61 protein-coding genes (2 of these 61 cut by a window edge) are annotated in these 56,784 nt (G+C 43.4%); 45 read left to right on the forward strand and 16 right to left on the reverse strand.

The window, feature by feature from the left end:
- The 23 genes from rpsC to rplQ form a co-directional block, all read left to right on the forward strand.
- A protein-coding gene (gene rpsC / locus ACFS5N_RS14125; RefSeq protein WP_377186738.1) for a 30S ribosomal protein S3 crosses the window boundary here: on the forward strand, nt 1–276 show its end. The gene continues 579 nt to the left of window position 1, outside the view; 276 of the gene's 855 nt are visible here — the last part of the coding sequence; the start codon falls outside the window, past its left edge; the stop codon is at nt 274–276.
- A gap of 48 nt (nt 277–324) precedes the next feature.
- A complete protein-coding gene (gene rplP, locus ACFS5N_RS14130) occupies nt 325–747 on the forward strand; it encodes a 50S ribosomal protein L16 (RefSeq protein ID WP_377186741.1) in 423 nt (140 codons plus the stop codon).
- Between the two features lie 88 nt (nt 748–835).
- Nucleotides 836–1,045: a 50S ribosomal protein L29 gene (gene rpmC, locus ACFS5N_RS14135; protein WP_377186744.1), complete on the forward strand. Its 210-nt coding sequence runs from the start codon at nt 836–838 to the stop codon at nt 1,043–1,045.
- A gap of 19 nt (nt 1,046–1,064) precedes the next feature.
- Complete coding sequence (gene rpsQ, locus ACFS5N_RS14140) at nt 1,065–1,319, forward strand: 30S ribosomal protein S17 (protein WP_377186747.1); 255 nt, start codon at nt 1,065–1,067, stop codon at nt 1,317–1,319.
- Between the two features lies 1 nt (nt 1,320).
- Nucleotides 1,321–1,689 (forward strand): 50S ribosomal protein L14, encoded by a 369-nt coding sequence (gene rplN / locus ACFS5N_RS14145; protein WP_073405786.1) that lies wholly within the window; start codon nt 1,321–1,323, stop codon nt 1,687–1,689.
- Between the two features lies 1 nt (nt 1,690).
- Complete coding sequence (gene rplX, locus ACFS5N_RS14150; protein WP_377186750.1) at nt 1,691–2,026, forward strand: 50S ribosomal protein L24; 336 nt, start codon at nt 1,691–1,693, stop codon at nt 2,024–2,026.
- Nucleotides 2,026–2,595: a 50S ribosomal protein L5 gene (rplE, locus tag ACFS5N_RS14155; RefSeq protein ID WP_377186753.1), complete on the forward strand. Its 570-nt coding sequence runs from the start codon at nt 2,026–2,028 to the stop codon at nt 2,593–2,595. The genes rplX and rplE overlap by 1 nt, the downstream gene beginning before the upstream one ends.
- A complete protein-coding gene (gene rpsN, locus ACFS5N_RS14160; RefSeq protein WP_377186756.1) occupies nt 2,588–2,857 on the forward strand; it encodes a 30S ribosomal protein S14 in 270 nt (89 codons plus the stop codon). The genes rplE and rpsN overlap by 8 nt, the downstream gene beginning before the upstream one ends.
- Before the next feature lie 158 nt (nt 2,858–3,015).
- On the forward strand, nt 3,016–3,414 hold the full coding sequence (gene rpsH, locus ACFS5N_RS14165) for a 30S ribosomal protein S8 (RefSeq protein WP_449289011.1): 399 nt from the start codon (nt 3,016–3,018) through the stop codon (nt 3,412–3,414).
- A 21-nt stretch (nt 3,415–3,435) separates the two neighbouring features.
- Nucleotides 3,436–3,993, forward strand: coding sequence for a 50S ribosomal protein L6 (gene rplF / locus ACFS5N_RS14170; RefSeq protein WP_377186759.1), 558 nt, complete (start codon nt 3,436–3,438; stop codon nt 3,991–3,993).
- 5 nt (nt 3,994–3,998) lie between these two features.
- The gene (gene rplR / locus ACFS5N_RS14175; RefSeq protein WP_377186762.1) at nt 3,999–4,352 is read left to right on the forward strand and encodes a 50S ribosomal protein L18; all 354 of its coding nucleotides are present in this window, start codon (nt 3,999–4,001) and stop codon (nt 4,350–4,352) included.
- A gap of 12 nt (nt 4,353–4,364) precedes the next feature.
- Complete coding sequence (gene rpsE / locus ACFS5N_RS14180; protein WP_377186765.1) at nt 4,365–4,883, forward strand: 30S ribosomal protein S5; 519 nt, start codon at nt 4,365–4,367, stop codon at nt 4,881–4,883.
- 5 nt (nt 4,884–4,888) lie between these two features.
- The gene (gene rpmD, locus ACFS5N_RS14185; RefSeq protein WP_345103237.1) at nt 4,889–5,068 is read left to right on the forward strand and encodes a 50S ribosomal protein L30; all 180 of its coding nucleotides are present in this window, start codon (nt 4,889–4,891) and stop codon (nt 5,066–5,068) included.
- A gap of 4 nt (nt 5,069–5,072) precedes the next feature.
- Nucleotides 5,073–5,519, forward strand: a complete 447-nt coding sequence (gene rplO, locus ACFS5N_RS14190) for a 50S ribosomal protein L15 (RefSeq protein WP_377186768.1) — start codon at nt 5,073–5,075, stop codon at nt 5,517–5,519.
- A gap of 21 nt (nt 5,520–5,540) precedes the next feature.
- A complete protein-coding gene (gene secY / locus ACFS5N_RS14195; RefSeq protein WP_377186771.1) occupies nt 5,541–6,881 on the forward strand; it encodes a preprotein translocase subunit SecY in 1,341 nt (446 codons plus the stop codon).
- A gap of 6 nt (nt 6,882–6,887) precedes the next feature.
- Nucleotides 6,888–7,676, forward strand: coding sequence for a type I methionyl aminopeptidase (map, locus tag ACFS5N_RS14200; RefSeq protein WP_377186774.1), 789 nt, complete (start codon nt 6,888–6,890; stop codon nt 7,674–7,676).
- Between the two features lie 68 nt (nt 7,677–7,744).
- On the forward strand, nt 7,745–7,963 hold the full coding sequence (infA, locus tag ACFS5N_RS14205; protein WP_022833270.1) for a translation initiation factor IF-1: 219 nt from the start codon (nt 7,745–7,747) through the stop codon (nt 7,961–7,963).
- An 11-nt stretch (nt 7,964–7,974) separates the two neighbouring features.
- Complete coding sequence (gene ykgO / locus ACFS5N_RS14210; RefSeq protein ID WP_022833269.1) at nt 7,975–8,091, forward strand: type B 50S ribosomal protein L36; 117 nt, start codon at nt 7,975–7,977, stop codon at nt 8,089–8,091.
- 77 nt (nt 8,092–8,168) lie between these two features.
- Nucleotides 8,169–8,546, forward strand: a complete 378-nt coding sequence (gene rpsM / locus ACFS5N_RS14215) for a 30S ribosomal protein S13 (RefSeq protein ID WP_377186777.1) — start codon at nt 8,169–8,171, stop codon at nt 8,544–8,546.
- 136 nt (nt 8,547–8,682) lie between these two features.
- Nucleotides 8,683–9,072, forward strand: coding sequence for a 30S ribosomal protein S11 (gene rpsK / locus ACFS5N_RS14220; protein ID WP_377186780.1), 390 nt, complete (start codon nt 8,683–8,685; stop codon nt 9,070–9,072).
- 69 nt (nt 9,073–9,141) lie between these two features.
- Nucleotides 9,142–9,750, forward strand: a complete 609-nt coding sequence (rpsD, locus tag ACFS5N_RS14225; RefSeq protein WP_377186783.1) for a 30S ribosomal protein S4 — start codon at nt 9,142–9,144, stop codon at nt 9,748–9,750.
- A gap of 96 nt (nt 9,751–9,846) precedes the next feature.
- Nucleotides 9,847–10,839, forward strand: coding sequence for a DNA-directed RNA polymerase subunit alpha (locus ACFS5N_RS14230; protein WP_377186786.1), 993 nt, complete (start codon nt 9,847–9,849; stop codon nt 10,837–10,839).
- A 190-nt stretch (nt 10,840–11,029) separates the two neighbouring features.
- A complete protein-coding gene (rplQ, locus tag ACFS5N_RS14235; protein ID WP_377186789.1) occupies nt 11,030–11,629 on the forward strand; it encodes a 50S ribosomal protein L17 in 600 nt (199 codons plus the stop codon).
- 119 nt (nt 11,630–11,748) lie between these two features.
- Here the strand turns inward: rplQ and ACFS5N_RS14240 are convergent, their stop codons facing one another.
- Nucleotides 11,749–12,834: a GTP pyrophosphokinase gene (locus tag ACFS5N_RS14240; protein WP_377186792.1), complete on the reverse strand. Its 1,086-nt coding sequence runs from the start codon at nt 12,832–12,834 to the stop codon at nt 11,749–11,751.
- Nucleotides 12,835–13,038: 204 nt separating this feature from the next.
- On the opposite strand from ACFS5N_RS14240, the gene dnaK reads away from it, so the two are divergent.
- On the forward strand, nt 13,039–14,952 hold the full coding sequence (gene dnaK / locus ACFS5N_RS14245; RefSeq protein WP_377186795.1) for a molecular chaperone DnaK: 1,914 nt from the start codon (nt 13,039–13,041) through the stop codon (nt 14,950–14,952).
- Nucleotides 14,953–15,070: 118 nt separating this feature from the next.
- Here dnaK and ACFS5N_RS14250 read toward each other — a convergent pair whose 3' ends face one another.
- The 6 genes from ACFS5N_RS14250 to ACFS5N_RS14275 all read right to left on the reverse strand — a co-directional run bounded on the left by ACFS5N_RS14250 (nt 15,071) and on the right by ACFS5N_RS14275 (nt 22,450).
- Nucleotides 15,071–17,329 (reverse strand): glycoside hydrolase family 31 protein, encoded by a 2,259-nt coding sequence (locus tag ACFS5N_RS14250; RefSeq protein ID WP_377186798.1) that lies wholly within the window; start codon nt 17,327–17,329, stop codon nt 15,071–15,073.
- Between the two features lie 365 nt (nt 17,330–17,694).
- Complete coding sequence (locus ACFS5N_RS14255) at nt 17,695–18,597, reverse strand: nucleotidyltransferase family protein (RefSeq protein WP_377186801.1); 903 nt, start codon at nt 18,595–18,597, stop codon at nt 17,695–17,697.
- A gap of 55 nt (nt 18,598–18,652) precedes the next feature.
- Entirely contained in the window at nt 18,653–19,768 is a 1,116-nt protein-coding gene (locus ACFS5N_RS14260) for a M42 family metallopeptidase (RefSeq protein WP_377186804.1), read from the reverse strand.
- Nucleotides 19,769–19,861: 93 nt separating this feature from the next.
- The gene (locus tag ACFS5N_RS14265) at nt 19,862–20,275 is read right to left on the reverse strand and encodes a GNAT family N-acetyltransferase (RefSeq protein ID WP_377186807.1); all 414 of its coding nucleotides are present in this window, start codon (nt 20,273–20,275) and stop codon (nt 19,862–19,864) included.
- 195 nt (nt 20,276–20,470) lie between these two features.
- Entirely contained in the window at nt 20,471–20,797 is a 327-nt protein-coding gene (locus ACFS5N_RS14270) for an endonuclease domain-containing protein (RefSeq protein ID WP_377186810.1), read from the reverse strand.
- 111 nt (nt 20,798–20,908) lie between these two features.
- The gene (locus ACFS5N_RS14275; protein WP_377186813.1) at nt 20,909–22,450 is read right to left on the reverse strand and encodes an acyl-CoA carboxylase subunit beta; all 1,542 of its coding nucleotides are present in this window, start codon (nt 22,448–22,450) and stop codon (nt 20,909–20,911) included.
- 101 nt (nt 22,451–22,551) lie between these two features.
- Here ACFS5N_RS14275 and ACFS5N_RS14280 point away from each other — a divergent pair, with 101 nt between their 5' ends.
- The 3 genes from ACFS5N_RS14280 to can all read left to right on the forward strand — a co-directional run bounded on the left by ACFS5N_RS14280 (nt 22,552) and on the right by can (nt 24,471).
- The gene (locus ACFS5N_RS14280) at nt 22,552–22,881 is read left to right on the forward strand and encodes a hypothetical protein (protein ID WP_377186816.1); all 330 of its coding nucleotides are present in this window, start codon (nt 22,552–22,554) and stop codon (nt 22,879–22,881) included.
- A 163-nt stretch (nt 22,882–23,044) separates the two neighbouring features.
- Complete coding sequence (locus tag ACFS5N_RS14285) at nt 23,045–23,809, forward strand: YoaK family protein (RefSeq protein ID WP_377186819.1); 765 nt, start codon at nt 23,045–23,047, stop codon at nt 23,807–23,809.
- A 2-nt stretch (nt 23,810–23,811) separates the two neighbouring features.
- Complete coding sequence (gene can, locus ACFS5N_RS14290; protein WP_377186822.1) at nt 23,812–24,471, forward strand: carbonate dehydratase; 660 nt, start codon at nt 23,812–23,814, stop codon at nt 24,469–24,471.
- A 140-nt stretch (nt 24,472–24,611) separates the two neighbouring features.
- Here the strand turns inward: can and pruA are convergent, their stop codons facing one another.
- The 4 genes from pruA to ACFS5N_RS14310 form a co-directional block, all read right to left on the reverse strand.
- Nucleotides 24,612–26,249: an L-glutamate gamma-semialdehyde dehydrogenase gene (pruA, locus tag ACFS5N_RS14295; RefSeq protein WP_377186825.1), complete on the reverse strand. Its 1,638-nt coding sequence runs from the start codon at nt 26,247–26,249 to the stop codon at nt 24,612–24,614.
- A gap of 189 nt (nt 26,250–26,438) precedes the next feature.
- The gene (locus ACFS5N_RS14300; RefSeq protein ID WP_377186828.1) at nt 26,439–26,936 is read right to left on the reverse strand and encodes a hypothetical protein; all 498 of its coding nucleotides are present in this window, start codon (nt 26,934–26,936) and stop codon (nt 26,439–26,441) included.
- A 139-nt stretch (nt 26,937–27,075) separates the two neighbouring features.
- Nucleotides 27,076–27,999, reverse strand: a complete 924-nt coding sequence (locus ACFS5N_RS14305; RefSeq protein WP_377186831.1) for a DUF5996 family protein — start codon at nt 27,997–27,999, stop codon at nt 27,076–27,078.
- A gap of 120 nt (nt 28,000–28,119) precedes the next feature.
- Complete coding sequence (locus ACFS5N_RS14310; RefSeq protein ID WP_377186834.1) at nt 28,120–29,868, reverse strand: DUF885 domain-containing protein; 1,749 nt, start codon at nt 29,866–29,868, stop codon at nt 28,120–28,122.
- An 83-nt stretch (nt 29,869–29,951) separates the two neighbouring features.
- On the opposite strand from ACFS5N_RS14310, the gene ACFS5N_RS14315 reads away from it, so the two are divergent.
- Nucleotides 29,952–30,425, forward strand: coding sequence for a DinB family protein (locus tag ACFS5N_RS14315; RefSeq protein ID WP_377186837.1), 474 nt, complete (start codon nt 29,952–29,954; stop codon nt 30,423–30,425).
- A gap of 3 nt (nt 30,426–30,428) precedes the next feature.
- On the opposite strand, the gene ACFS5N_RS14320 is transcribed toward ACFS5N_RS14315, so the two are convergent.
- Complete coding sequence (locus ACFS5N_RS14320) at nt 30,429–31,385, reverse strand: alpha/beta hydrolase (RefSeq protein WP_377186840.1); 957 nt, start codon at nt 31,383–31,385, stop codon at nt 30,429–30,431.
- A gap of 228 nt (nt 31,386–31,613) precedes the next feature.
- Between ACFS5N_RS14320 and ACFS5N_RS14325 the strand changes: the two genes are divergently transcribed.
- Nucleotides 31,614–34,040: an outer membrane beta-barrel protein gene (locus tag ACFS5N_RS14325; protein WP_377186843.1), complete on the forward strand. Its 2,427-nt coding sequence runs from the start codon at nt 31,614–31,616 to the stop codon at nt 34,038–34,040.
- Here the strand turns inward: ACFS5N_RS14325 and ACFS5N_RS14330 are convergent, their stop codons facing one another.
- Both ACFS5N_RS14330 and ACFS5N_RS14335 read right to left on the reverse strand, forming a co-directional pair.
- Complete coding sequence (locus ACFS5N_RS14330) at nt 34,041–34,421, reverse strand: DUF1634 domain-containing protein (protein WP_377186846.1); 381 nt, start codon at nt 34,419–34,421, stop codon at nt 34,041–34,043.
- Nucleotides 34,418–35,254 carry a sulfite exporter TauE/SafE family protein gene (locus tag ACFS5N_RS14335; protein ID WP_377186849.1) on the reverse strand — a complete coding sequence of 279 codons (837 nt, stop codon included), beginning with the start codon at nt 35,252–35,254 and terminating at the stop codon, nt 34,418–34,420. Before ACFS5N_RS14335 ends, ACFS5N_RS14330 begins: the two co-directional genes overlap by 4 nt.
- A 303-nt stretch (nt 35,255–35,557) precedes the next feature.
- Here ACFS5N_RS14335 and ACFS5N_RS14340 point away from each other — a divergent pair, with 303 nt between their 5' ends.
- The gene (locus ACFS5N_RS14340; RefSeq protein WP_377186852.1) at nt 35,558–37,387 is read left to right on the forward strand and encodes a UbiD family decarboxylase; all 1,830 of its coding nucleotides are present in this window, start codon (nt 35,558–35,560) and stop codon (nt 37,385–37,387) included.
- Here ACFS5N_RS14340 and ACFS5N_RS14345 read toward each other — a convergent pair.
- Nucleotides 37,384–38,013, reverse strand: a complete 630-nt coding sequence (locus ACFS5N_RS14345; protein ID WP_377186855.1) for a hypothetical protein — start codon at nt 38,011–38,013, stop codon at nt 37,384–37,386. The two genes, ACFS5N_RS14340 and ACFS5N_RS14345, sit on opposite strands and share 4 nt — an antisense overlap.
- Nucleotides 38,014–38,170: 157 nt before the next feature.
- Complete coding sequence (locus ACFS5N_RS14350) at nt 38,171–38,746, reverse strand: hypothetical protein (protein WP_377186858.1); 576 nt, start codon at nt 38,744–38,746, stop codon at nt 38,171–38,173.
- A gap of 227 nt (nt 38,747–38,973) precedes the next feature.
- Between ACFS5N_RS14350 and mraZ the strand changes: the two genes are divergently transcribed.
- The 15 genes from mraZ to ACFS5N_RS14425 all read left to right on the forward strand — a co-directional run.
- Nucleotides 38,974–39,438 carry a division/cell wall cluster transcriptional repressor MraZ gene (gene mraZ, locus ACFS5N_RS14355; RefSeq protein ID WP_377186861.1) on the forward strand — a complete coding sequence of 155 codons (465 nt, stop codon included), beginning with the start codon at nt 38,974–38,976 and terminating at the stop codon, nt 39,436–39,438.
- Nucleotides 39,431–40,333, forward strand: coding sequence for a 16S rRNA (cytosine(1402)-N(4))-methyltransferase RsmH (rsmH, locus tag ACFS5N_RS14360; RefSeq protein ID WP_377186864.1), 903 nt, complete (start codon nt 39,431–39,433; stop codon nt 40,331–40,333). The genes mraZ and rsmH overlap by 8 nt, the downstream gene beginning before the upstream one ends.
- Nucleotides 40,334–40,336: 3 nt before the next feature.
- On the forward strand, nt 40,337–40,744 hold the full coding sequence (locus tag ACFS5N_RS14365; RefSeq protein ID WP_377186867.1) for an FtsL-like putative cell division protein: 408 nt from the start codon (nt 40,337–40,339) through the stop codon (nt 40,742–40,744).
- Complete coding sequence (locus ACFS5N_RS14370; RefSeq protein WP_377186870.1) at nt 40,741–42,864, forward strand: penicillin-binding protein; 2,124 nt, start codon at nt 40,741–40,743, stop codon at nt 42,862–42,864. Before ACFS5N_RS14365 ends, ACFS5N_RS14370 begins: the two co-directional genes overlap by 4 nt.
- On the forward strand, nt 42,861–44,321 hold the full coding sequence (locus ACFS5N_RS14375; protein WP_377186873.1) for a UDP-N-acetylmuramoyl-L-alanyl-D-glutamate--2,6-diaminopimelate ligase: 1,461 nt from the start codon (nt 42,861–42,863) through the stop codon (nt 44,319–44,321). Before ACFS5N_RS14370 ends, ACFS5N_RS14375 begins: the two co-directional genes overlap by 4 nt.
- Nucleotides 44,322–45,563, forward strand: coding sequence for a phospho-N-acetylmuramoyl-pentapeptide-transferase (gene mraY, locus ACFS5N_RS14380; protein ID WP_377186876.1), 1,242 nt, complete (start codon nt 44,322–44,324; stop codon nt 45,561–45,563).
- A 46-nt stretch (nt 45,564–45,609) separates the two neighbouring features.
- On the forward strand, nt 45,610–47,001 hold the full coding sequence (gene murD / locus ACFS5N_RS14385; RefSeq protein ID WP_377186879.1) for a UDP-N-acetylmuramoyl-L-alanine--D-glutamate ligase: 1,392 nt from the start codon (nt 45,610–45,612) through the stop codon (nt 46,999–47,001).
- Between the two features lie 108 nt (nt 47,002–47,109).
- Nucleotides 47,110–48,273, forward strand: coding sequence for an FtsW/RodA/SpoVE family cell cycle protein (locus ACFS5N_RS14390; protein WP_377186882.1), 1,164 nt, complete (start codon nt 47,110–47,112; stop codon nt 48,271–48,273).
- Between the two features lie 70 nt (nt 48,274–48,343).
- Nucleotides 48,344–49,459 carry an undecaprenyldiphospho-muramoylpentapeptide beta-N-acetylglucosaminyltransferase gene (gene murG, locus ACFS5N_RS14395; protein ID WP_377186885.1) on the forward strand — a complete coding sequence of 372 codons (1,116 nt, stop codon included), beginning with the start codon at nt 48,344–48,346 and terminating at the stop codon, nt 49,457–49,459.
- Nucleotides 49,460–49,635: 176 nt separating this feature from the next.
- Nucleotides 49,636–50,991: a UDP-N-acetylmuramate--L-alanine ligase gene (gene murC / locus ACFS5N_RS14400; protein WP_377186888.1), complete on the forward strand. Its 1,356-nt coding sequence runs from the start codon at nt 49,636–49,638 to the stop codon at nt 50,989–50,991.
- A complete protein-coding gene (locus tag ACFS5N_RS14405; protein WP_377186891.1) occupies nt 50,984–51,838 on the forward strand; it encodes a cell division protein FtsQ/DivIB in 855 nt (284 codons plus the stop codon). Before murC ends, ACFS5N_RS14405 begins: the two co-directional genes overlap by 8 nt.
- Before the next feature lie 5 nt (nt 51,839–51,843).
- Nucleotides 51,844–53,187 carry a cell division protein FtsA gene (gene ftsA, locus ACFS5N_RS14410; protein ID WP_377186894.1) on the forward strand — a complete coding sequence of 448 codons (1,344 nt, stop codon included), beginning with the start codon at nt 51,844–51,846 and terminating at the stop codon, nt 53,185–53,187.
- A 235-nt stretch (nt 53,188–53,422) separates the two neighbouring features.
- Nucleotides 53,423–55,066: a cell division protein FtsZ gene (gene ftsZ / locus ACFS5N_RS14415; RefSeq protein ID WP_377186897.1), complete on the forward strand. Its 1,644-nt coding sequence runs from the start codon at nt 53,423–53,425 to the stop codon at nt 55,064–55,066.
- Nucleotides 55,067–55,245: 179 nt separating this feature from the next.
- Nucleotides 55,246–56,487: an aminotransferase class I/II-fold pyridoxal phosphate-dependent enzyme gene (locus ACFS5N_RS14420; RefSeq protein ID WP_377186900.1), complete on the forward strand. Its 1,242-nt coding sequence runs from the start codon at nt 55,246–55,248 to the stop codon at nt 56,485–56,487.
- A gap of 24 nt (nt 56,488–56,511) precedes the next feature.
- On the forward strand, nt 56,512–56,784 hold the beginning of the coding sequence (locus ACFS5N_RS14425; protein ID WP_377186902.1) for an FG-GAP repeat domain-containing protein. The gene runs 1,359 nt beyond the window's last position; the window shows 273 of its 1,632 coding nt (coding positions 1–273); the start codon lies at nt 56,512–56,514; its stop codon lies off the right edge, out of view.

A 56,784-nucleotide genomic window follows, 5' to 3' on the forward strand; every position in this document is an offset into this window, starting at 1 on the left:
AAAATAGGTGTTAAAGTATGGATCTGCAAAGGCGAGGTTTACGGAAAACGCGATTTATCACCAAACATTGGTGGTTCAAGCAGCCCAAGTGGTAAAGGTGGTCGCCCTGAAGGCGGCGCCGGCTTTGACAACCGCAGAGGTGGTAATGAAAGAGGCGGTGAGCGCGGTGGCGAACGCAGACAAGGCGATCGCAGACAAGGCGGCAACAACAGCCGCGGTGGTGGCCAAAACAGAGGCGGTGGTAATAACCGTCAAGGTGGTGCACCAAGAAGATAATAACAGAAGTTGAATTAATATATCGAGACGATATAAAAGCTTAAGAAAATGCTACAGCCAAAAAGAACGAAGTTCAGAAAGATGCAAAAAGGCAGAATGAAAGGTTTAGCCACTCGTGGTGCTGAACTGTCATTTGGATCTTTCGGTGTAAAATCACTCGAAGCGGCCTGGATCACCAGCCGTCAAATCGAGGCTGCACGTATCGCTGTAACACGTTATATGAAACGTGAAGGACAGGTTTGGATCAGAATTTTCCCTGACAAACCGGTTACTAAAAAACCAGCAGAGGTACGTATGGGTAAAGGTAAAGGTGCTCCGGAATATTGGGTAGCGGTAGTGCGCCCCGGAAGGATCATCTTTGAAGCAGAAGGTGTGCCATTGGAAGTTGCTAAAGAGGCATTACGCCTTGCAGCCCAAAAGCTACCGGTACAAACAAAATTTGTTGTACGTAACGATTACGTAGAAGCATAAATTAAAGTTAGCAGTTTTGAGTTTGCGGTTACAAAACCATATGTGAGCTTGGAACTAAAAACTCAAACAACTAATAGAATAATTGAAAATGAAGAACTCAGAAATTACAGGCCTCGCAACTGAAGAGTTGGTTGCAAAGATCGGCGAGGAGAGAGCTAATCTTACCAAGCTAAAATTTGCACACGCAGTTTCAGCGATTGAGAACCCGAGCCGCATTACTAAAGTGCGCAAGGATATTGCTCGTTTAAACACTGAATTAACTAAGCGTAAGGCAGCGCAAGCTTCTGAACAAAATTAATTTTTACGCGTCGAGGAAAATGGAAAGAAATTTAAGAAAAACACGTACCGGTCTGGTAGTAAGCAATAAGATGGATAAATCTATTGTAGTTACAGTAGAACGGAAGGTGAAGCACCCGATTTATGGTAAGTTTATTAAGAAAACTACCAAATTTATGGCTCATGACGAGGATAATACCTGCGGTATCGGCGATACAGTATTAATCATGGAGACTCGTCCGCTGAGCAAAAGCAAAAACTGGAGATTAGTTCAAATTTTAGAAAGAGCTAAATAAGATGGTACAACAGGAATCAAGATTAAATGTAGCTGATAACAGCGGCGCTAAAGAAGTTTTAGTGATCCGTGTGTTAGGCGGTACCGGTAAAAGATACGCTTCAATTGGTGACAAGATAGTAGTAACTGTAAAAAGTGCACTGCCTTCTGGTAACGTAAAAAAAGGTACTGTATCAAAAGCCGTTGTGGTTAGAACCAAAAAAGAAATCCGCAGAAAAGATGGTTCATACATCCGTTTCGATGATAACGCGGCTGTTTTGTTAAACAACCAGGATGAGCCGAGAGGCACACGTATCTTTGGCCCTGTTGCAAGAGAATTGCGTGAGAAACAATTTATGAAAATTGTATCATTAGCACCGGAGGTATTGTAACATGGAAAAGAAAACACAAGCAAAATTAAAGATCCGTAAAGGTGATTTAGTTAAAGTTATAGCCGGCGATTCAAAAGGATCACAAGGTAAAGTAGTTGAAGTATTAGTTGCTAAAAACAGAGCTATTGTTGAAGGCGCTAACATGGTATCAAAACATACCAAACCTAATGCTGCTAACCCTAACGGCGGTATCGTTAAACAAGAAGCTGCTATACACATTTCAAACCTGGCTTTGGTTGATCCGAAAACAGGTAACGCAACCCGTGTAGGCCGTAAATTGAATGATGCCGGTAAACTGGTACGAGTAGCTAAAAAATCAGGGGAGGAAATCAAGTAATGGAATACACACCACGATTAAAATCGAAATATAAAGCAGAGATACGTACTGCACTGAAAGATAAATTTCAGTACAAAACCGTAATGCAAGTTCCGAAGTTGGAAAAAATCGCAATCAACCAGGGTGTTGGTGGCGCCACTACCGACAAAAAATTGATCGAGAACACCATTACTGAGTTGACTACCATCACCGGTCAGCAAGCTGTTGCATCAAAATCTAAAAAGGATATCTCAAACTTTAAGTTGCGTAAAAACATGCCGGTAGGCGTACGTGTAACTTTGCGCGATAACAATATGTATGAGTTTCTGGATCGTTTGATCTCTGTTGCTTTGCCGCGTATCCGCGATTTCAAAGGTATCAATGATAAAGGTTTCGACGGAAAAGGTAACTATACTTTAGGTATCACCGAGCAAATTATCTTCCCGGAGATTAACATTGACAAGATCAACAAAATTCAGGGTATGGATATTACCTTTGTAACCTCTGCTAAAAACGATGTTGAAGCATTAGAGTTACTTAAGCAATTTGGTTTACCATTTAAAAATCAAACTCCAGTTAACAATGGCTAAAGAAGGTATCAAAGCACGTGAAGTAAAACGCGCTAAGTTAGTAGCAAAATATGCTGAAAAAAGAGAGGCTTTAAAAGCAGCGGGTGACTGGGTAGCTTTAGATGCGCTTCCAAAAGCGTCATCTCCGGTAAAACTGCACAACCGTTGCAAATTAACAGGCCGCCCTCGTGGTTATATGCGTCAGTTTGGTATTTCGCGTGTTACATTCCGCGAAATGGCTCTTGAAGGCAAAATCCCGGGAGTGAAAAAAGCAAGCTGGTAATAACCGGTTAACGGCAGATTAATGAATTCAAAACATGCGATAGGTATGTTTTGAATTTTTTTATATCTTTGCCGCTCGCTTTTTAAAAAAATGAATTAACCGATGGCAGGTCGTCCCAGATGTTATGGGAAGGAAACCACCATCACAATCAATAAATAATGAATACAGATCCAATCGCAGATTATCTTACCCGTGTAAGAAATGCTATCAAAGCTAACCACAGGGTAGTTGAGATTCCTGCATCGAACCTGAAAAAAGAAATTACTAAAGTTCTTTTTGACAAAGGTTACATTGCAAACTACAAGTTTGAAGAAAACGGTCCGCAAGGCACAATTAAAGTAGCTTTAAAGTACCACCCAATCACCAAAATCTCTGCTATCCGTTCAATTGACCGTATCAGCAGACCTGGTTACAGAAGATACGCAGGCACAAGCAATATGCCACGTGTATTAAATGGTTTAGGTATCGCTATCCTTTCAACTTCACGCGGTGTAATGACCGATAAAGAAGCACGTCAGCAAAACGTGGGTGGCGAAGTTTTATGCTACGTTTATTAATCAGATAAGGAGGAACAAGCAATGTCAAGAGTAGGAAAAAATCCAATACCAGTACCGGCAGGCGTAACTATTACTGTATCTGAGGATAACTTAGTAACCGTAAAGGGCCCTAAAGGCGAACTGCATCAAGCGGTGGATAAAGATATTAAAGTTGTTCAGGAAGGTACTGAGCTGTTAGTTCAACGCCCAACTGATCAAAAACGTCACAAAGCATTACACGGTTTATACCGCGCTTTGTTAAATAATATGGTTGTTGGCGTAACAACCGGTTATAAAATTGAACAAGAGTTGGTAGGTGTGGGTTACCGTGCTACTAACCAGGGTAATACATTAGACTTAGTGTTGGGTTTCTCTCACCACTATGTATTTGAATTGCCGAAAGAAATTAAAGTTACAACCACTGCTGAGAAGGGTAAAAACCCGACAATCATCCTGGAGTCAAACGACAAACAGCTGATTGGTCAGGTAGCAGCTAAAATACGTTCGTTACGTGCACCAGAGCCTTACAAAGGTAAAGGTATCAAGTTTGTTGGCGAGGTATTAAGAAGAAAAGCAGGTAAATCAGCATCTAAAAAATAATCGTCATGGCACTAGGTAAATTATCAAGAAGAGACAGAATTAAAAAGGGTATCAGAAAACGTATTTCTGGTTCAACCGAGCGTCCTCGTTTGTCGGTGTACAGAAGCAATAAAGGAATTTATGCTCAGATCATTGACGATGTAACCGGCAAAACATTAGTATCAGCATCATCTTTATCAAAAGAGTTCAGTGCAAATGGTACTAAGTCAGATCAGTCAACTGCTGTAGGCAAATTAGTTGCTCAGAAAGCTGTTGCTGCCGGTATTAAAGATGTAGTTTTTGACAGGAACGGGTACTTGTATCACGGTCGTGTTAAATCACTGGCTGAAGGTGCACGTGAAGGTGGGTTAAACTTTTAATCGAAAAGAGAAATGTCAACAATTAACATAAAAAGAGTAAAAACCAGCGAGATCGAATTAAAAGACCGTTTGGTTAGCATACAGCGTGTTGCTAAAGTGACCAAAGGTGGTCGTACTTTCAGCTTCTCGGCCATCGTAGTGGTAGGCGACGAGCACGGTGTTGTAGGTTACGGCTTAGGTAAAGCAAAAGAGGTTACTGAAGCTATTGCAAAAGGTATTGATGATGCTAAAAAGAACCTGGTTAAAGTTCCGATCATCAACAATACTATTCCTCATGAGCAAATCGGTAAATTTTCTGGCGGTTTTGTATTCTTGAAACCAGCGGCAAACGGTACCGGTGTAATTGCAGGTGGTGCGATGCGTGCAGTATTAGAGTCTGCAGGCGTACATAACGTACTTGCAAAATCAAAAGGATCATCAAACCCGCACAACGTGGTTAAAGCAACTGTATCAGCATTATCGCAAATGCGCGACGCTCATACTGTAGCTCAACAACGCGGTGTTAGTTTAGGTAAAGTTTTTAACGGATAATTATCATGGCGAAGATCAAAATTACCCAGATTAAGAGCGTAATCGATAGAACCGAGCGCCAGAAAAAGACAGTGCAGGCACTGGGCTTAAAGAAAATTAACCATAGTGTAGAAGTTGAAGCTACTGCAGCTATTATTGGGATGGTTAGAAAAGTTAACCACCTGGTAGCAGTAGAAAATATCTAAGATCATGAATTTAAGTAATCTAAAACCTGCAGAAGGTTCAACTAAAAATAGAAAAAGAATTGGTCGTGGTACAGGTTCTGGCCGTGGTGGTACATCAACCCGTGGTCATAAAGGCGCCGGCTCACGCTCAGGTACCAGCACTAAAATAGGTTTTGAAGGTGGCCAAATGCCACTGCAACGCCGCTTACCAAAAGTAGGTTTCAAAAACCCTAACCGTGTTGAGTACGTTGGTGTAAACCTGGATGTGTTACAGCAACTAACTGAAAAGTTCAACCTTTCAACTGTCGACTTTGCTACTTTGAAAGAGCATGGTTTAGCATCAAAAAATGACTTGGTGAAAATCTTAGGTCGTGGCGAGTTGAAAGCCAAGTTAGAAGTTTCAGCACACGCTTTTACTGCTACTGCTCAAAAAGCTATTGAAGCGGCCGGCGGTTCTGTAACCAAGCTTTAAGCATAAGCTAAAAAATTTCAAATGAAGAAGTTTTTCACTACAATATCCAATATCTGGAAAATTGAAGATTTAAGAGTGCGTATTATTAACACACTCTTATTTCTTTTAATATATCGTGTAGGATCTTTCATCCGTTTACCGGGAGTTAGCGACGCTGTTGCATCCAAAGGTAAAGCTGAAGGTCTGGTAGGTTTGTTGAATATGTTCGCAGGAGGCTCGTTTTCACGTGTCTCTATTTTTGCGTTAGGTGTAATGCCTTACATCTCTGCGTCAATTGTGATGCAGTTGTTGGGTATTGCTGTTCCTTACTTTGCTAAAATGCAGAAAGAGGGCGAAAGCGGCCGTAACAAAATCAACCAATGGACACGTTACCTGACTATTTTGATCACTGCACTACAGGCTGCAGCTTATCTGCGTTCGCAGGTAACTCCGGACGAAATGCTGATTGCTAACCCGCTGTTTGTGGTGATGAATACATTTGTACTAACCGCAGGTACATTATTTGTAATGTGGTTAGGCGAGAAAATTACCGATAAAGGTATAGGTAATGGTATTTCGTTAATCATCATGGTGGGTATCATTGCCCAGTTGCCAGGTGCCTTTGTGGCCGAGTTCCAGAACCGTACTACCGGTAGCGGTGGTTTGATCACCTTTATTGTTGAGCTTGTTGCCTTATTGGGTGTAGTAATGTTTACCATCCTTATTGTACAAGGTACCCGCAAAATTGCCGTACAATATGCTAAGCGTATTGTCGGTAACAAACAATATGGTGGTGTACGTCAGTATATCCCATTAAAGGTAAATGCTGCCGGTGTAATGCCTATCATCTTTGCTCAGGCTTTGATGTTTATCCCCGCTACACTGGCATCGTTTTTCCCGACAGCGGCATCAAACAGCGTTTTGATCCTGTTGCAAGACTACACTTCATGGTTGCATAACTTAATTTTTGCAATCCTGATCATTGTATTTACTTACTTCTATACTGCTATAACTGTTAATGCTAAACAGATGGCAGAAGACATGAAGAAAAATAATGGTTTCATCCCGGGTATTAAACCGGGCGACGCTACCAACAACTACATTGATGATGTTATTTCTAAGATCACTTTGCCAGGATCTATCTTCTTAGCAATTATTGCTATTATTCCGGCATTGGCAAATCTGGTTGGGGTAAACACTTTATTTGCCCGTTTCTTTGGTGGTACTTCATTAATCATTCTGGTAGGTGTAGTGTTAGATACATTGCAGCAGATTGAAAGCCACTTATTAATGCGTCATTACGATGGTTTGATGAAAACCGGCAGGCTTACCGGCCGTACTTCAATACCTGCTGTTACCGGGACAACACCGACAGCAATATAATTTAGAATGTCAAAAATTCACTATAAGTCTGCCGAAGAGATAGAGCTGATTAGAGAGAGTGCTATGTTAGTAGCAAGAACTCACGGGGAGATAGCGAAAGTTATAGGGCCCGGCATCAAGACTATAGAATTAGACAAATTAGCGGAAACCTTCATACGCGATAACGGCGGAATCCCCGCCTTTTTAAACTACGGAGGTTTCCCTTACTCTCTTTGCATCTCTCTTAACGATCAGGTAGTACATGGTTTCCCCGGAGACTATGAGTTGAAAGACGGCGATCTGGTGTCTGTAGACTGCGGCGCTATCCTGAACAAATACTATGGCGACTCGGCCTTTACTTTTGCCATCGGCGAAGTAAGCGATGAGGTTAAAACCTTGATGCGTGTAACCCGCGAGTGTCTTGATAAAGGTATCGAGAAAGCGATTGTTGGCAACCGTATTGGCGACATCGGTTATGCTGTACAGGAGCATGCTGAGAAACATGGTTTTGGTGTGGTGAAAGAACTGGTGGGGCATGGTGTAGGTTTGAAATTGCACGAGAAGCCTGAGGTGCCGAATTATGGTAAACGCGGCTCTGGTGTGAAATTAGAAGAAGGTATGGTGATAGCCATAGAGCCGATGATTAACGCCGGGCGCGCGGGAGTTAAATTCTGGAGCGACGGTTGGACGGTATCTACCATTGATGGAAAAGCTTCAGCACATTATGAGCATACAGTGGCAGTTAAGAAAGGTAAAGCAGACATCCTTTCGTCATTTAAGTATGTGGATGAAGTTTTAAAAGAAAAAAATATTTAATTCAAAATTTTTTATTAATTTTGCGTCCCGGTTTTTAGGGCGGATAATCAAGTAATAATCAGTAAAATATGGCAAAACAATCATCGATTGAACAAGACGGTACAATTCGGGAGGCGTTATCTAACGCGATGTTCAGGGTTGAACTTGAAAATGGTCATGAGATAATTGCGCACATTTCTGGTAAAATGCGCATGCATTATATCAAAATATTACCTGGCGACCGCGTGAAATTGGAAATGAGCCCTTATGATTTAACCAAGGGCAGAATAACTTACAGATACAAATAATAAATATAAAGATGAAAGTTAGAGCATCGATCAAAAAACGCAGCGCCGATTGCAAAATCATTCGTCGCAACGGGAAACTTTATGTGATCAACAAAAAGAACCCGAAGTTTAAACAACGTCAGGGTTAATTTTAAAAGAAAAGGTATTGTAAGCATCCGCACAACGGTGGCCCGCCGTTCGGTCTTACTTAAAAACAATTACAAATATGGCAAGGATTTCAGGTATTGATTTACCAAAGAATAAAAGAGGCGAAATAGGTTTAACCTATATTTACGGTATTGGCCGTTCAAAAGCCCAGGAAATTTTAACTAAAGCCGGCATTGACTTTAATACTAAAGTTCAAGACTGGAATGACGACCAACTAACTGCGATTCGTACTATCATCAATGATGAAGTAAAAGTTGAAGGTGCTCTGCGTTCAGAAGTGCAATTAAACATCAAACGTTTAATGGACATTGGCTGCTACCGCGGTACACGCCACCGTAAAGGTTTGCCATTACGTGGTCAGCGTACCAAAAACAACTCACGTACCCGTAAAGGTAAACGTAAGACCGTTGCTAACAAAAAGAAAGTTACTAAGTAATAAATGATTAATAACTAAGGAGCCGGATGTGTTATCGCTGCTCTTTAGTTGTTAGGAATAAACAAATTAAATCGGCCGCTGGGTCCTGATCATTCGGTGATCAAGTAATCCATCAGGTTAAATAATTAAAAAGAAAATGGCTAAAGCTAAAAAAGTTACCAAAAAACGCATTGTGGTTGTTGAGCCGGTTGGCGAAGCACATATCAACGCAACTTTTAACAACATTATTATCACCCTAACTAACAAAACCGGTCAGGCTATTTCATGGTCGTCAGCTGGTAAAATGGGTTTTAAAGGTTCAAAAAAGAATACACCTTACGCTGCCGGTCAGGCTGCTGCCGATTGCGGTAAAGCTGCTTACGACTTAGGTTTACGTAAAGTTGAGGTATTTGTAAAAGGTCCTGGTTCAGGTCGTGAATCAGCTATCCGTACTTTACAAACTACCGGTATCGAGGTAACTACCATTAAAGATATTACACCGCTTCCGCACAACGGTTGCCGTCCTTCAAAAAGAAGAAGAGTTTAATTTATATATTTTTTTAAAGCTAAGATTCAGCAGCTGCGGGCTGCATGATACTTTAAAACACACAAACAAATGGCAAGATATACAGGCCCAAAATCAAAAATTGCACGTCGTTTCCGTGAGCCAATCTTCGGTCCGGATAAAGCGTTAGAAAGAAAAAACTACGGTCCGGGTCAGCACGGCGCTTCTAAAAGAAGAGGTAAGCAGTCTGAGTACGCTGTACAGTTAATGGAGAAACAAAAAGTGAAATACACTTACGGTGTATTAGAGCGTCAGTTCGAGAACTTGTTTCACCGCGCTTCAGCTAAAGAAGGTATTACAGGTGAGAACTTGTTAAAATTCTTAGAAGCTCGTTTAGATAACGCTGTTTACCGTTTAGGCATTGCTCCTACACGTTCAGCTGCGCGTCAATTGGTAGGCCACAAACACATTACTGTTAACGGTGAAGTAGTAAACATTGCTTCTTACCAGGTTAAAGCTGGCGACGTTATTTCAGTTCGTGAAAGATCAAGATCACTGGAAGCTATCGTTAACTCAGTAGCTGGCCACAGAATTTCAAAATATAGCTGGTTAGAATGGGATGCTAACACCTTAACAGGTAAATTCCTGAACTACCCGAACCGCGATGAGATTCCTGAAAACATCAAGGAAAACCTGATCGTCGAGTTATACTCTAAATAATAACGACATTATTACGCAAAATGGTTGGCAGATGCTGTCAATCATTTTTGTGGTTTAAATGAACCCAAATTAACAAACAATAAATAAAGGATATAAATGGCAATATTAGCATTTCAAAAACCAGATAAGGTTATCATGCAAAAGTCGACCGATTTCGAAGGAACGTTTGAATTTCGTCCTTTGGAGCCGGGCTTTGGCGTAACCATTGGTAATGCGTTACGTCGTATATTACTTTCATCGCTTGAAGGTTATGCTATCACATCTGTACGTTTTTCAGGTGTATCGCATGAGTTTTCAACTATAAAAGGAGTTGTTGAAGACGTTACCGAGATCATCCTAAACTTAAAACAAGTTAGGTTTAAAAAGACAGGTGAGTCTGGCGACAGCGAGAAGGTTTTCGTGATCATTAATGGTCAGGATGCTTTTAAAGCTGGTGATATCACTAAATTCTCAAATAACTTTACAGTATTGAACCCTGAGCTGGTTGTATGCAACATGGATTCATCTGTAACTTTAGAGATTGAGTTCACTATCAACAAAGGCCGCGGTTACGTTGCCAGCGAAGAGAATAAAAACCCTGATGCAAATGTTGGTGTGATTGCTATCGACTCGATCTATACGCCAATCAAAAACGTAAAATATACTATCGAAAACTATCGTGTTGAGCAAAAAACCGACTACGAGAAACTAGTTTTAGATATTGCAACTGACGGTTCTATCCATCCTGAAGATGCGCTGAAAGAAGCTGCTAAAATCCTGATCCAGCACTTCATGTTATTTAGCGACGAGAACATGATGTTAGAGGCTCAGGCTAAAGAAGAAACTAAAGAAGTTGATGAGGAAATTCTGCACATGCGCAAGATCCTTAAAACTGAATTGGTTGATCTTGACCTGTCAGTACGTGCGTTAAACTGCTTAAAAGCAGCTGATATCCGCAGCCTGGCTGACCTGGTGTCATACGACGTAGCTGATATGTTGAAATTCAGAAACTTTGGTAAAAAATCATTGACTGAAATTCAGGATTTAGTAAAATCAAAAGGTTTATCTTTCGGCATGAACTTGTCGAAATTTAAATTGGACGAAGAATAATATTAGTGATTAGAGGTTGAAGATTAGAGATTAGTCTTCAGCCTCTTTTCATTTATAAACGAGAGTATTTATAGCGAGGCGATCTTGCTAACAGCTCCAAACATTAATTACAAACGGAGTATTTGCATAATTCCGCGGGCTTGACTGAAAAGCCGCCCAACGGTATGCACGTGCCACAACAAACAAAACAATGAGACACGGAAAAAAAGTAAATCACTTAGGCCGCACCGACAGCCACCGCAAAGCGATGATGAGCAACATGGCTAACTCGCTTATCCTGCACAAACGTATTACTACAACTTTAGCTAAAGCAAAAGCTTTGCGCGGTTATGTAGAGCCAATCCTGACTAAATCTAAAGACGACACTACACACTCACGTCGTACAGTATTTAGCTACCTGCAAAACAAAGAAACAGTGACTATCCTGTTCCGCGAAATTGCAGAGAAAATTGCTAACCGCCCGGGTGGTTATACACGTATCATCAAATTAGAAAACCGTTTAGGTGACAACGCCGAGATGGCAATGATAGAGTTAGTTGACTACAACACTACTTACGGTGCAGACGCTGCTCAAACTGCTAAAAAATCAACACGTCGTCGTGGTGGTTCTGGTAAAGGTAAAGCTGCTGCAACTGCTGAAGCTGCTCCGGCTGCATCTGCAGAGGTAACTCCTGCCGACGAAGCGGTAGTTGTTGAAGAAACTCCGGTTGCTGAAGCACCAGCTGCTCAAGAAGCTGCCCCTGAAGCACCAGCTGCTGAAGGCGAAGAGAACGCTGAAAAAGGAGAATAATTTCTTTCTCTACAGCATAAAGAAAACGCCCTGCTCGGTTGTCGAGCAGGGCGTTTTTTGTGGTGTGCGATACTTACTGTGTTGATCGTAGGTTAATAAATTCTGCGTTTATATTACTTCTAATAAGCAATCGGACCAATACCTACTCCGTATTTCGAGATAATTCTATCTAAATCAATATATTTCCGCAAAAGTATTGCCGATTCATATCTAAAACGAGCCCAACTTTTTTTATTCCAACATTTCGTAAAATACAAATCTGCATTTTTAATAATCATTATGTGTCTAGTAATTCCAAGAAGCGTGTAGCCTCTGGATTCATAGCTTGCTGCGATATTTTGTTTTAAGTCTTTAGGAATTATTTCTTGTAGGTCATTAAGTGTTTTAATTCCAAATTGATGAAGTTCTTTTATTAATTCGGCATCTTTGCCATTAAATGATGCTTCAACCATGCCGTTTTTGATTAATTCTTTTAATTGAGTATTTAGGAAACTTTTTAATGTGGTAGAATTTATTTCCACCTTTTTTAAATCGTCTTTTTTATCTGTCAATGATACTTTTTGGGAGATTATGTCGATCTCTTTCGAGATGGAATTGAATTCCCTATCCATTAATTCCAAAGAGCCGGCTAATATTTTAAATCTGCGTTTTATTTCTGGTGGTAACACGCCGTTAAACTTATAGTTTTTATCGTGTTCGATCTCAGCCCATGCATGTTGTAAAATAGTTCTTACTTGTATTTCAAATTTTAAATCTTTGAATTTTTTGTATTCAGGTAAATCTAGCCGCTCCTCTTTTATGTAGGCAATATAATGTATGGATCTATATCCGACTTTGTCAGTTCCTAATTCTTCGGATTTGTCTAAGCTGTTCGATGCATCAATGTGAAATGTGTTTTCTAAAATTTCGCAAATTGGTTTAAGGTCGTCTTCTACATAAACAATAATTCGTAACCCAGATAAATCTGTAATCTGTTTAATAGGATCAATGTATTTAGGGTCATCAATTTTATTTTTAAAGCTCTCGACCTCTTTGGTTCTGTTTGTTATAGCATGTACGATTATTGGAGACTCTTCTATTACTTCTGATATTATATTGTGTATTTTAACAGAGAGTTTTTTATATAATCCGCGATTATTAGCATACCATTGTACAGCCTCCTCTTTATTAAATTTATCTTCGATCTTTGGTTTAGGGTTACTCATAGAACTAATCTACAAAAAATAAATAAATATTACTATTCTGCCAACCTGTCACCACTATCCGACATATTTCTGACGAAATAATACCTCGTTTTCATCTAAACCGACACTTTATACCCTAAATACTGCCAAACCCAATTTGGCACAGGCATTGATTATACTTGGTGAGTAAACAAACTATCTAAAACAAGAGAAATCAATAATCATATGTCTAAAATAATCGGAATCGACTTAGGAACAACAAACTCGTGCGTAGCTGTAATGGAAGGTAATGAACCTGTAGTTATAGCCAACAGCGAGGGCAAACGTACTACGCCGTCAGTAGTAGCTTTTATCGACAACGGCGAGCGTAAAGTAGGTGATCCTGCAAAACGTCAGGCTATTACCAATCCTACAAAAACTATTTCTTCAATTAAACGCTTCATGGGTAACCAATTTAATGAGGTTACTAAAGAGGCCGATCGTGTACCTTACAAAGTGGTTAAAGGTGATAACAACACTCCACGCGTTGAGATTGGCGATCGTAAATATACGCCGCAAGAGATTTCTGCAATGATCCTTCAGAAAATGAAGAAAACTGCCGAAGATTTCTTAGGTACTGAAGTAACTGAAGCGGTTATTACCGTTCCGGCTTACTTTAACGATGCACAACGTCAGGCTACTAAAGAAGCCGGCGAAATTGCAGGCTTGAAAGTTCGTCGTATCATCAACGAACCTACTGCTGCGGCCTTGGCTTACGGCCTTGACAAAGCCCACAAAGACATGAAAATTGTGGTGTTTGACTGCGGTGGTGGTACACACGACGTTTCTGTATTAGAGTTAGGCGATGGCGTGTTCGAAGTAAAATCAACCGACGGTGATACACACTTAGGTGGGGACGACTTTGACCAGGTGATCATTGACTGGATGGCAGACGAATTCAAATCTGACGAAGGTGTCGACCTGCGTAAAGACCCAATGGCTTTGCAACGTTTAAAAGAATCTGCAGAGAAAGCTAAAATTGAATTATCAAGCTCTACGCAAACAGAGATCAACCTGCCATACATCACAGCTGCCGACGGTATGCCTAAACACCTGGTTAAAACTTTAACACGTGCAAAATTTGAGCAACTGGCCGACAGCCTGATCAAACGTACTATTGAGCCTTGTAAAACTGCTTTGAAAAATGCAGGTTACAGCACTTCAGATATCGACGAGATTATCCTGGTAGGTGGTTCAACGCGTATTCCTGCTATTCAGGACGCCGTACAAAAATTCTTTGGTAAAGCGCCTTCAAAAGGTGTTAACCCTGACGAGGTTGTAGCTATTGGTGCTGCTATACAAGGTGGTGTGTTAACCGGTGAGGTTAAAGATGTGTTATTGTTAGACGTTACGCCGCTTTCATTAGGTATTGAAACCATGGGTGGTGTGATGACTAAATTAATCGAGTCGAACACCACTATCCCAACCAAAAAATCAGAAGTGTTCTCTACAGCGTCTGACAGCCAGCCATCTGTGGAGATCCATATTTTGCAAGGCGAACGCCCTATGGCTTCAGGTAACCGTACCATTGGCCGTTTCCACCTGGATGGTATTCCGCCAGCACCTCGTGGCGTGCCTCAAATTGAAGTAACTTTCGATATTGACGCTAACGGTATTCTGAACGTATCTGCAAAAGATAAAGCTACCGGTAAAGAACAAAAAATCCGTATCGAAGCTTCATCGGGCTTAACTGATGCTGAGATCAAGAAAATGAAAGAAGAAGCTGAAGCTAATGCTGATGCTGACAGAATAGCAAAAGAAGAAGTTGAAAAACTGAACAGCGCTGATGCTTTGATCTTCAGTACCGAAAAACAATTGAAAGAATTCGGTGATAAATTACCGGCTGACAAAAAAGCACCTATTGAAGAAGGTTTGAATAAATTAAAAGCTGCTTACAGCGCTAAAAACCTTGCTGAGATTGAGACTGCTCAAGCTGAACTTAATGCTGCCTGGACCGCTGCTTCTGAAGAGATGTACAAAGCATCTGCCGAAGCTGGTCAGCAACCAGGTGCCGATGGTGGTGCAGCAGGTGGTGCCGGTCAGGGTCCGCAAGACCACGGCGACACTGTAACTGATGTTGACTTCGAAGAGGTTAAATAACAACAGCACACAAATTCTCAATATATATTAGTAGAAGGGCCGCCCTATTTGGGGCGGCCCTTTTTTGTTTCGTACTGGTCACAGAGCTAGACACTTTTTCCCTACGTCAATGGCGGCTTTAATAGTTAATTGTTAAAGTCTCATTATTATTATCCATCTCTACTTCATCTACTCCCTCAAACCCGTGCCAAACCAACCGCATTTTTGAATACTTAGAAGTGTGCGAGCCTTCAACCCGGCTAAATGAAACCTCTTTTTTCTGTGGATCAAAACTTATGGTACGTTTGTGGTAAACACCTTCCTGATAGGCATAGGTGCTACCATCATCTTCATAATAAACAAATGCGTTTGGCTCGTCGCCATTCCAGATGTGTATTTGGAGGATACCGTCACCGGGCTCATTTGTGCTTTGGATGACACTTTGCATAGGCACAATACCGCCGGCCTTAACAAAAACCGGCAAATCTGTTAATGGTGAAGGCACAGTTACCGATTGGTTGCCATTAAATTTTTCATCACTGCTCAAACGGTACCAATCGCCGGCAGGCAAATAAACATCACAGCTGTCAAAAGTACTGGCAACAGGCGCTACCAATATCGAGTCGCCGAAGAGGAATTGATTTTGATAAAATGGATCGTATACGCTTTCATCGGTAGTGTAATCTATAGCCAACGTACGGGCCAAAGGCAGGCCTGTTTGTGTCGACTGATAAAACCCTGAGTAGATATAAGGCAACAGTTTATAACGTTGTTCGATATCTTTTTTGATGACAGCCTCATATTCGTCGCCCCATTGCCAGGGCTCGCGCATGCTCATGCCTAAAGCCGCGTGGTTACGAAACATTGGCACATAAGGCCCAAGCGAGTTCCATCGTACCATTAATTCAGGCGTGGGGTTGCCCATAAAGCCGCCAATATCCACCCCAATCATTGACATACCTGCCAGCCCCAGACTGTTAACCAGCCGCTGCCCGAACAGCATATGCTCATCCGTAGCGGCATTGTCGCCTGTCCAGATGGCCGAATAACGTTGTGTACCGCAATAGGCCGCCCGGGTAAGTATAAATGGTCGTTTGCCTTTTAAAATGCGTTTGGTGCCGTCATAGGTGCCTCTTGACATTTGCATGCCGTAAACGTTCCTAACTTCGGGCATAAATTTATCCCCGAACTTTACCATCCAGGGCATATTCTGGCCCCAGGCAGCCGGCTCGTTCATGTCATTCCAAAATCCTTCGACGCCGGGATCAGCCAGGGTGGTAAAGGCAGCGCCCCACCACTCACGTACTTCCTCATTCAAAAAGTCCGGGAAGTGGCAACGACCAGGCCAAACGCTGCCTACATATAGCTCGCCGTTAGGATAAGTGGCAAAGTAGCCACGATCTACCCCTTCTTTATATTGTTTATAGTCTGCATCTATTTTTATTCCGGGGTCAACAATGGTTACCAGCTTAAAATTCATGGCTTTCAGCTCATCAATCATTCCTTTAGGATCAGGAAAGGTTTCCTTGTTCCAGGTAAAGATCTTGTAGCCATCCATATAATCAATGTCGCAATACATCACATCCGCAGGTATGTTTCGTTCCCTGAATCTTCTGGCGACATCCAAAACCTCCTGCGCACTCATATAGCTCCAGCGGCATTGCTGATAACCGAGGCTCCATAACGGCGGCATTTCCATGCGGCCGGTTAGCCAGGTATAGTCTTCAATAATATTGCGTAGGCCCTGAGCACCGAAGAAATAATAATTCATATCCCCGCCATCAGCACCAAACCAGCTCATTTGTTCGTCGGTAGTCGCACCGAAATCAAAGAAACTTCGGTGCGTATTGTCGAAGAACAGTCCATAGCTTAAACCACCATGCAGACCAATAAAAAACGGAAAGGTTTTATAAAGCGGGTCGGTGGTGATGGTGTGCAAAGACGCGTCAGTATTCCAATTGACATAATTGCAGCCCCGGCGATTCAGATCGCCGGCTTTTTCACCCAAACCCAGAAATTTTTCATCCGGATAAAGTTTGCGATAGTTTACCACCCGGTCAGCCTGCCAGTTGATGCCAAAGCGCTCGTCGTCCTCGCTAAGCGGTTTACCATCGGCAGTAAAAAAACTAAAGCGCAGCGGATGCAGACCGATCACCAGCTTAAGCGCGGATGTGTCTATCTCAACCGTATCATACAGCTTTTGCCAGGTGAAATTATCCAGTGGCTTTTCAATTACGGCGAAGGATTCATCAGGCGCCTTGCCGTTGCGGGTAACACAAACCCGGATGATCGTCGGGCTATAAACCCAGACACGCGCCTCGGCTTCGGCAGTTTGTATTAACAATGAACTATCACGCTCCGTTACGGTATCGGCATTGCCTAAAATGTCTATCTGCATGTTTAAACAACAACAGGGGGGATTTAGGGTTTTGAAAAGTTGTCATTCTGAGCATGGCGAAGAATCAATGCTAGTCCGAATTTATAATCCCGGACTAAATTTCGCGCGGATTTGTAATCGCAATTGGCAGTAATAAGCGGATTGCAAATCCGCAAACATAAAGTCCGGATTACAAATCCGGACTAACGTCAATTTTGAATTTTGAAAAGTTGTCATTCTGAGCGATAGCGAAGAATCTTATACGCTTGCTTATCGCTTATACAAGATTCTTCACTATCGCTCAGAATGACAAGGGGAGAGAAACTCTTTAAAACAAAAAAATCCCGCCCATCAGGCAGGATTTTCTATATCAGTTAGTTCAAAAACTAGTCCCAAAGATTAGCAGGGTAGGTGCCATTAGCAACTAGCTCAGAGATTGATTTCTGAACGATTTCCTTATCTTCTTTATAAGTTACACCGAACCATTTTGAGCCGGTAGGGATAACTTTGAATTTAGCCGTGTTGGTTTTGATCAGTTTGTCGGCAACCAGCGGAATAAAGAATTCAGCTTTCGGATTGTCCTGGTTGGCCTCAACAAACTCCCGGAACATCGGTTCGCTTTGCGCGAAAACTGCCGGTGTAAAACCCCAGAAATTCATTGACACACGAGTATCGTTTGATAGTGGATGCTCACCGGTACTATCTTTATAAGCCACGCTGCCGTCTTCTTTAAAGTAAACTTCGGTACGTTCGTTAACTTCGGTCATATAACCATCGGCATTAACTTCGCATACGCCGCGCGATACTGAGCCATTGTCAGACAAAGTGCGGTCAATCTGGTAGCCAATCAATGAATAGTTGTCATCGCTGGCCTCTGTGGTTAAAAATTTAACCATTTTCTCGAACGAATCGTAACCATAATAGTCATCGGCATTGATAACGCAAAATGGCTCGTTGATTTGGTTGCGGGCCGCTAAAACAGCGTGGGCGGTACCCCATGGTTTAGCGCGCTCAATTTCTTTGTCGATACCGAAAGGTTTCAAATCAAAGCTTTGGAAAACGTAATCTGTCTCGATACGGCCTTTTAGCTTCGGTTCAAAAATGGCTTTAAACGGTTCAGCAAATTCTTCGCGGATGATAAAGCTTACTTTACCAAAACCGGCTTTAATAGCGTCGTAGATTGAGTAATCAATAATGGTTTCGCCGTTAGGGCCAAAACCATCAATTTGCTTCATGCTGCCATAGCGGCTGGCCATACCTGCAGCTAATATTAATAATGTTGGTTTCATAATGATTGTTGGGCTTAGGGCCCGGTATGTCAAACGTTAATAAGGTTAAAATTGTTTATTTGATGTATCTGAAATCCTGTCCGTCTTTAATATTCAGTAACGTTTCATAAATCATCCTGATCACGTTATCGCAATCTTCTTTATGAACCATTTCAACGGTAGTGTGCATATAGCGCAAACATAACGAGATCAATGCCGACGGCACACCATCGTTTGAGTAGGCAAAGGCGTCGGTATCGGTGCCGGTTGAGCGCGATGAAGCCTGGCGTTGGAATGGAATGCCTGCTTTCTCTGCGCTATCCATTAACAGCTTGTTCAGATTGTTTTGCACGGCGGGAGCGTATGATACTACCGGTCCGCGGCCACAAGCCAAATCACCCTGTGCAATTTTGCTGATCATCGGCGTTTGGGTGTCGTGTGTAACATCGGTAACAATGGCTACGTTTGGTTTAATGCGATGGGCGATCATTTCAGCGCCACGTAAACCAATCTCTTCCTGAACGGCATTAACGATGTACAAGCCGAAAGGCAGTTTCTTTTTGTTCTCTTTTAACAAGCGTGCAACCTCGGCAATCATGAAACCGCCTACACGGTTGTCCAGGGCGCGGCCTACATAATAACGGTCATTCAATACTATAAACTCGTCCTCGTAAGTAATTACGCAACCCACGTGTATGCCCAGTTTTTCGACTTCTTCTTTTGATGTCGCACCGCAATCCAGGAAAATATTTTTAAGGCTAGGCGCCTCTTCTTTTTCGCCGCCCAAACGGGTGTGAATAGCCGGCCAGCCAAACACCGCCTTAACAATACCATTTTCGGTGTGGATGTTTACGCGTTTTGATGGGGCTATCTGATGGTCAGAGCCACCATTGCGGATCACATAGATCAAACCATCATTGGTGATGTAATTTACAAACCATGAAATCTCGTCTGCGTGAGCTTCAATAACAACTTTATATTCAGCTTTTGGGTTGATGATGGCTACAGCAGTGCCATAATTATCTACATAATGGTCATCAACATAAGGCTTGATATAATCAAGCCATAACTCCTGGCCCTTCCACTCAAAACCTGTTGGCGAAGGGTTATTGATATATCTTTCAAGAAACTGTAATGACTTGTTGGTCACCACCGGAACGTGCTCTTTTTTATCGGATTTTTTCTTAGACATAATGTGCATCAGGGCGTTTTAAACCCATTGCTGCAAATATAACAAAGCATTGCTAAGCTGAAAGAAAAAAGCAGCAAGCTAAGCTGATAGGTGTTAAACAGGTGTAATCTTTTCCATTATCTCATAGTCGAAACCTCCTTTTGAAAAAAGTTTACCGGTGCGCTCAAACCCAAACGGTAAATAAAATCCAATAGCCGATGTCCGTGCATTGCACCAGATGCGTTGGGCGCCTTCGGCAATAGCAAAATCCATAATATAGTTTAATAAGGCTTTACCTACACCGGTGCCCTGCGCATGTTCAATCACTGCAAACTTTCTGAATTGAAAATCTGTGCCATCCTGAAATAAGGAAACTACACCCACCAGGTCATTATTTCTGAATGCACCGAAATGATAGCCGTAGTTGTCCTCCTCCAATTCCATTTCATACATAGGCAATTCGGGGTAGAGGACTTCTTTGCGCAAGCGCCAGGTGAGTTCAGGGCGTATTTGTTCTATTTGGAGCATAAGGTTTTATGTTTTTATTTCCGCTTAATTCACCACGCGACAAAAGCCACGGCCAGTGCGATTCCCTCCCCTGGGAGGGTAGGGAGGGGTTTAGCAAACTAGTCTAATAAACTTTTATCAAAACCTGTAGGAATTTTAATAGTACGATCAGTCTTAACAATTTCAATAATTGTTGCTTCAAGACACCTAATAACGTTAACCATATCGTCTTTCATTTTCGCTTCTGTAAACCTGACAAATCTTACGCCTAACCTTTTCCAGTATTTGTTGCCTTATCTCATCTTTCATAAAAGCTTCTTCATGATGATGGCTCATACCATCAATCTCGATAGCTAATTTCAAATCTTTACAGTAAAAATCAACGATGTAATTATCAATGCAGTGTTGTCTATCAAAATCGAATCCCAAAAGTTTGTTTTCTTTCAATTCACTCCAAAGGAGTACCTCGCCGAAGGTCATGTCTTTCCTGAGCTTTCGGGCGAGTTGTTTTAGTTTTGGATTGTATGGTATGATTTTGGGCATCGTTTTATGTCGCTTGGTGAAACCCCTCCCTTCCCCTCCCAGGGGGAGGGAATCGCACGAGGCTTGGCTTGTTCTTGGATGAGTTTATCGCTATTATTTAAATCCAAACTCCTACAACGGTATATTCCCATGTTTCTTCCTCGGGTTATTCACCACCTTATTTTCCAGCATCTTAAAAGCATGAATCAATTTCAGGCGGGTTTCAGATGGTTCGATAACCTCATCAATAAAACCACGCTCTGCCGCGCGATAGGGATTGGCGAAAATGTCCGAGTATAACTGTTCCTTCTCTTTCCATTTCGCATCGGGGTCTTCAGCCTGGCTGATCTCGCGTTTAAAGATGATTTCGGCAGCGCCTTTGGCGCCCATAACGGCAATTTCGGCAGAAGGCCAGGCAAAGTTCATATCCGCGCCTATGTGTTTGGAGTTCATTACATCGTAAGCGCCGCCATAGGCTTTGCGGGTGATGACGGTAACGCGAGGAACAGTTGCCTCGCAAAAAGCATAAAGCAGTTTGGCGCCGTTGGTTATAATGGCGTTCCACTCCTGGTCGGTGCCCGGTAAAAAGCCCGGAACGTCTTCAATAACTAATAATGGAATATTAAAGCTATCGCAAAAACGCACAAAGCGTGCGCCCTTGGTTGATGAGTGGCGATCTAACACGCCGGCCAAAAACGCCGGCTGATTAGCAACAATACCAATACTTCTGCCAGCTAATCGGGCAAAACCTACTACGATATTTTCGGCAAAATCTTTATGTACTTCAAGAAAGGAACCTGTATCTATTAAATGGTTAATAATTTCGCGGACATCATAAGGCTGCTGTGCTGCCTCTGGCAAAAGCGTATCTAATTCCGGTCGCAGTTCATTGGCTGATTCATACGGTGTAGCCGGTGCTTTGTCCTCGCAATTTTGCGGCATATAGCTCAGTAGTTTTTTAATGTGTTGTATGGCGTCAATTTCATTGGCGCAGGCAAAATGCGTAACGCCCGATTTGCTGGCATGGGTATTGGCGCCCCCCAATTCTTCAGATGTTACTGTTTCATGCGTAACTGTCTTAACTACATTTGGCCCCGTAACAAACATGTATGAGGTATGCTCAACCATCAAAATAAAATCAGTAATAGCCGGCGAGTAAACGGCGCCCCCCGCACATGGCCCCATAATAGCCGATATTTGCGGAACTACCCCCGATGCCATGGTATTGCGGTAAAAAATATCGGCATAGCCACCTAATGATACTACGCCTTCCTGGATACGCGCACCTCCCGAATCATTCAACCCTACTACTGGTGCGCCGTTTTTCATGGCTAGGTCCATTATTTTGCAAATTTTTTCGGCATGGGTTTCAGAAAGTGAACCGCCAAAAACAGTAAAATCCTGTGAGTATACATAAACCAGTCGCCCGTTAATGGTACCATAGCCTGTCACCACACCGTCGCCGGGGTATTTTTCGGTATCCATCCCAAAGTCGGTTGAGCGATGGGTAACCAACATCCCGATTTCCTGAAACGAACCTTCGTCCATCAAAAAGTGCAAACGCTCGCGCGCAGTAAGTTTTCCTTTTTTATGCTGGCTCTCAATTCTTACTTCGCCACCACCGGCTAAAGCCTTGATACGCTTGTCTTTAAGGGTTTTTATTTTGTTCTCCACAATAATCAGATTGATGTAATGTTATAAAAATAACAATTAAATGATACAAACAGCGTTAACAAAACTGAATCAAAAACGTTAAGTGTTTTATATTTGCCGCAATGAACGCTAAGAGCAGAAAATTAATGTCGCTAATACTTATGGTTGTCTTCGCCGTGAAGATGAGCATATCGCTTGCGCCATTATTCACTTTCTTAGACAGCGGTACTGCCAAAGCTGTAATCATGCAGTTAGAGCAGGAAAGCAAAGGCGAGAAAGAGAATGCCGAGAAAGATGCCCTGAAAGAAAAGAAAACTTTTGACGAGCATTTACTGGCAATATTTCATTTCGATCCGTTTTTAATAGAGACTAATTACCTGCACAATCAGGAACATGCTTTACTGGTACAGTTATATCACCCTGTTGTACCCACACCGCCTCCCAACGCGTAAGCTAAATTAAGCCCGAGCCCAAAGCCCGGGTGTTATATTGCTATTCACAAAAATTTATTGAATATGTAATAGGGGTCCGCATCCGGACACTACTAATTGCGTATGTTATCGAAAGAGAACCAATGCGTTTTTATTAATTTAGTATATCACAACAAACGCGTATATGTTAAAACGATCAAAAGCTGACCGTACTTTAAAAGAAAACCTGATGCTGGCATCGTCAACTGCAGCCGTATCTGGCATCATTAACGTAACCAGTGTACTTGCTTTCCTGGTATTCACCTCGAATGTCACCGGCCACGTTGCCAATTTATCTAAACACATTGTCGAGCAAAATTTCGGTGAAATGCTCATCTTTCTGTTTTGGCTGTTTATGTTTTTTGCCGGGGCTTTTCTGGCTAATTTCATAGTGAAATCATATGAGGGCAAGAGCTACTATCGCGCCCATTCCATCCCTGTAGTAATTGAAATCGTTGTATTATTATTTGTGGCGATTTATGGCAATCACTTTTACCAGGAAACCAGGCAGGAGAAGGAGATTGTAATTGCCCTTCTACTGTTTTCTATGGGCTTACAAAACAGCCTGGTATCTGTTATCTCCGGGGGGCTAATCAAATCATCGCACCTTACCGGTTTATTTACTGATCTGGGCGGCGAACTGGCCGAATGGATGCATCCAAAATCAACGAAGGCAGAAGTTATCCGCAATAAAATATATATCCGCCTTACCGTATTGGGTTTTTATATTTTAGGTGGATTAATTGGCGGATACTTCTTTAATTTGTACGAATTTGCAATATTTTACGCCGTGCCCGTGATATTACTGACTATACTTTACTACGATTTGTCTGAACTGGCGCTGCATAAACTGTCACGTTTGTTTAGTAAAAATAAAATTGAATATTCATCTACAATAAAATCAAAATAATTATGCCTACAAAATCATTGCACGATACTAAACATATTACCTACGAGTCGCTTTTAGAGGGTAATAAGAAATTTATAGCTGATAACTTAGCCGTCGACCCTGAATATTTCGACAAACTGGCCAACGGGCAAAATCCGCCGATACTTTGGATAGGCTGTGCCGATAGCCGTGTACCTGCTAACCAGATAACCGGAACACAGCCCGGCGAGATCTTTGTTCACCGTAACATAGCTAATATGGTTATCCATACCGATATGAATATGCTTTCGGTATTAGACTATGCCGTTAACGTTTTGAAAGTTAAACATGTGATAGTAACCGGCCATTACGGTTGCGGTGGCGTTATTGCGGCTATGGGCAACAAAGGTGTGGGCTTGATTGACAACTGGTTACGCCACATAAAAGACGTTTACCGTTTTCATGCCGAAGAATTAGATGCTATTGAAGACGAGGCTAAACGTGCCAACCGCCTTGTAGAACTTAACGTGATTGAGGGCGTTTACAACCTGCGTAAAACCACCATCATACAAAACGCCTGGGCCGCCGGTCAGGAATTATCTGTGCATGGCTGGGTTTACAGCTTAAAGACAGGACAGATCACTGATTTGAAAGTAAGCGCGACGGATAACAGCGACATGGAGGACGTGTATAAATTCCAATAGAGAGCCAGGAATCAAGAGCTAAGATTTTGGTTCGGTTTCAAACTCAAATATCTATTAAACAAAAGAGCCGGAAGTCTTTGACCTCCGGCTCTTTTTATTTGGTTAAAAAGCTATCTTGGTTCTTGTCTCTTGACCTCTTATTAATCTCTCTGCAAAAACGGATACCTGTAATCCTTTGGCGGATCAAAGGTCTCTTTAATTGTTCTTGGCGATACCCAACGCAGCAGGTTGATCATGGAACCGGCTTTGTCATTGGTGCCAGATTCACGTGCGCCGCCAAACGGCTGCTGGCCAACTACCGCACCCGTAGGTTTGTCGTTGATATAGAAGTTGCCGGCAGCGTTGCGCAGTTCTTGCGTCGCTTTGGCTATGGCATAACGATCTTGCGAAATGATGCTTCCGGTTAGTGCGTATGGCGATGTTTTATCAACCACTTTCAGCATCTCATCAAACTCAGCATCCTCATAAACATAAACAGTTAATACAGGGCCAAAAAGCTCAGTACACATGGTCACATAGTAAGGGTCGGTTACTTTGATGATGGTTGGCTCTATAAACCAGCCCACGCTTTTATCATAATTGCCTCCGGCAACCAGCTCAACCTCAGGGTTGGCTTTTGCCTCGTCAATATATTTGGCCAGTTTATCAAATGATGCCTCGGTGATCACTGCATTTACAAAGTTTTCAAAATCTTCGGTAGGGCCCATTTTAATGGTAGCCAGGTCGCGCTGCAGGTTTTCTTTAAGCTTAGGCCATAATGAAGCCGGGATATAAGCCCTTGAAGCAGCCGAACATTTTTGCCCCTGGTACTCAAACGCACCACGAACAAGGGCAGTAGTCAAAACGTCGATATCGGCGCTTGGGTGTGCCAGCACAAAGTCTTTACCACCGGTTTCGCCTACTATGCGTGGGTAAGTTTTGTATTTATGGATATTTGTACCGATGGTTTGCCAGATGTTCTGGAACACTGCGGTTGAACCGGTAAAGTGGATACCCGCAAAATCAGGGTGACTGAAAATTACATCGCCTGCAACTGGTCCGTCAACATAAATCAGGTTAATTACGCCTGGTGGCAGGCCTGCTTCCAGAAATACCTGCATCAATACGTTAGCGGCGTATATTTGCGGATAGGCGGGTTTCCAGACCACCACATTACCCATCATGGCTGCCGACGCAGGTAAATTACCTGCGATAGCCGTAAAGTTGAACGGTGTCAAGGCAAATACAAAACCTTCCAGCGGGCGCTGCTCCACACGGTTCCAGATACCTTTTGGCGTTGGTACCGGTGGTTGCTGACTGTAAATTTCAGTCATATAATGCACGTTGAAACGCAGGAAGTCAACCAGCTCGCAAGCTGAGTCGATCTCGGCCTGGTAGGCATTTTTTGATTGCCCCAACATGGTAGCTGCATTGATCTTAGCACGGTATGGGCCGGCAAATAAATCGGCAGCCTTTAGAAATATAGCGGCGCGCTGTTCCCATGGCATATTCTCCCAGTTGTGTTTGGCGGCCAGGGCAGCGTCAATAGCTTGTGTCACCGTGTCTTTGTCGCCCTCATAAAAATGGGCCAGCACATGTTTGTGGTCGTGTGGCGGGCGAATTTCGAAACGTTTACCGGTAAATATTTGCTTGTCGCCAATGTACATCGGTATTTCGGTTCTTGAGGCGCGGCCCTCTTGTAAAGCCGCTTTAAGCGCTGCCCGCTCCAGGCTGTTTGGGCCGTAATTTAATACAGGCTCATTTTGCGGTGCAGGCACGTTAAAAAATCCTTTTAGCATAATGGTATCAGTTATTTGTGTAAAGTTACGATTAATGTGCAGATGTGCGAATATGCAGATGTGCAAATGATTTTTTGATGACGGGCAGCATGGTGCCAACAAAGGTTAAATACCTTCACATTTCAGGGCATATGGCACTCGCCGTAAAATTATACCGTTACTATTGGTGACAACACCTACAAGGGCAGTCTATAAACTGGTTCCGATAAGTATTTCCCTATCCATACCGGTTTTGTCAATGTCATCTATCAAGTAAGCAATTTTTTGATTGCCCCGTGGTAAATAAGCAAATTGTTTCGTTCCAAATCGATGATTTTCCGAAGGAACTTTTTTGCCACCTAAAACGACATACCTCCAAATAATTGTGCCGTAGTTGTTGCTTTGCATCGAGATCAAACCGTGCCATTCATTTTCATGTTCGCGTTCTTTAAGAACGATGTTAAGTAAATTACTTTCCTGATAAATTATCTTAACGTCACTTAACGGACGATTCATATTAATAACATCACCCCGCTTTTCGGTTGGGCCATATCCGATATATTTTCCAGATGCAGCGGAGTACTTTTTCTTTTTATCTTTTTTATAAGTCCAATTTGTAAACAATAAAAATACCGCAGATGCAATCAGAGAACCAATTATACCTATCCCTAAGTTTTGAACTATTTCTGCCCAAGTTGTATTTGCCATTTCATTTTAAATCTCAAGTATTCTGTTCTTTCTAAGCATAATCATCGCATTACCAGTATTTATCTTTCTTTTTGGCAGAGCTTATCCAATCGCAATAACCTGGTTTGTATGACATTGAAGCCTTTCAAAAATATTCAGCCTATTTCTCCCACCACGAAAAATCGCATTCCAAAGCATCCCTATCCCAGCCACCGGTATTAGCCGCAGCTACATACGTGCTTTCCAAAAAGCTCATCAGCGTTTGTTCAGGATCGGCCGCATTGCGTACATCTTCATATTTCAGAAAGAACTCGCCCATTCCATCACTATAAAAAGCTTCGGCAGGTTTAACGGGCTGCTTGCCGAAAGCTTCAGGCGTAGGGTAGCAGTACGCATAAAACGCCGGGTGCGGAAACTGATCACTGCCGGGCCAGAAGCCTGCGCTGCTTACCTCGTGCGAATACGCTTCCTGCATTACATCATCAGGCATATTAGGTGCGCCGCCCGGATGCAATGGCGCTTTGCGGCCAGAAAAACGGGTAACCGCCAGGTCAAACGCGCCCCAAAAGAAATGTACCGGGCTGCATTTACCGCTAAAACCGGCCCTGAATTGGGTGAATACACCATCGATATTGAGCAGTGCTTGATGAAATAGTTCCATCTGCTCTTTGTCGTAACTTTTATGAACCACATCTTCGGCAAACGGTATGGCCGGGTCAAGCTCATTGGGTTTAGCATATATCTTTACTTGTATGTCCAGCAAAGCCATCTTCTCAAACAACTCCTTATAAAAGCTGGCTACCGTGCGCGGGTATAAATCAAGCGACTGGCTGCCACCGCTACTACAGATGATGTGCAACTGATGAGATATGAAATCAAAATCTATCTGAAAACTGCGGTCGCCATAGGGTATGTTGCGTGTAGTTAATCCCCGTGGTGAAACATATAGCGTAACATGCCAGGAATGATTGAGCCAGGGCATGGTTTTCAATCTTATTTTACCAACTATCTGCGTCCAAAGCTGCACGGTGGCGACGGTGTCTTTGAGTTGGTTATAATTGAGTTTTGGCCAGTTGTTTTTCATGGTTGTAAAAAATGTAATTTCGATCGGAAAGAGAAATCTATACCCGGATATTAACGCCTCGCTTGGCGTGTATATAGATTTCTCGCCCTGCCCGAAATGCCAAGCGTTGAAAGATAATATTTACTTCACATTCAACATTGCATTCCTGATTAATTTAACCGGTGCATTACCGTAGCTCAGAAACTTTTCATTGAAATCTTTTAGTTTATACTTGTCACCCATTTTGGTCTTGTAGGCATCCCGCAGGTCGACGATCTCTTTGTAGCCGTCGTAATAGCTATCTAACTGTACACTGGTTACGCTTACACGTTTCCATTTGCCTTCCGCTTCTGCCTGCTGCTGGAAAGCTTCGTGAGTGAGGAATTTGATAGCCTGGTTTTTAGCCAGGTCATTGCAATGAACGTTAAAGTCGAGTATGGTATTGCAAACGGAGCGCAAGTGCCATTTGTACCACATCAGTTTCATTTCGGGCGATGGGTCATAACCGGCATCGAGCATCATCTCTTCACCATAAACAGCCCAGCCTTCAACCATGGCGCCACTGCCAAATAATGATTTGATGAGGCTTGGCGCTTTATTGGCGTAAACTAACTGCACATAGTGCCCGGGTATGGCTTCGTGGATGCACAGAATCTGCAGGGTGTAGTTGTTGTACTCGCGCAAATAGCTTTCGGCTTTTTCAGGCGCTAAGCCTTTAAGGCTGATGATGTTAAAATATGATTTGCCGTTTTTCTCATATGGCCCCGGCGGGCTCATAGATGCCACAGCCGCATTGCCAAAGTACGCCGGTTGTTTACGCACCTCAAGCGGCTTGCTTGGATCAAGCGTCAGCAGGTCTTTGGTTTTAACAAAGTTGGCTAGTACCGGCAGTTGTTTCTCAATGGTCGATTGCAGTTCGTCGGCCGTTGTGTGTTTAGATGAAAGGGTGTCCAGCACCCCCGCGATCATATCCAATGAATCGGATGGCATGGCTTTCTTGCCAAAATATTTCGGCCATAGCTGGCGACTTAGCTTAGCCATATCGCGGTGGATCTGTTTTTTGCGTTCAACAGCCATATTAAATAGCTCCTGCGCGCCATAGGCCGATTGCATTTCATATTTAAACTTGTCTTCATACAAAGTTTTGCCTAAACGGAAGCTACGCGGCTTGTCGTTTTTAATATTTTGCAGGAAGGCGACGAATTCGCGTGCGCTTTGTACGGCCAGTTTGGCCCGATCAGTCATCTGTTTTTGCTCGGCTGCAGGGATACTGGTTTTTTTAAGTGAGTCGGCAAAATCTCTCTCTATGACAGCTATGCCGCCGTTTTGCTGCTCAATAGCCAAGGCGGTAAATTCAGGCGCAGGGTTTTTAATTTGCTTTTGCGCTTCTTTATAGTAGGCCGGCAGGTTAGCCATTTTTTCGTAGAAGTTGCGCAGGCGTTTGCTTAGCGGGGCATAATGTTCATTCAGTATCGTCGCAAAAGCGCCGAAGGGGCTATAATGCGCCGGGTTCCACTGGTAATCTTTTAAAACGGATAGCTTCCAGCCTTCATAGTCAAGCCGGTTTTGAATCAGCTGGTAGTCCATGCGGTTTGCCTCGTTCAGGTCGTTTACCTCGTAGCGTGCTAATGAATCTTTCTGCACTTTAACAAAATTCATCATAGCATCGCGGCTTTTATCGTCAGGCACAACCAGTAAACTGTCATATTTATGGTAGCCCTCTTCGGTAGCCCAGCTTGGATTTAACTTCCAGAGTGCTTCCAGAAAATGATTTTCATAATTTGCAAAGGCGTCATTGCCCTGGGCCTGGTTCAAGGGGCCTTGCCGGTCTTTCTGGCATCCTGTGGCAAAAACAGCAATAACTAATAAAAACGATAGATAACGGTTCATTAACAGAAAAATATTTGTTGGATAAACTTAGAACATTTAACCCAAAAAAGCTATTAATTAACAATAAAACAAAGCATATCCATATGAGCACCGAGCACGAAATTATTGTTGACGAGATTGTGAAACTTTTACGCGGTGGCAGTGCGCACATCGGTTTAAAAGCGGCATTAGACGGGCTTCCCGCCGATGCCCGTGGCGAGAAACCTGACAAATTGCCCTACAGCATTTGGCAACTGGTTGAACACATACGCATTGCCCAATGGGATATGTTGCAGTTTAGCCTGAATGCTAATCATAAATCGCCTAAGTGGCCCGACGATTACTGGGTAAAAGAAACAGCACCAGCCGACGATAAAGCCTGGGAAGATTCGTTAAAACAAATTGAAAATGACCTGGAGCGATTTATTGATCTGTTTAAAAAGGAAGATATCTATAAAAAAATACCCCATGGCAGCGGCCAAACCATTTTACGCGAAGCCCTGCAGATTGCCGACCATGCTGCCTATCACATTAGCGAGATAATTGTAATACGCCGTTTACAGGGTAATTATAAATAGTTATTATTTCAGGCCCTTGATAAAGTCAGTTATCGCTGCCACAAATTCTGGTTTTAGTGGTAGGTCGGGCTGGGTATAAGTGGCTATGTTTTTCTCTTTATCCTCGGGCGCCTCTCTGAAAACGTAGTTCATACCGCGTATCAGGGCGTAAGTATAGCTTGAGCGTACGTGTTTTAGTTTGTCGCCCTCGGTTGTGGCTACCTGCAGGTCGGTGCTGCCTTGTACTATAAGCACGGGCACTCTTACTTTTTTAAGCTCGTCGGTAGGGTCAAACCTAAACCAGCTCATTAAGTAGTTTTGAATGCTTGGGCGTATATATGGGTATAACGAGATATCAACTTTCTTTTGTACGCTGCCTACTTTAAGCGAGTCCAGAATTTTGTTAAAACCGTCTGACATGTAGCCCGGCTGCGATTTCATTTGATCTTTCAATATATAATCGGCACGGCGACCGAAACCCTCTACAGAAATAAAAGCGTTACTTGCCCCTTCGGTTTCAGCTACCGAAAGCATACCCACTAATGAGCCTTCAGCATGTCCCAATACAACTATTTTTGAGAAGCGCTTGTCATCTTTCAGCATGTTGATCAGGCCTATGGCATCATCAACATAATCGTCGAAACGCAGGTTGTCTTCTTTGTCTTTCATTAAACTTTGGCCCACCCGGCGTTTGTCATAACGTAAAGACGCTATACCGGCTTTAGCCAGATCTTGCGCCAATAGTTTATATGCATTGCTTTTGATATTCAGTTTTTCACTGTTACCGTCGCGGTCTAATGTACCGGTTCCCGGGATGATCAATACTACGGGGATTTTGCCAGAGGCATTGACAGGCATGGTAATAGTACCTGATATAGTTATCGATAAACCCTTATAGGTAGCCGGCGTTTCGGTCTGTGCTTGTGCAGACAGAGTGAATACAGAAAAAATGGTAAATAAAAAAAAGTAAACCTTATTCATGTGCTGCATTATAATAACAGAATTATTAACGGCGAAAATTAATAAAAATTGGCCGAATATAAATTTAGCACACTATCACTGAAAAGCAGTTGATAACTTTTGTTAAAAAAATACCGTATAAAAGTCCTGTAATTAGGCTATTTATAAGCATATTTATGGTCTATTATTTAACTGGTATATATTCTTACTGATCATATTTTAATGCGGTTGTTAAAAGGGTGCTTATTGATGGCGTTCTTATTGAGTGCGTATAACCCTATATACGCACAGAATGCATCGGGCATTCATGGTAAAGTTTACGGCGAAAACAAGCAGCCTGCTGAAGCCGCAAACGTTATCTTACTTTCTGCTGCCGATTCATCCATCATAAAATCAACCATCTGTAATGATAGCGGCGAATATCGGCTCACTGTAACACCGGGTAAATATTTATTATTAATAAGCAGACTGCGTTATGATCAATCGTTAACGGGCCCCTATGTGATTAATGATGGAGAGGACCTGTTAGCAGACAATGTTATGCTGGTGCTGCACACCCCCCTCCTTAAAGAAGTAACAGTTACTGCCCAACGCCAATATATTGATGTAAGGCCGGATAAGGTGGTGCTTAACCTCAATAGTTTAAGTTCTGATGGCCGGTCGGCGTTTGATATATTAAGAGAACAGGCCCCCGGTGTGCATGCCGATACCAAAGGTAACCTTAGTCTGATTGGCCATGCTAATGCACTGGTTATGGTAAATGGCAAGCAGGTTAGATTAAGCAGCCAGGACCTGGTTGATTACCTGCAAAGCCTGCCGGGCAATGCCATCAAACAAATTGAATTAATTACCAGCCCGTCTGCAAAGTATGACGCTGCAGGCGCGGGTATCATTAATATTGTTTCAAAAAGAGGTACCGCTGAAGGAACAAATTTCGCCGTTTCAAGCACTGCAGGCTATGGTACCTATGGCAAAGCCGGCGCTGGTATTAACTTTAACAGCAAGCATAAAAACCTGAACGTCTTTGGTAACTATAACTTCACCTATGATAAAACCGACCATGTTTTTTTAACCAATCGTGACATTGATTATAAAGGTATGCTGAGCAATTATGATGTGAGGTACAATACAGTTTATCAAGGTTCAAAGCAAAATTATTCGGTTGGTGCAGATTATGTCATTTCAAAAAAACATACTATTGGAGTTTTGATTGAGGGGGTGGTAACCAATAATAACTACAATAAAAACAACCTCCTGAATATGTCCAACAACGGTGTGTTAGATTCGACTATCTCTACCAAATCTAAATTGCACCGTAAGTTATCTAACGCTAGTTATGATGTGAATTACGTGGGTAAACTGGATAGCAATGGCAGGGCGCTTTCGGCCGATGTGGTTTTTAATGATATTGACAGAAACGCGGCTGAGTACATCGACAATTATTTTAACAATTCGGCGGATATAGCTTATCGCCCTATGTTAAGCCTTCAAAATTTATCGCCCGCTGATACCCATATCTGGTCGGCCAAGGTTGACTATATCCACCCCTTGTCTAAAACCTCAAAGTTAGAGGCCGGATTTAAATACAGTTTGACCGAAAGCAATAACCAGTTGATTTTTGGGCCGGAAGTAGATGGTGTTTATCAAAGTTCGCCCAGGTTTAGCAGTACTTTTGATTATAAAGAAAATGTCAACTCAGGTTACATAAATTATAACGGCAAGGTTAATAAATTTAGTGTGATGGCTGGTATGCGTTTAGAACAAACCAATACCAGCGGACACGGCAATTCGGCTTTGATGAACAGCGATGTCGAAAAACATTACCTTAGCTGGATTCCGCGAGCCGACATCGGTTATAAAATAAACGATAAACAAAGCCTCGATCTTAATTTTAGCAGAAGCATATCGCGCCCTGATTTCGCCGTAGTTAATCCGTTTTTAAGCTTTGCCGACCTGTACGACTATAAGCAGGGTAATCCAAACATTGCACCGTCGTTTACCAACTACCTGAGTTTATCGCACACTTACAGTAAGTATTTGGCTACGCTATATGCCAGTGTGACTAGTAACTTCTATAACTTTAATGGTTATATGCTGAATGACTCATCAAAAGTGAGTCGTACCGTTACTGAAAATTTTGGAAAGCTTTCGATATATGGCGTCAGGTTTTACGTGCCTATAATTTTTACCACCTGGTGGGAAGCTGATAACAATATTGATGCATCTTATCAGCGTATCGTGGCCTATCCAAAATACGGCAATTTGAATAAAGGCACGCAGTACGTAATTTTTAACAGTACCCAGCGCTTTAAATTCTCTGACACTTTTTCGGGCGAAATAGGCGGTGAGTACGACTCGCCAACTTTTTACGGCATCGGACAGTTTAAAGCCGATTACTATGTACGTGCCGGTTTATCAAAACGTATCTTGCATAATAATGGCACTTTAACATTTAATACATCAGATATATTTAACACCCACCGCGATTGGAGCGCCATCAATTACCAAAACTTACATATGACTGTGTACGATAAGATAGAAACCCGCCGGTTCTTTCTGACATTTACCTACCGTTTCGGGAACGTGTCGCTGAAAAGTGCCGCTAAACACCGGACCGGTAATGAAGATGAGCAAAAACGTGCTACCGGCAGTGCGGGTGAAGTAGCCGGAAACTAATTAGCCTGCATGGCCGCTTAACATGCTGATGAAAATAATTGCCAGTACCAAAATGGTTATACCGGTATATAAATAGTCTTTTTCGGCAACGAAGCCAATTGCCGAAAATAATACGCGCATTATAGGTGTAGCAATAAGTAATATAATACCGGCCTGTATAATAGCGCGCCCTTTCAACTCGGTAACACTTTTTACAATCTCGCCTAGTTGTACTGAAGCTGGCACACCCGTGAAGTTGTGATAGTTGGCTATGTCATGCCCATGCCTGAATAAATATATCGATGCGCCCAAGGCACATATAGCTATTGATAAAAATACGCCTGAGCGCAGTACCCAGCCTATGATATTTTGTATGTCGGTATCTTTGAGCTTACTCATCATATTTTGTGGGTCACGCCATTATAAATCATTTGTACTGCAATGAATGTAATCACAACTGCAAACATTACCCTGATCCATTTCGATGAATTGCTGTTCACTAAAATTTTTGACCCGGTTAAAGCGCCAAACAGCACACCTACCACCACGGGCATAGATAGCGCCGGGTCTATATAGCCGCGTTGCAGGTAAACAACCGCACTGGCCGCTGCCGTAACACCAATCATAAAATTGCTGGTAGTTGTAGAAACTTTAAAAGGTATGCGCATTATATTATCCATTGCTACAACTTTTAAGGCGCCTGAACCTATACCCAGCAAGCCAGATATTACCCCTGCAAATAACATAGTGCCAAAACCGCCGGCAACATTAGTTACCCCATATTCAACCGGGCCGTCTGCGGTAGGATAGCTGCCATTTAATTTTAGTTTTTCGGCCAGATAACTTTTATGTTGCAAGATGTGTTGTTTCTTTTTTCGTACAGACAAGATGGCCGACGAGATCAATATCAATCCAAACAAAATGGCAATATAATGTGTGGGGGTATAAATGGCTAATATGGCGCCCAGCATCGCCCCCGAGGTGGTGGCTATCTCTAAAAACATGCCCAGCCGCATATTGGTGATACCCTCTTTAACATAAGCTGCAGCCGCACCTGATGAGGTAGCGATAACCGAGATCAGCGAAGCGCCGATAGCATAGTGAATATCAATATGGAGAACCAGCGTAAAAAGCGGGATGATAATAAAGCCCCCGCCTAAGCCGGTAAGCGAGCCGAGTAAACCGGCAAAATAAGCCCCTATAAGAATAATAATAGTAATCTCAATAACCGACATTGCAGGTCCTGAACATTTGACAGCTAAAAGTAGCAATAAGTTTTTTTAAGCACCTACTTTAATGTTTATCTATAGGCTTGGTGGGATTGGTGGAGAAAGATACGAAACCCCGGTCAGTTCAATCTAAATACTACTAAAAGCTTCATATTTTTAAGTTACATTTTTTCAATTTGTACATTTGTGGCATCTTAAACTGTCATTTCCAGCGAATCGAGAAATCTGTACACGCGCTAATAATCGCTTGTAGCCTTTGTATATAGGCTTCTCCTGTCGGTCGAAATGACATTATCGAATCTATAGCGAATGGGTTACCCAAGTTTACAAGCCTGCATTACCGACCTTGAAAAACATGGTCATTTAATACGTATAAAAGAAGAAGTTGACCCATACCTGGAAATGGCCGCTATACACCTGCGTGTGTTTGAGGCCGGCGGACCGGCTATATTATTTGAAAAGGTAAAAGGCAGTAAATTCCCGGCGGTGTCAAATCTGTTTGGAACTTTAGAGCGTTCTAAATTCATCTTCCGCGACTCATTAGAAAAAGTAAAAACCCTGGTTGATGTAAAGAACGACCCCATGCAAGCGCTCAGGCATCCTTTTAAATACGCCAATGTAGCGCTTACTGCTTTATCGGCTTTGCCGATGAAAGTGGGACGCAAGCATTTTGAAAAATGCAATATTGAGGACCTTCCGCAAATTGTAAACTGGCCAAAGGATGGCGGTCCGTTTGTGACCATGCCACAGGTTTATACCGAGGACAGCGACAAGCCCGGCATCATGAATGCTAATCTGGGGATGTATCGCATCCAGCTGGCAGGTAACGACTATATATTAAATAAAGAGATAGGCCTGCATTACCAATTGCACCGTGGTATCGGTGTGCATCAAACCAAGGCCAATGCTAAGGGACAGCCGCTAAAGGTAAGCATCTTTGTGGGTGGTCCGCCGTCGCACCCGGTGGCCGCGGTAATGCCATTGCCCGAGGGACTGTCTGAAATGACTTTTGCCGGTGCATTGGGTAATCGCCGCTTCCGTTACTTTTATGATGAGGAAGGTTTCTGCATTTCTGCCGATGCCGATTTTATTATCACAGGTACCGTAGCGCCTCACGAGAATAAACCCGAGGGCCCATTCGGTGATCACTTAGGTTATTATAGCCTGACGCACGACTTCCCGCTATTGAAAGTTCATAACGTATATCACCGTAAAGATGCCATCTGGTCGTTCACCGTTGTGGGCCGCCCGCCGCAGGAAGATACCAGTTTTGGTGCTTTGATCCATGAGATCAGCGGCGCTGCGCTGCCAGAGGAAATCCCGGGACTAACGGCAGTTAATGCGGTTGATGCTGCGGGCGTGCATCCGCTGTTATTCGCCATTGGCAGCGAGCGTTACACACCTTATTTAAAGGAGCGTAAGCCTCAGGAAATATTAACTATCGCCAATCATATTCTTGGTAAGAACCAATTAAGTCTGGCAAAATACCTGCTCATTGCTGCCAAAGAAGATGATCCATCATTGGATGTCAATAATATCCGCCAGTTCCTGACGCACATATTGCAGCGTATTGACCTAACCCGTGATCTGCATTTTTATACCCGCACCACCATCGACACGCTCGACTATAGCGGCAGCGGACTAAACTCGGGCAGCAAAGTGGCCATCACCGTAGCGGGTGATATTAAGCGCGAGCTATGGGCCGACGTTCCTGCCGGCTTCAGTCTGCCAAAGCCATTGGTAACCTACCGTATGGTAATGCCGGGCATATTGGCTATTGAAATTCCAAAAAACATCCGCACCAGTGATATACCCATGATCATTGAATTTTTGCAGGAGCATTTCGCTGAATCTGATCTGGCCGGTATTCCGCTATTTGTTTTATGCGATGATGCGACTTTTGTGGCTCAAAACCTCAACAATTTTGTATGGGTAACCTTTACCCGCAGCAACCCATCGCACGATATTTATGGTATTAATGAGTTTACCGAACATAAGCACTGGGGCTGCTATGGTCCGCTGATTATTGACGCGCGCATTAAGGCGCATCATGCGCCGGTGCTTGAAAAAGACCCGGAGGTAGAGAAGCGAGTGGACGCTATGGGTGAAAAAGGCGGGGAGTTGTATGGGGTTATTTAATACCCGTAATACTTTCTGATTTTATCTGCAGCTTTAAGAGACTTTCCCTCTTCCATAGTATGATGGAGTAAGGTGAAAAGTAAAGGATGAGATTGCATTGTTGGTGATTGTGCTTCGGCTTTTTTGTTTTCTCTATTGGTTATAACTATAAATGAAGGGAAATCTCCATCTAACACATGTACATCATCATGCTTTCGTTTTAACTCCGCTTCGCTGGTTTTGGCAATGCGCGATAAAAGATTACCGTATGCAGTATCGTGTTTGATATCGATGGTTACCGAATCTCTGGTATATACTGAATGAAGATCGAAGTATTTAGTCAGGCTATCTAATGCAGATTGTCCCCTTGGATCAGATGAAGGATATCTAAAGGCCGCATGTGATATTGGTTTATAGGCAGGATCTCTGCGTATTTCAGCATGCTTGATACTATCCCGATGAGCGTACACTATCTTAACCTGGTTTCTGTGCTTATAAATATCAATAAAAAATTTATGCATGCCCCATGCATCAGCATCAACGATATGTATCGCTATATCCCCTTTATTAACAATCTCTTGCGCAAATAATCCTTTCGCAGTGTAAAATAAAATCGCCAATAATAAAAGTCGAACAGAATAGCTCATGGTTAGTAGGTTATACCAATCTCGCTATAATTTGTCATTAAAACAATTAAATTCCATTTTTCGAATCTGTGAGTTTCAGTAACCACCAACGCGTTTCCTGTGCGAAAAAGGTTGGAGTTTATAATCCCTGCCAATTTGCATAGTTTCCGAAAGTAAACTATAATAAAGGATGCGAGTTTGCACTTGGGCTTCTTACTCCAACTGCTTTATAGCCTGATGCCGAAGTAATAGCAAAACCGAAATGAACGCCATCTATCAGAAACCTATTCTTATTTCGGCCGGTTTGCAACAAATCCTCTTTAGAGGCGCTGCCTAGGCGCTGCAATAGGGCGTTGTAGGCAGTATCTTGCCTGGCGGCTATCGTTATCGAATCGCGATCATATACAGAATTGCGTTCGAAATATGCACTCACTGCATCTGAAAGCCTTCGTCTTTCGGCGCTATCTCCCTTCCCTTCCCAATACTTAGCAGATAAGCGCGCAAATGCGCTGTCTTTTCGGGTTACCGAAAACCTGATGCTGTCAAATACGGCATAAACTATTTTCATGGAATCTGATCGTTTGTAAATATCTAATTGAAACTTATTTAGAAAATCCGGACCTGACCCGTGAATGTGAATGACTATATCTCCTTTATTAACAGTTTCTTGCGCATATAATTTGCCACCAAAGCATAGCATCGCTAACGTAAATAAAATTCGGCCCAGATTCTTCATTATAGCTCTAATCTGCATTAAATATCGCTTTTTTCGGTCAGGATGCAATTAAACCTCATTTTCCACAGACAGTTCGTGGCTTATATCTGGTAATCAATCTTTTAAATTTTCCGCTTTCCCGAAATCTCATTAAAGTGGGAGAAAAAAACCATTTTTTAAATGTTGAAAACTTTTTGGTGGGAAAAAGTGTAATAAAGTGGAGAAAGTGATTTACTTTTACACTACCATAATAGTCTAAGTGTAGAATGTCGAATTTTTTAGGCGAATTTGATTGTAAACTAGATGCTAAAGGGCGTATGATGATACCCGTTGGCCTCAAAAAACAGCTTCCAGAAGCTGTAAGTGAGGGGCTTGTCATCAATCGTGGCTTTGAAAAGCATTTGGTTATCTACACCCGGAAAGAATGGGATAAGATAGTTGACGACTTGAGCAAGCTTAACTCGTACGAGAAAAAGACCCGCGAATTTATTCGCTACTTCACCCGCGGCGCGTCTGAATTGCTGCTGGATAGTGCGGGCCGGGTGCTTTTGCCAAAGTCGCTTTTAGAATACGCCGGTATTGGTGCCGATGTGGTGCTGGCTTGTCAATTTAATAAAATAGAGGTTTGGGCCAAAGAGGCGTACGATGCGCAACTGGATGATGAGCCTGAAAACTTTGCAAACCTGGCCGAAGAGGTAATGGGTGGTGCCGGAAGGAGGGGTGATGACTGATTATCATAACCCGGTGATGTTGCAGGAATGCATGGAGGGTTTAAATATTAAACCTGATGGTACTTACGTAGATGTGACTTTTGGTGGTGGCGGCCATTCGAGAGAGATATTAAAGCATCTGGGCAAAAACGGCAGACTGCTGGCTTTTGATCAGGATGCTGATGCGCAGCGCAATATGATCGAAGATGAACGCTTTGAGTTTGTCGATCAGAATTTCAGGTATCTGAAAAACTTTTGCCGCCTGCATGGGGCTATACCGGTAAGCGGTATTCTGGCCGACCTGGGTGTGTCATCGCATCAGTTTGATGAGGCCGACCGTGGTTTTTCGATTCGTTTTGACGCTGAGCTGGATATGCGTATGAATCAGGCTGCTGAGCTTACTGCTAAAATAGTAGTGAATACTTATAGCGAGGCCGATCTGCACCGCATATTTGGTGTGTATGGCGAGATACAAAACGCCAAATCGCTGTCGCATACTATAGTAACCGCGCGATTAAATGTGCCAATCAATACGGTTGCCGATTTGAAAAATGTGATCTCAGATCGTATCCCACGCGGAAAAGAAAATAAATACCTGGCGCAGGTTTTTCAGGCGTTGCGTATTGAGGTTAACCAGGAGCTGGAAGCGCTGAAAGAGTTTTTAGCGCAAACTGCCGAGGTGTTGGAGCCGGGTGGCCGATTGGTGGTTATGTCTTACCATTCACTGGAAGATAGGCTGGTTAAAAATTTCATTGCCAAAGGCAAATTCAGCGGCGAGGTGGAAAAAGATTTTTTTGGTAATGATCAGAAACCGTTTGATGCGGTGAGTCGCGGCGCTATTACAGCGACCGACGAAGAGATAAAAAATAATAACAGGGCACGCAGTGCTAAGTTAAGGGTTGCAGTTAAAAAGTAGTGTATGACCAATCGTTTACGTACTGAGATTGAGCAAGAGGAGCAGGAGCGCGAGTTGATTGTGGAGGAAAAGCCCGTAAAGGAGATTCCTGAAAACTTTTTGACCAAATTTTTAACCAAAGGATTTATTACGACTGACGAGGCTACGCGGGCATTGCCCTTTGTATTGTACGTGGCGTTTTTGGGGATGATTTACATTGCTAACAGGCATCTGGCCGAAAAAAATATACGCGATATAGATAAGCTGACTAAAGAAGTAAGAGAACTGAATTGGGAGTACAAAGTAACACAGGCAGATCTGGCTTATAAAAGTACGCTAAGTGAGGTGGCAAAACAGGCAGATACGCTGGGGATAAAAGAGTCGTTGCAACCGGCGCAAAAAATTACCATACAGGAGGAAGCTGACCAATGAGTATCAGAACCAATATATTGCTGCGTGTATATCTGGCCTTTGGCCTGATATTGGTGTTTGCGCTGGCAGTGGTGCTGCAAATGTGCCGCCTGCAATTTGTGCAGGGTGCCAAGTGGAAGGCTATGGCCTCTAAAATGTCAACCCGTTATGAAACGGTTGAGGCTACGCGGGGTAATATTTTGTCAGTAGACGGCGCTTTGCTGGCTACCTCGGTACCTGAGTATGAGCTGCACATGGATATGTTTGCCGGTGGTATTGTTGACGATAAAAATTTCTATTCAAAAGTTGATTCGCTGGCGGCAAATCTGGCGGCATTATATCCTGATCATTCAGAACGGTATTATTCAAGAATGCTGCGCGAGGCGCGCAAAGACAGCTCGCGCTATCAGCTTATAAGACGTAAGGTAACGTTCACCGAGCTTAAGCAAATACGTAAGTTCCCGATCTTTAATATGGGTAAATATAAGGGCGGCCTTATTGTATTGCAGCAAAATAAACGTATCCTGCCATTCCGCTCATTGGCGGCCCGCACCATAGGCTATAAAAACGAAAACGTTAAAAATGCTGTGGGACTGGAAGGCGCTTACGCCAGCTACATAAACGGCGAAAACGGCAAGCGGCTAATGCAGCGCATTGCCGGTGGAGTTTATATACCGGTAAATGACGATGACGATGAGGTAACTGCCAAAGATGGCGCCGATATTATTTCAACCATAAATGTAAACTTACAGGACGTAGCCCAAAAGGCTTTAAAGAAGCAACTGGATAGCGTGCAGGCTGATTTTGGTACCGTGGTGCTTATGGAGGTAGCTACCGGAGAAGTGCGTGCCATTGCCAATTTTACCCGTACTAAAGATGGTAGTTACGAGGAGCGCTTTAATTACGCCATTGGCGCTGAGGCTGAGCCGGGTTCTACGTTCAAATTGGCCACCTATATGACATTGCTTGATCAGCGTAAAATTGATACCAATACTAAGGTTGATATTCAGCATGGCCGTTATGATATGGTTAACCCGCGTAATGGTAAAGTTTTCCTGCATATAAAAGATGCTGAAGATGCCGGTGGCGTAATCACCGCCAAGCGTGCTTTTGAAGAATCGTCAAACGTAGGCGCCGTTAAGTTGGCTTATCCGGCTTATGTTAATAACCCGCGCGAGTTTACTGATGCATTGTACCGGTATCATTTAAATGAAAAAAATCATTTACAAATACCGGGCGAAGGTCAGCCGCTAATTAAAAATCCTTCATCAAAAAGCTGGAACAAATTACAGTCTATAGCGCAGATGGCTTATGGTTATGAGTCGAAATTATCGCCACTGCAAATGCTGACTTTTTACAACGCTGTGGCCAACAACGGTAAGGAGATAGCGCCAATTTTTGTGAAGGAGATACGCAGTATGGGCAATACGGTTGAGCGTTTTCAGGCACGGGTAATTAACGAGAAAGTCTGTTCAGACGAGGCGCTGGCTAAAGTAAGAGGCCTATTAGAAGGTGTGGTGTTAGAAGGTACCGGCAAAACGGTCATCAAAAATAAATTATACAGTGTGGCAGGTAAAACCGGTACCGCGCAGATAGCCAACGGTTCATCTGGCTACGGCGCTAAAGATGCACACCAGGCCTCTTTCTGCGGCTATTTCCCGGCCGATCATCCTAAGTATTCCATGATCGTAGTGATCAGTAATCCACGTGTGGGTTCGCATTTAGCGGCCTGGGTTGCCGGTCCGGTGTTCAGAAAAATTGCCGACCGCGTTTATTCAAGCGACCTGGAACTGAGCCATCCGCCGGTAAATCATATCGTAGGTAATACCACCATGCCTAAAATCAAGCAGGGCAATATTGCTGCTGTAAAAAAGGTATACAGCAAATTAGGCATAAAACCGCTTTATGCTTCGGCTAATACCGGTATTGATACCAGCGAAGGCATACCTTATGATGAACAAAAATATAAAGTTGGTATAGTACCGGCAGTAACCGGCATGAGCCTGAGCGATGCATTATATGCATTGGGCAATGCCGGCTACAAAGTAGGCGTAAAAGGAAGCGGTGTAGTAACCACCCAGTCGATATCGGCGGGTAATGCTGCGCCAAAGGGATCAAAAATATTTATCGAACTGCAATGAGAAGCCTGAGCGATATTATAACCGGATTACCATTTACTGAGCTGCAAGGTTCGGCAGATGTGGAAATCAGCTCCATTGTGTTTGATTCGCGCAAGGTGGTGCCGGGCTGCCTGTTCGTAGCGGTACGCGGTACGCAGGTTGATGGTCACGACTATATCGAAAAGGCCATTGAAATGGGCGCTGTTGCGGTGATTTGTGAAGAGCTGCCGGGCCATACTGCCGCTGAGGTTGATTTCCTGATGGTGAAAGACTCGGCTGCAGCTTTAGGCATCGTGTCGGCTAATTTTTATGATAATCCATCCAAAAAATTAAAGCTGGTTGGCGTTACCGGTACTAACGGTAAAACAACCATTGCTACTTTGCTTTATCAGCTGTTTCGTGATCTGGGTTATAAATGCGGTTTGCTCTCTACAGTCGAAAACCAGATTAATGGAAAAGTTATCCCATCAACCCATACCACGCCAGACCAGGTTGAACTGAACCGATTGCTGGATGATATGGTAGCTCAGGGTTGTGATTATTGCTTTATGGAAGTAAGCTCGCACGCCGTGGCGCAGCACCGCATTGAGGGTTTGAGCTTTACCGGGGCAATATTTTCTAACCTGACGCACGACCACCTGGATTATCATAAAACATTTGAGAATTATTTGAAGGCCAAAAAAGCATTCTTTGACGGTTTGCCTAAAACTGCTTTTGCACTTACCAACGCTGATGACAAGAACGGCAGCGTTATGCTGCAAAACACTAAGGCGCATAAAAAAACCTACGGCTTAAAAAACATGGCCGACTTTAAGGGCAAGGTACTTGAGAATCAGTTTAGCGGTTTGTTGTTGCTTATTGATAATGAAGAAGTGTGGTTTAAGATGGTGGGCAGTTTTAACGCATATAACCTGCTTGCAGTTTATGCCGCTGCAATGCTGCTTGATCAGGATCATGCCAAAGTGCTGACCAGCCTGAGTAAATTGTCTGGTGCTGAGGGACGGTTTGATTATGTGATATCGCCGAATAAGGTAATTGGCATTGTTGATTACGCGCACACGCCCGATGCCGTACAGAATGTGCTGAGCACTATTCATAATATCCGTAAGGGTAACGAGCAGGTGATCACGGTAATTGGCTGCGGTGGCGACCGGGACAAAACCAAGCGCCCGGTAATGGCAAAAGTGGCTTGCGAATGGAGTGATAAGGTAATCCTGACATCTGATAACCCACGCTCAGAGGACCCCATGCAAATAATCCGTGATATGGAGGAAGGGGTATCTGTTAAATCAAAATTTAATGTGGCCAGTATTGTCGATAGACATGAAGCCATAAAAACGGCTTGCGAATTAGCCAGGCCGGGAGATATCATCCTGCTGGCGGGCAAAGGACACGAAAAATACCAGGAAATCAAAGGTGTGAAAAACCATTTTGATGACAAAGAAGAACTGTTGAACAACTTTAAACTTATGGTGTAAATGTTATACTACCTGTTTACTTATTTATATAAGAACTACAGCATTCCGGGTGCGGGTGTATTCCAGTACATTACGTTCAGAATGTCAATGGCGGTTATTACGTCATTAATCGTAACTACAGTGTATGGCCGCAGGTTGATCGACTATCTGCGTTTTAAACAGGTTGGTGAAACAGTTCGTAACCTGGGCCTGGAAGGGCAGATGCAAAAGCAGGGTACCCCTACCATGGGCGGCCTCATCATTATAGCCGGTATCCTGATCCCTACGTTACTGTTTGCTAAGTTAGACAACATCTACGTCATACTGATGATTGTTACTACCGTTTGGTTAGGAACCATTGGTTTTCTGGACGACTATATAAAAGTATTTAAAAAGAACAAAGAAGGTTTAGCAGGCAAGTTTAAAATAGTTGGTCAGGTTGGTTTGGCGCTTATTGTTGGTTTTGTGATGTATACCAATAAAGGTATCACTATTCGTCAGGAAGTGAAGCCGCCGATAGTTTCTGACGCTAAGATTGACTTCCACATGCGCGGTAATAAACCGGTTTTAACGCAGGATGTCATGTCTACCAAAACTACCATGCCGTTCTATAAAAACAATGAGCTGGACTACGGTAAGGTTTTGAAATTTATGGGGCCGGGTTATGAGAATTATACGCTGGTAGTGTTTCTCCTCTTCGTGATCATCATTATTACAGCTATCTCAAACGGCGCCAATATTACCGATGGTATTGACGGTTTGGCTACAGGCACATCGGCCATCATAGGTATTACACTGGCTATTCTGGCTTACGTTTCGGGTAACTATGTGATATCTGAATATCTGAATATCATGTACATCCCTAACTCGGGCGAGCTGGTAATTTTTGCCGGCGCTTTTGTGGGTGCCTGTGTGGGTTTCTTGTGGTACAATTCGTACCCGGCGCAGGTTTTTATGGGCGATACCGGCAGCCTGGCTATAGGCGGGATCATCGCGGTGTTTGCTATCCTGATTCGTAAGGAGTTGTTGTTGCCATTGCTGTGTGGCATTTTCCTGGTAGAGAATATTTCGGTAATGCTACAGGTGGGCTGGTTCAAATACACTAAAAAGAAATATGGCGAGGGCCGCAGGATCTTCCTGATGTCTCCTTTGCATCACCACTATCAAAAGAAAGGTTTCCATGAAGCAAAAATTGTTACCCGCTTCTGGATCATCGGCATCATGCTGGCCATTTTGACCGTGGTGACGTTGAAGCTTCGCTAGAGATTAGTGACTGGAGATTAGAGATTAGTGAATAGTTAAAAAGAAAATGAGTATTAACACAAATACAAACAATGCATCATCTCCCTCTCCTTTGAAGAGGGCCGGGGAGAGGTTAGCTATTCTCGGTGCCGGCGAGAGCGGGGTGGGTGCGGCGTACCTTGCGCAACAGCAGGGCTATGATGTTTTTGTGTCAGACTTTGGTGTTATCGCCCCGCATTATAAAGATCAGTTATTGCAGTGGAACATCAGTTTTGAAGAGAGCCAGCATACAGAGAGCGAGATTTTAAGCGCCGTCGAGGTGATCAAAAGTCCGGGTATTCCTGACAAGGCTCCGATCATCAAAAAAATTAAAGAAAAAGGTATCCCGGTAATATCTGAGATAGAGTTTGCGGGCAGATATACCAATGCCAGGATCGTCGGCATAACAGGTTCAAACGGTAAAACTACTACCAGCAGCCTTACCTATTTTACCCTGAAAAACGCGGGATTAAATGTGGGCCTGGCGGGTAACATAGGCAGAAGCTTTGCCTACCAGGTAGCTACCGAGAGCTTTGATACCTACGTGCTTGAGCTAAGCAGCTTTATGCTTGATGATATGTACAAGTTTAAGGTTGATATCGCAGTGTTGCTGAACATAACCCCGGATCACCTTGACCGGTACGATTATAAAATGGAGAACTATGCGGCTTCAAAATTCCGCATAACACAGAATCAGACAGCCAATGATGTGTTCATTTATTGCGCTGATGATCCGGAAACCATAAAAGTAATGGAAGCCAGGAGCTTTGCGGCTAAGTTGTATCCATTCTCAATTGAAAAGCAAATAACTACGGGAGCAGATCTCGAAAACGACAATATTGTCATAAACACACCACAAGAACATTTTACAATGTCAATTAACGAATTAGCGCTGCAGGGCAAGCACAACATTTACAACTCTATGGCGTCGGGCATAGTAGCAAAAGTGCTTGAGTTACGTAATGATACCCTGCGAGACAGTTTGGCCACGTTCAAGAATATTGAACACCGGTTGGAGTTTGTTGCCAAAATATCAGGCATCAGCTTTATTAACGACTCAAAGGCTACCAATGTAAACTCAACCTGGTATGCGCTGGAAAGTATGACCAGCGATGTGGTGTTAATACTGGGTGGGGTTGATAAAGGTAATGACTATTCAATGTTGAGAGATTTAGTTAAACAAAAGGTTAAAGCCATCGTTTGTTTGGGCAAAGACAATCAGCGCATTCACGCGGCTTTTGAGGATCTGGTCGACGTCATCGTCAATACAAGTTCGGCAGCAGATGCGGCCCAGGCAGCCTATCATCTGGCTGCCAAAGGCGATACGGTGTTGTTATCGCCAGCTTGCGCAAGCTTTGACCTGTTTAAAAATTATGAAGATCGCGGCAACCAGTTTAAGGCTGCGGTGAAGGAGCTTTAACCCCCCGGCCCCCTAAAGGGGGAGTAATGGAGGTAAGCAACATATTATAGAGAGAATAAACATAATTGCAAACTAGCTAAAAGTTCCCCCTTTAGGGGGCCAGGGGGTATGAATCAAATATTAGGTAACATCAAAGGAGACCGCTGGATATGGCTTATTGTCATATTGCTGTCGCTGGTATCGCTGTTGTCGGTATATAGCGCTATTGGTACACTGGCTTATAAGCGTGGGGTAGGTGTCGAGTCGATATTGATGAAGCACCTGGCGATGATTGTAGGTGGTATTGGGCTGATGTATATATCGCATAAACTTGACTACCGGTACTATTCGGGTATCTCCAAATTGCTGATGTATATCACCATCCCATTGCTGGTTTATACGCTGCTGTTCGGCAGTCATGTTAATGATGCCAGTCGTTGGATTGCTATACCGGGCACGGGCCTTAGTTTTCAAACATCCGATTTAGCAAAACTGGCGCTGATCACTTACCTGGCGCGCTCATTATCGCGCAAGCAGGAAAATATTAAAGATGTTAAGCAATCATTCATCCCGATTATGGGGGCTGTTTGCCTGGTGTTTATCCTCATCGCGTTAGCAAACTTATCAACCGCATTGATGCTGTTTGGTGTTAGTGTGCTTTTGCTGATCATTGGCCGTATCAGTATCAAACAAATTGCCATCACCTGTTTGGCCGGTGCTGTGTTGTTAACGGGTGTGATTTTTCTGGGGCCGCGCCGTAAAACTTATGTGTCGCGTATCCATACGTTCATGCACCCGGAGGCTGCTAACCCTGATAAATCGTTCCAGGCCGATCACGCTAAGATTGCTATTGCATCAGGCGGATTATTTGGTAAAGGCCCGGGAAAAAGCAGCGAGGTAAATTATCTGCCCGAAGCTTATTCAGATGAGATTTATGCAATCATTATAGAAGAATACGGCTTACTGGGCGGGGTTTTGTTAATCGGGATATATCTGTTTTTGCTGTACCGATGCATCAAAATTGTAACCAAAGCGCCAAAAGCCTTTGGCGCCTTACTGGCTGCGGGGCTAAGCTTTAGCTTAACTATTCAGGCATTTGCCAATATGGCGGTGGCTGTAGGGCTGGGGCCGGTAACCGGGGTGCCCTTGCCGTTTGTAAGTATGGGCGGTACATCAATGTTGTTCACCAGTGTGGCATTCGGAATTATACTATCAGTAAGCCGGGATATCGAGGACCCGAAAAAGGTGGTAGTGGGCGAGATCAAAGAGGTTGGAAACTTGGCGACGGCGTAAATAATGTGCAAATGTGTGGATATGCAGATGTGCAGATGAATTAAAAGAGAAATTAAAAAATAAATAATCGGTGGAGTCAACAAAGCCAAAAAGAATCATCATTAGCGGAGGCGGTACCGGAGGACATATCTTCCCGGCTATTGCTATTGCCAATGCCTTGAAAAAGCTTGATCCGGCCACTGAGATCCTGTTTGTTGGGGCCAATGGCCGCATGGAGATGGAAAAGGTGCCTGCCGCCGGTTATAAAATTATTGGCCTGAATATTCAGGGTATCCAGCGCAAATCAATCTGGAAAAACCTGCTGTTCCCGGTTAAGCTGTTTAATAGCGTGAATAAGGCGCTGCAAATTATCAAAGATTTTAAACCCGATGCCGCGGTTGGTGTAGGTGGCTATGCCTCTGGTCCGCTGTTGTATGCCGCCTCGTTAAAAGGTGTTCCGTATTTAATCCAGGAGCAAAACTCATACGCCGGTATCACCAATAAGTGGTTGGGTAAAAAAGCCGAAAAGATCTGTGTGGCATTTGATGGCATGGAGCAGTTTTTTCCGGCTGATAAAATTATTAAGACGGGTAATCCCATCCGGCGCGAGTCGGTAGATATTGTCGGTAAAAAATTGCAGGCTTTAGAGCTGTACCACCTGTCGTCCGAAAAAAAGACCATCATGATAACGGGGGGCAGTTTGGGTGCACGTACTTTAAATAACAGCATACTGGCACATATAGACAAAATCATTGCTGCCGATGTGCAGTTGATTTGGCAAACCGGTAAGTTTTATTATAAAACCATTATTGAGCAACTGGGCGAAAGCTATCATCCTAACGTGCGCATCATGGAGTTTGTGAACCGTATGGATCTGGCTTATGCCGCCGCCGATGTGATCATATCGCGCGCCGGTGCGGGCACTATCGCCGAGCTGTGCGTGGTGAAAAAGCCGGTTATCCTGGTGCCGTCGCCAAATGTGGCCGAAGACCATCAAACCAAAAACGCGCTGGCGCTGCTGCACGAGCAAGCGGCTGTTTTTGTGGCCGACCGCGATGCCGAAGAAAAATTGGTAGATAAAGCTTTAGAGCTGTTACAGAATAAAGATTTACAAAAAAGATTAAGCGACAACATTGGCAAAATGGCCCTGCCTGATGCTGATGAGGTGATCGCAAAAGAGGTTATACAAATAACAATTAACAATTAAATCCTAACTCACCCTCCCTTTACGGGGAGGCTGAGTTTTTTGGTGAGTGGTTGATTTAGTGAATGGTTGACTGAGTTATTAAAGTAGTAGAAATAAAATGGTGAGATAAGTTGATAGATAGTGTGGCACTAAAAACCACTCACCTAATCAACTTAATCAACCCAATAAAATAGAACATGGAATTACGCAACATACAACGAGTTTACCTGATAGGTATAGGCGGCATTGGCATGAGTGGCCTGGCACGTTACTTTGCCCATTTGGGTTGTATTGTTTGTGGTTATGATAAAACCCCGACCGACCTGACCGACGAATTGCATAACGAAGGCATTCAGATAACTTTTGAGGATAACTGCGAGAATGTGCCTAAAAGCTTCCGCGATGTAGTTGAGGGTACGTTGATTATTTACACCCCGGCTATTCCCAAAGACTCCGATATCCTAAATTTCTTTCAACGTAAAGGCTTTACGTTGTGGAAACGTTCGCAGGTTTTAGGTTTAATCAGTAAGGGGCGCTTTACTATTGGCGTAGCCGGTACGCATGGCAAAACTACTACCTCAACCATGGTAGCGCATATCCTGAAAGATTCGGGTAAAGATTGCTCGGCTTTCCTGGGTGGTATCGCTTCAAATTATCAAACCAATGTGTTGTTTGGCAATAACGATATTGTAGTGGTTGAGGCAGATGAGTACGACCGCTCATTCCTGACGCTATATCCGGATATCGCCATTGTAACCTCAATGGATGCTGATCACCTGGATATTTATGGCGATCATTCGCAGCTTACGGAGTCGTTCCGAATGTATGCGTCGCAGATAAAGCCGGGGGGGACGCTGATACACCGCAAAGGTTTGCCGTTGGAAAAAGGGTTTACCTACAGCATCACTGAAACGGCCGATGCCATTGCGAAAAACATCCGTGTTGAGGATGGCGATTTCTATTTTGATTTTGTGAGTGGCGATGTCAGCATCAAAAACATCAAGCTGGGTATTGCCGGTGTGCATAATATCGAGAATGCGGTTGCAGCAAGTAAAGTTGGGTTGATGTTAGGTATCTCCGGCGATGCTATCAAGCGTGCCTTAGGCTCATTTAAGGGTGTGAAAAGGAGGTTTGAATACATCGTTAAAACACCTGCGCATATTTATATCGACGACTATGCGCATCACCCGGAAGAGTTGAGAGCGACTATCTCATCCATCAAAAAATTATATCCAAACAAAAAACTCACAACAATTTTTCAACCTCATCTGTATACCCGCACCCGCGATTTTGTGGAAGGGTTTGCCGAGGTTTTGGATATGAGCGATGAAGTGCTGCTACTGGATATTTACCCGGCCCGCGAATTGCCGGTTGAGGGTGTAACGTCGGCCATTATTCTTGATCTGATGAAACTGGAAAACCGCCAGATCATCAGCAAAGAAGCGGCGATAGAAAAAGTAAGATCAGAGCAACCGGCGCTGCTTTTAACCGTTGGCGCAGGCGATATAGATCAGTTAGTACAACCATTAAAAAGTGCATTAACAAATGTTTAAGAAACCAATATGGCGCATTATTTTACTAAGCTTTACCTGGCTCATTAGCCTGGCTGGCCTGGTTGTGCTTATGAGTTTCATTGAAGTGAAAAAGGCTGAGGTGGTTTGTAAGGATGTAAAGATCTACATTCCCGGCAGCCAGTATTTCATCGACAAAAAAGAGGTAGAGAGTATTTTACAGCTGAGTAGCTTCACGCTGGTTGGGCGCCGTATTGATGGCATTAATATGCATCAGTTAGAGAACAGGCTGAAGGCAAATCCGTTTGTGGAATATGCTAAAGTTTATACTGATATGGATGGTATCCTGATGATTGAGATAGAGCAGCGCGAGCCTATTATGCGGGTAATGAACCAAAACGACCAGGATTTTTATATCGATAAAAACGGGCTGAAGATTCCGCTATCGCCAAACTTTACATCAAGAGTGCTGGCAGCTAATGGTTTTATTGATGAGCCTTTTAAAAACAAGGTTGATACCCTGCATACTGCCCTGGCGCGCGATCTGTTTAAGACCGTATCATACATTCGTAAAGATTCTTTGTGGGACGCACAGATAGGGCAGATATATGTAAATCAGAGCCATGAAATTGAGCTGATTCCACGGGTAGGCAACCAGCGTATTTTGCTGGGTAATGCAGACTCGCTCGATCTTAAGTTTAAAAACCTGATGGCTTTTTACAAGCAGGCATTACCGCAGGTTGGCTGGGATGCTTATAAAATCATTAATATAAAATATGCTAACCAGATAGTCGGGGTAAAAAATACCAAGGCCGATTCATTGAAAATAAAAACAGCGGTAGCCGATACGGGTAAAACAGTAAAAAAAGACACATCTCAAATAAAATAGTAAATATGGATAAGAGTTCAACACAAGAAAAAAGTTCGCCAATTGTAGTGGGATTGGATATCGGTACCACTAAAATTTGCGCAATTGTTGGCCGTCGCAGCAAAAACGGCAAGATCGAAATCCTGGGCATTGGGAAAGCCGAATCTGCAGGTGTAACCCGCGGAGTTGTATCAAACATTGACAAAACCGTTCAGGGTATCACGGGCGCGGTTGAAATTGCCGGGGCGCAGTCAAACGTCGAAATACGTGTAGTAAACGTGGGTATTGCGGGTCAGCATATCAAAAGTTTACAGCACCGTGGTTTGATAACGCGCCGCGATCTGCAATCAGAAATCAGCCGTAAGGATATTGATAAGCTGATTGAAGACATGTATAACCTGGTAATGCCGCCGGGCGAGGAGATCATCCACGTTTTACCGCAGGAGTTTACTGTGGACAGCGAACCTGGCATCAAAGATCCCATAGGTATGGCAGGCGTGCGTCTGGAAGCTAACTTCCATATTATCTCCGGCCAGGTTACGGCTATTAAAAATATTGTGAAATGTGTTAATAAGGCGCATTTGGAAAGCCAGGAACTTATTCTGGAGCCCCTGGCATCGTCTGAGGCGGTTTTGAGCGACGAGGAAAAAGAAGCCGGTGTTGTTTTGGTTGATATCGGTGGCGGTACTACTGATGTGGCTATTTTCCATGAAGGTATTATTCGTCATACCGCCGTTATTCCATTTGGCGGTAACAGCGTTACTGAAGATATCCGCGAAGGCTGTTCAGTAATGCGCAACATTGCCGAGCAACTGAAAGTTAGATTCGGTTCGGCGCTGGCTGACGAGAATAAAGAAAATGAGATTGTGTGCGTTCCGGGCTTGCGTGGCCGCGAACCAAAAGAAATATCCGTAAAAAACCTGGCTTACGTTATCCAGGCCCGTATGGAAGAGATCATAGAGCATGTGTATTATGAGATCAAATCATCGGGATATGAGAAAAAACTGATTGCCGGGATTGTAATTACCGGTGGCGGCGCGCAGTTGAAGCACCTGCCGCAAATGGTTGAGTTTGTAACCGGACTGGATTGCCGCGTTGGTTACCCTAACGAGCACCTGGCTAAAAATGAGGTATTGCCGAAGAATATTTACGAAGAGCTGCAAAGCCCAACTTTTGCAACGGGTATCGGCTTGCTGATAAAAGGTATCCAGAAAATGGAATACATAGGCGAGGTGCAACAACCGGCTGAAACTAAGGTGGATAAAACGAAATACACCGAAGAGAAGAAATTTGGCTTATTTGGTAAAATTTTAGAAAGCGGAAAGAAATTTATTAAAGACGATATCAAGGACGAGGACTTTTTGAAGTAAAAGCAGCCTCACCCAAACCTTCCCCAGTAGGGAGGGCTTTGAAAAGCACATTCAAAAGTCTCCCCTTCCGGGGGAGATTTAGAGGGGGCTGACGATTGGGTTTATAGTACTTTTCAACATATTTCAATTTTTCCACATTATAGACATTTGTGGAAAAACCTTGTTGAAAAAGTGCTAATATTACGATGGTGAAATAAAGGATTCGTCAAATTATACATAGCTGAAAATTAGGATTATGCAATTTGAGATGTTAAAAGAAAAATCGTCAATCATCAAAGTTATTGGTGTTGGCGGTGGCGGTGGTAATGCAGTAAACCACATGTACCAGCAAGGTATTACCGGGGTCGACTTTATAATTTGTAACACTGATGCCCAGGCATTAGAGTTAAGCCCGATACCTAATAAGGTACAACTAGGCGCAAGCTTAACAGAAGGTATGGGCGCCGGCTCAATCCCGGAGGTTGGCAAAAACTCGGCTATCGAGAATATTGACGATATCAAGCAAATGCTGGGTACCAATACCAAAATGTTGTTTATTACCGCTGGTATGGGTGGTGGTACAGGTACAGGTGCAAGCCCTATCATTGCCAAAGCCGCCCGCGAATTGGATATCCTGACTGTAGGTATTATAACTACCCCTTTCTCTTTTGAAGGCAAGCGTCGTAAAATGCAGGCCGAAGAAGGTATGGAGGAGCTAAAAAAATATGTTGACTCATTCCTGGTAATTTCAAATGACAGGTTACGCCAGATATTTGGGAACTTAACCTTAGGCTCTGCGTTTGCGCAAGCCGATGATATTTTGACCACTGCAGCCAAGGGTATCGCCGAGATTATTACTTTACCAGGTTATATAAACGTTGATTTTAAAGACGTACGCACTGTGATGAAAGATAGCGGTGTAGCCATAATGGGCAGCTGCTCTGCCGAGGGCGACAACCGGGCATTGCGTGCAGTTGAAGGCGCCTTGTCGTCACCATTGTTAAAGGATAATGAAATTGAGGGTGCACGTTATATCCTGCTAAACATCAGCTCTGGTGAAAAAGAGGTGACTATGGATGAAGTGAGCATCATCACAGATTATATACAGGAAGAAGCCGGCCTTGCTGCCGATCTGATCTGGGGTAACTGCCGCGATGAAAATTTAGGTGATAAAATATCAGTAACTATTATTGCTACCGGTTTCCAAACTAAAGACGAGCGCGAAAAAGAATTTAACAGCAAAAAAATTGTAAACATGCTGGTTCCGGATGCACCGCTGGTGCGCCCGGTTAATGATTTCATTACACCGGTAGTTGCTCCTGCTGAAAATAAGGCGTCTGAACTATATATTAAGGGCCAACCACAACAACAACCAAAAGAAGAACAACAAGCCGGTTTATTTGACCTGTTTGCTACAAGTCGCCCCGAAGAGAAACAAGCTGAGCCTGTAGTTAAATATAATTTCCAGGAGATTGAAGACCAGCCGGCAAATGAAAGAGAGGCCGAACTGCCTGAGTTTACCTTCAAGCTGGCTGAACCTGAAACAGAAGCTGTTATCAATTTCGAAGCGCAGATTGAGGAAGAGCCGGTTGCTACGATAGCGCCTGAACCAGAACCTGCGGTTAGCGCTGATGATAATAAAACTGATGAATCGATCGAGGAGCAGTTACGCAAGTCGCGCGAGCGTATTATGCGGCTGAAAGATCTGAGCATGAAATTACGCAGCGGCAATATCCAGGAGCTGGAGAATGTGCCGGCTTATAAACGTAAAGAAGTATCGCTGCAGGATACTCCTGCTTCAAGCGAGAGCCAGGTATCAAGGTTTTCATTATTACCTGATGCTGACGGCAAGATCGAGATTCGCGACAGCAACTCTTTCTTACACGACAACGTAGATTAATCATATACAGTCAAGAGACAACAGCCAGGAATCAAGATACACTATTCTCGATTCCTGGCTTTTTTTATGAAAGATGCTCATTAAAATCTATTTAGTAGCCGGTCTTGGCGCTTGGTTCTTGTCTCTTGACTCTCAGTAACGTATATTTGCATATTTGAAAACGATAAATAGGGGATAGTTTGGATTTATTTGACAAAATCACCAGTAGTATGGGAGGCCCGATAGGGCAACATCAAAAATGGTCGCACGGGTATTTTTCCTACCCAAAGCTTGAAGGAGAAATCGCTCCGCACATGTTATTTAACGGTAAAGAGCATTTAGTATGGAGCCTGAACAATTATTTAGGCTTAGCCAATCATCCCGAAGTACGTGAAGCCGATGCTAAAGCAGCAGCCGATTACGGAATGGCCTACCCAATGGGCGCAAGGATGATGTCTGGTAACTCCATTCATCACGAAGAATTAGAGAACGGCCTGGCCGAATTTGTAGGCAAAGAATCGGCATTTTTATTGAATTATGGTTACCAGGGCATGGTGTCAATTATCGACGCTTTGGTTGATCGTAACGATGTGATTGTTTATGATGCCGAGTCGCATGCCTGCATTATTGACGGGGTGCGTTTGCACATGGGCAAACGTTTTGTTTACCAGCATAATGATTTGGACAGTTGCGAGAAACAACTGGAGCGTGCTACCCGTTTAGCCGGGCAAACCGGAGGTGGTATATTGTTAATCACCGAAGGGGTTTTTGGTATGTCAGGGGCACAAGGTAAACTGAAAGAGATCATCGACCTGAAAAAGAAATTTGATTTCAGGCTATTGGTTGATGATGCACATGGCTTTGGTACCATGGGCCCAACGGGTGCGGGTACGCATGAAGAGCAAGACTGTATTGATGGTGTGGATGTGTATTTTGGTACCTTTGCCAAATCAATGGCAGGCATAGGTGGTTTTGTGGCTGCCGATAGAGAGATTGTTGATTACCTGCGTTATAACATGCGCTCACAAATATTTGCCAAAGCGTTGCCGATGCCAATGGTTATCGGACTTAAAAAGCGTTTTGAGATGCTTAAATCAATGCCTGAACTGCGCGAGAAACTTTGGTTAATAACCAATACATTACAAGCCGGTTTAAAAGAGCGGGGCTTTGATATTGGGGTTACCAATACCATGGTTACCCCGGTTTATCTGAAAGGCGACCTGTATGAAGCAACCGCCCTAACCCGCGATTTGCGTGAAACCTGGGGCATTTTCTGCTCTATTGTAGTTTACCCGGTTATTCCTAAAGGGTTGATATTGTTGAGATTGATACCTACCGCAACGCACAGTTTGGAAGACGTACAGCGCACGCTGGATGCTTACAGTGCTATGGGCGAAAAGCTGAAAGCCGGCCATTATCGCGAAGCCGCTCCGGTAGCATAATTGATATCTTTTTATAAACGTATAATGCCATCTTTTAAGGATGGCATTTTCTTTTTTGTATATTTTGATAAATTAGTCCTCATCCAATATAAACCAATTATGCGCCTGTCCAATAAGTTGCTTGCAGTAATATCGCTTATTTCATTTGCCGTTATATTGATACGATGCAGCGGTGGCACCAAAACAAAACAGTCAGGCGCGTCTGCTAACACTGAAGACATCAGCAAAGGTGAGGTGGCAGCGGCTCAGTATTGTCAGTCTTGTCATCAATTGCCTGCCCCGTCTTTGTTGGATAAG

The organism is Mucilaginibacter ximonensis (assembly GCF_042686265.1).
GTDB lineage: Bacteria > Bacteroidota > Bacteroidia > Sphingobacteriales > Sphingobacteriaceae > Mucilaginibacter > Mucilaginibacter ximonensis.

What these genes read in the sequence shown, in the direction of transcription:
- rplP (WP_377186741.1), top strand. Translation starts at nt 325, where the DNA reads ATGCTACAGCCAAAAAGAACGAAGTTCAGAAAGATGCAAAAAGGCAGA.
- rpmC (WP_377186744.1), top strand. Translation starts at nt 836, where the DNA reads ATGAAGAACTCAGAAATTACAGGCCTCGCAACTGAAGAGTTGGTTGCA.
- rpsQ (WP_377186747.1), top strand. Translation starts at nt 1,065, where the DNA reads ATGGAAAGAAATTTAAGAAAAACACGTACCGGTCTGGTAGTAAGCAAT.
- rplN (WP_073405786.1), top strand. Translation starts at nt 1,321, where the DNA reads ATGGTACAACAGGAATCAAGATTAAATGTAGCTGATAACAGCGGCGCT.
- rplX (WP_377186750.1), top strand. Translation starts at nt 1,691, where the DNA reads ATGGAAAAGAAAACACAAGCAAAATTAAAGATCCGTAAAGGTGATTTA.
- rplE (WP_377186753.1), top strand. Translation starts at nt 2,026, where the DNA reads ATGGAATACACACCACGATTAAAATCGAAATATAAAGCAGAGATACGT.
- rpsN (WP_377186756.1), top strand. Translation starts at nt 2,588, where the DNA reads ATGGCTAAAGAAGGTATCAAAGCACGTGAAGTAAAACGCGCTAAGTTA.
- rpsH (WP_449289011.1), top strand. Translation starts at nt 3,016, where the DNA reads ATGAATACAGATCCAATCGCAGATTATCTTACCCGTGTAAGAAATGCT.
- rplF (WP_377186759.1), top strand. Translation starts at nt 3,436, where the DNA reads ATGTCAAGAGTAGGAAAAAATCCAATACCAGTACCGGCAGGCGTAACT.
- rplR (WP_377186762.1), top strand. Translation starts at nt 3,999, where the DNA reads ATGGCACTAGGTAAATTATCAAGAAGAGACAGAATTAAAAAGGGTATC.
- rpsE (WP_377186765.1), top strand. Translation starts at nt 4,365, where the DNA reads ATGTCAACAATTAACATAAAAAGAGTAAAAACCAGCGAGATCGAATTA.
- rpmD (WP_345103237.1), top strand. Translation starts at nt 4,889, where the DNA reads ATGGCGAAGATCAAAATTACCCAGATTAAGAGCGTAATCGATAGAACC.
- rplO (WP_377186768.1), top strand. Translation starts at nt 5,073, where the DNA reads ATGAATTTAAGTAATCTAAAACCTGCAGAAGGTTCAACTAAAAATAGA.
- secY (WP_377186771.1), top strand. Translation starts at nt 5,541, where the DNA reads ATGAAGAAGTTTTTCACTACAATATCCAATATCTGGAAAATTGAAGAT.
- map (WP_377186774.1), top strand. Translation starts at nt 6,888, where the DNA reads ATGTCAAAAATTCACTATAAGTCTGCCGAAGAGATAGAGCTGATTAGA.
- infA (WP_022833270.1), top strand. Translation starts at nt 7,745, where the DNA reads ATGGCAAAACAATCATCGATTGAACAAGACGGTACAATTCGGGAGGCG.
- ykgO (WP_022833269.1), top strand. Translation starts at nt 7,975, where the DNA reads ATGAAAGTTAGAGCATCGATCAAAAAACGCAGCGCCGATTGCAAAATC.
- rpsM (WP_377186777.1), top strand. Translation starts at nt 8,169, where the DNA reads ATGGCAAGGATTTCAGGTATTGATTTACCAAAGAATAAAAGAGGCGAA.
- rpsK (WP_377186780.1), top strand. Translation starts at nt 8,683, where the DNA reads ATGGCTAAAGCTAAAAAAGTTACCAAAAAACGCATTGTGGTTGTTGAG.
- rpsD (WP_377186783.1), top strand. Translation starts at nt 9,142, where the DNA reads ATGGCAAGATATACAGGCCCAAAATCAAAAATTGCACGTCGTTTCCGT.
- ACFS5N_RS14230 (WP_377186786.1), top strand. Translation starts at nt 9,847, where the DNA reads ATGGCAATATTAGCATTTCAAAAACCAGATAAGGTTATCATGCAAAAG.
- rplQ (WP_377186789.1), top strand. Translation starts at nt 11,030, where the DNA reads ATGAGACACGGAAAAAAAGTAAATCACTTAGGCCGCACCGACAGCCAC.
- ACFS5N_RS14240 (WP_377186792.1), bottom strand. Translation starts at nt 12,834, where the DNA reads ATGAGTAACCCTAAACCAAAGATCGAAGATAAATTTAATAAAGAGGAG.
- dnaK (WP_377186795.1), top strand. Translation starts at nt 13,039, where the DNA reads ATGTCTAAAATAATCGGAATCGACTTAGGAACAACAAACTCGTGCGTA.
- ACFS5N_RS14250 (WP_377186798.1), bottom strand. Translation starts at nt 17,329, where the DNA reads ATGCAGATAGACATTTTAGGCAATGCCGATACCGTAACGGAGCGTGAT.
- ACFS5N_RS14255 (WP_377186801.1), bottom strand. Translation starts at nt 18,597, where the DNA reads ATGAAACCAACATTATTAATATTAGCTGCAGGTATGGCCAGCCGCTAT.
- ACFS5N_RS14260 (WP_377186804.1), bottom strand. Translation starts at nt 19,768, where the DNA reads ATGTCTAAGAAAAAATCCGATAAAAAAGAGCACGTTCCGGTGGTGACC.
- ACFS5N_RS14265 (WP_377186807.1), bottom strand. Translation starts at nt 20,275, where the DNA reads ATGCTCCAAATAGAACAAATACGCCCTGAACTCACCTGGCGCTTGCGC.
- ACFS5N_RS14270 (WP_377186810.1), bottom strand. Translation starts at nt 20,797, where the DNA reads ATGCCCAAAATCATACCATACAATCCAAAACTAAAACAACTCGCCCGA.
- ACFS5N_RS14280 (WP_377186816.1), top strand. Translation starts at nt 22,552, where the DNA reads ATGAACGCTAAGAGCAGAAAATTAATGTCGCTAATACTTATGGTTGTC.
- ACFS5N_RS14285 (WP_377186819.1), top strand. Translation starts at nt 23,045, where the DNA reads ATGTTAAAACGATCAAAAGCTGACCGTACTTTAAAAGAAAACCTGATG.
- can (WP_377186822.1), top strand. Translation starts at nt 23,812, where the DNA reads ATGCCTACAAAATCATTGCACGATACTAAACATATTACCTACGAGTCG.
- pruA (WP_377186825.1), bottom strand. Translation starts at nt 26,249, where the DNA reads ATGCTAAAAGGATTTTTTAACGTGCCTGCACCGCAAAATGAGCCTGTA.
- ACFS5N_RS14300 (WP_377186828.1), bottom strand. Translation starts at nt 26,936, where the DNA reads ATGGCAAATACAACTTGGGCAGAAATAGTTCAAAACTTAGGGATAGGT.
- ACFS5N_RS14305 (WP_377186831.1), bottom strand. Translation starts at nt 27,999, where the DNA reads ATGAAAAACAACTGGCCAAAACTCAATTATAACCAACTCAAAGACACC.
- ACFS5N_RS14310 (WP_377186834.1), bottom strand. Translation starts at nt 29,868, where the DNA reads ATGAACCGTTATCTATCGTTTTTATTAGTTATTGCTGTTTTTGCCACA.
- ACFS5N_RS14315 (WP_377186837.1), top strand. Translation starts at nt 29,952, where the DNA reads ATGAGCACCGAGCACGAAATTATTGTTGACGAGATTGTGAAACTTTTA.
- ACFS5N_RS14320 (WP_377186840.1), bottom strand. Translation starts at nt 31,385, where the DNA reads ATGAATAAGGTTTACTTTTTTTTATTTACCATTTTTTCTGTATTCACT.
- ACFS5N_RS14325 (WP_377186843.1), top strand. Translation starts at nt 31,614, where the DNA reads ATGGCGTTCTTATTGAGTGCGTATAACCCTATATACGCACAGAATGCA.
- ACFS5N_RS14330 (WP_377186846.1), bottom strand. Translation starts at nt 34,421, where the DNA reads ATGATGAGTAAGCTCAAAGATACCGACATACAAAATATCATAGGCTGG.
- ACFS5N_RS14335 (WP_377186849.1), bottom strand. Translation starts at nt 35,254, where the DNA reads ATGTCGGTTATTGAGATTACTATTATTATTCTTATAGGGGCTTATTTT.
- ACFS5N_RS14340 (WP_377186852.1), top strand. Translation starts at nt 35,558, where the DNA reads ATGGGTTACCCAAGTTTACAAGCCTGCATTACCGACCTTGAAAAACAT.
- ACFS5N_RS14345 (WP_377186855.1), bottom strand. Translation starts at nt 38,013, where the DNA reads ATGAGCTATTCTGTTCGACTTTTATTATTGGCGATTTTATTTTACACT.
- ACFS5N_RS14350 (WP_377186858.1), bottom strand. Translation starts at nt 38,746, where the DNA reads ATGCAGATTAGAGCTATAATGAAGAATCTGGGCCGAATTTTATTTACG.
- mraZ (WP_377186861.1), top strand. Translation starts at nt 38,974, where the DNA reads ATGTCGAATTTTTTAGGCGAATTTGATTGTAAACTAGATGCTAAAGGG.
- rsmH (WP_377186864.1), top strand. Translation starts at nt 39,431, where the DNA reads ATGACTGATTATCATAACCCGGTGATGTTGCAGGAATGCATGGAGGGT.
- ACFS5N_RS14365 (WP_377186867.1), top strand. Translation starts at nt 40,337, where the DNA reads ATGACCAATCGTTTACGTACTGAGATTGAGCAAGAGGAGCAGGAGCGC.
- ACFS5N_RS14370 (WP_377186870.1), top strand. Translation starts at nt 40,741, where the DNA reads ATGAGTATCAGAACCAATATATTGCTGCGTGTATATCTGGCCTTTGGC.
- ACFS5N_RS14375 (WP_377186873.1), top strand. Translation starts at nt 42,861, where the DNA reads ATGAGAAGCCTGAGCGATATTATAACCGGATTACCATTTACTGAGCTG.
- mraY (WP_377186876.1), top strand. Translation starts at nt 44,322, where the DNA reads ATGTTATACTACCTGTTTACTTATTTATATAAGAACTACAGCATTCCG.
- murD (WP_377186879.1), top strand. Translation starts at nt 45,610, where the DNA reads ATGAGTATTAACACAAATACAAACAATGCATCATCTCCCTCTCCTTTG.
- ACFS5N_RS14390 (WP_377186882.1), top strand. Translation starts at nt 47,110, where the DNA reads ATGAATCAAATATTAGGTAACATCAAAGGAGACCGCTGGATATGGCTT.
- murC (WP_377186888.1), top strand. Translation starts at nt 49,636, where the DNA reads ATGGAATTACGCAACATACAACGAGTTTACCTGATAGGTATAGGCGGC.
- ACFS5N_RS14405 (WP_377186891.1), top strand. Translation starts at nt 50,984, where the DNA reads ATGTTTAAGAAACCAATATGGCGCATTATTTTACTAAGCTTTACCTGG.
- ftsA (WP_377186894.1), top strand. Translation starts at nt 51,844, where the DNA reads ATGGATAAGAGTTCAACACAAGAAAAAAGTTCGCCAATTGTAGTGGGA.
- ftsZ (WP_377186897.1), top strand. Translation starts at nt 53,423, where the DNA reads ATGCAATTTGAGATGTTAAAAGAAAAATCGTCAATCATCAAAGTTATT.